The organism is Luteibacter jiangsuensis (assembly GCF_011742555.1).
GTDB classification, from domain to species: Bacteria; Pseudomonadota; Gammaproteobacteria; order Xanthomonadales; family Rhodanobacteraceae; genus Luteibacter; species Luteibacter jiangsuensis.
In genome coordinates, this window is record NZ_JAAQQR010000001.1 from 797,925 (window position 1) to 838,494 (window position 40,570).

Here is a 40,570-nt window from a genome sequence, read left to right on the forward strand (position 1 = left end):
AACGCACGCCTGTACACCGATTACAGCCTGCTGACATCGGACGAGGCGCTTTGCGACGACGTGCATCGGCTGTTCCGTCTCCTTACCGGCATGGGCAAGGCGCTGAAAATGAAGCGCATGCTCTATGCCCCCTTCACGCTGAAGAAGGGCCTGCTCGACCTCATTGCCCGCGAGGCAGCGCACGCCGCGGCCGGAAAGAAGGCGGAGATCGTCTGCAAGATCAACGCGATCACCGATCCCAAGGTCATTCGTGCGCTCTACCGGGCGAGCCAGGCCGGCGTGAAGATCGACCTGATCGTGCGCGGCATGTGCTGCCTGCGGGCCGGCGTACCCGGTGTGTCGCAGAACATCCGGGTGCGTTCCGTGGTGGGCCGGTTCCTGGAGCACAGTCGCGTGTACTGGTTCCTCAACGACGGGGAGCCGGACGTCTATCTCGCCAGCGCCGACCTCATGGAGCGCAATCTGGAACGCCGGGTGGAAACCTGTTTCCCCGTGGAGGGCAAGAAGCTGCGCCAGCGCATCCGGCGCGAGCTCGACCTCTACCTTACGGACAACCATTCGGCGTGGGTCCAGCAGCCGGACGGCGCCTACACCCTGCTCCAGCCTCTTTCCGGGCAGCCGGTGAGGGACGTGCAGACCCAGCTCCTGGAGCGGTTCGGCGGCCTCGCGGCGCCCTGACCGGACCGCCGGCCGCAAGACCTTCACCTAGCCCGAACGGCCAAGGCGACATCCTGCTGGCGGCAAGGCACAATCGCCTTGCAGTCGAAGGGGGAGACGGGCTTTCGATCGAACGCTTCCGGATCCACGCCGTGCGCCGTACAGGCGCGCCTTGAGCTTTGCGCGGGGTTCGGAATGCGTTTCGGCAACCGGCGATACGGATGGGCGATCCGTCTCCTGCAGGCGGCGATCCTCTGCGGCTTGCTCTTCGCGGGTGCCGCGGGCGCCACGGCCCTCCTCGCCAATGCGCGGGAAGTGCGGCCGGGCGAGCAGCCCATCGACGTCCTCGCGGAAGCGGCACAGCGCCCGTTCCCGTCTTTCGACCCCACCTTGCTCCAGGTCCTTCCCAACTCGCCCAACGGGACCTGGGTAGTGGTGCGCACGCCGCCTCCCTGGACGAGTGGGGAGCGCGTGCTGAGCGTCCGCCACCCGGGGTTGGGCACGATCTCGTTGTATGACGGAAACACGCTCGTCGCCAGCACGTCCCTGCAGGACTTCGGAACGGCGCTGCACGGGCACGGGCGGGTGATCTTCAGCGTGCCCGAGTCCATCCCGGCCTCGCGCCCGCTCCTGCTCAAGTTTCACGGCAGCGCGTCTCCCGCCGGGGCGGTGACTCTCTCCCTGGATTCCTGGCCCGACTACCTGCGCGACGACGGCGCCTGGATGGTGTTTGCCACGGGCTCCTTCGCGGTCATGCTGACCATGGCCCTGATGGCATTGTGTTTCGCCCTCATCCTGCGCGACATGACCTTCGGCTGGTACGCCGCTTATCTCCTCTGCTACGCCCTGATCCAGGGGTTGCGATCGGGCTTCGTGTTCCATCCGCTGGAGCTGCAATCGCTCGCCGGCGCCGCCAGCGTGCTCGGCGACGCGGCCACCGCGCTTTCCGTGTCGTTCGCCGCGCTGTTCATGCTGCGCTTCGCCCGCGTCGACGAATACGTGCCCCTGCTGCGCACGCCGGTCCTCTCGTTCGCGGTGGTGATGCCCCTGCTCGTCATCCTGCGCGCCACCGGCGTCGGCGTTCTGGTCAACATGGCGCAACTGCTGCTGCAGCCGCTCGTCCTCCTGGGAGCCCTCTTGCTGCTGATGGCGGGTGCCTTCGCCGCGGCGCGGGGTTCCCGGCACGCCTGGTTCTTCCTCGTGGGCTGGACGCCGCTCCTGATCCTCACCGCGTTGTGCGGCGCGCAGTTGCAGGGGATGCTCGCGGCGGCACCGTGGTTGCCCGACGCGGCGATCGGCATGGGTGCCTTCGAGGCCATCGTGCTTTCCATCGGCCTCTCCGACCGCGCCCTCACGATCCGGCACGACCGCGACCGGGCACGCCAGCTGGCCGACAGCGATCCGCTCACCGGCCTGCTCAATCGACGGGCGTGGACCGAAGCGGCACTGGACGTGCTCGAGCAGGGGCTGGCCCGGCCGGTTGCCGTTCTGTTTTTCGACCTCGACCACTTCAAGGCCCTAAACGACCGCCACGGCCATGCGGCGGGAGACAAGGCACTGGTCGCAGTGGCCGCCGCGCTGCGCCAGGAGCTGCGACCGTCCGACCTGCTCGGCCGCTATGGCGGCGAGGAATTCGTTGCCCTGCTGCAGGGCGTGGACAAGGAAAACGCGATGCAGATCGCCACGCGGCTATGCCGCCGCGTACATCGCCTGGATGTACATGTGAGCACGTCCGACATGCTCACCGTGTCGATCGGCATTGCCATGCGCACACCGGCGGACAATGTGCAGTCGCTGGTGGAACGCGCGGACGCGGCGATGTATTCGGCGAAGCTTTCGGGGCGCAACCGGGCCGTTTGCGCAGGACACATCGGCCCCGTGCTCGTCCGCCGCTCTGAAGCCCGGTAACGGTTCGCCAGCTGACGAGCCCCCCGGTAGGAGCGCGCCCTGCGCGCGACAGCTTTTCACCTCAGACCCGGAACTGGCGCGCCAGCTCCCGGGCTCGGCCTCAAAACATGTCGCGCGCAGGGCGCGCTCCTACGGCGTAGCCATGTCGTCCAGGCGCGCCGCAGCAGCCACGATGTCGTCGTCGCCGGGAAGCACGAGGAAGGCCGCGCCGGCCAGCGGCGTGAAGGTATCCGCGCCGACTACCCGGTGCAGCGGCAAGTGGCCGAGGCCGGCCTCGACGATGGCCGTGATCACGCCCTCGCCCACGCCGGCACTCTTGCGTCCCTCGTCCACCACCAGGATGCGCTTTGCACTGGCCGCCTGCTTCGCGATGAAGGCATCGTTGAGCGGAACCAGCCAGCGCAGGTCGACCACGCGCACTTTCCAGCCGCGTTCCGCACCGATGCGGCGCGCGGCGCGCAGGCTCATCGGCACGCCATTGCCGAAGGTGAAGATCACCAGGTCGTCCGCCGATGCGTCATACACGCGGCCTTCCCCGAGCGGCATCGCCTCCTCGGGCGCCGGATAGGCGAACTGCCACTGGCCATCGCCGGCCTCGTAGAGATCCTTCGTCATGTACAGGGCGATGGGCTCGAGGAAGGCGGTGACGCGGCCGTCCACCTTTGCCAGTGCCGCGAGCGTGCGCAGCATCGTGGCGGCGTCGTCGCCACGGCTCGGGCAGCCCACCACGAGCCCCGGAATGTCGCGCAGCGCGGCAATGGAATTGTCGTTGTGGAAGTGGCCGCCGAAGCCGCGCTGATAGCCGAGCGACGCCACGCGCATCAGCATCGGATTGCGGTACTGACCGTTCGAGAAGAACTGCAGCGACGCGGCCTCGCCACGGATCTGGTCGCAGGCGTTGTGGAAATACGCCAGGTACTGGATCTCGGGTAGCGGCAACATGCCCATGTTCGCGTAACCCTGGGCAAGGCCCAGGATCATCGTCTCATCCAGCAGCGTGTTGAACACACGGGCGTTGCGGAAGGCCTTGTGCAGGCCTTTCGTCACCGTATACACGCCACCCTTCTGGGCCACGTCTTCGCCGAAGAGCAGGCTCTCCGGATATTTGGCCATCAGGTCGTGCAGCGCCTGGCCGATCTGCACGGCGAGATGCCGCGGCGGTTGCCGTTCCGGTAGCTTGTCGGCACCACCGAACACACGTTCGCGCTCGGGGGCATCCGCCACGCGCGCGGCTTCGGTGCGCACGGCCTCCGGCGAATAGGGTGCCAGCGGTGCCATCACGTCTTCGAGGCGGGTGAGCCTCGGCCGGCGATCCGCTTCTTCTGCCGCATCGAAGCAGCGCTTGCGGATGGCATCGTACATGTCCAGCAGGCCGCTGCGGTCGTAAAGACCGGAAGCGAGCGCGATGTCGGCACTGCGCAGCAACGGATCGGTGGCTTCCAGCGCCACCAGTTCCTCCACCGAACGCCATTCGATCTCGAAGTCGGTACCGGCGTGGCCCATGATGCGCGTGGTGCGCAGGTGCAGGAAGGTGGGACGCCGGGTCGTGCGGCAATGCTCCACCGCGCGCTGGACGTCCGCATAACCGCCGGCCAGATCCAGGCCGTCGGCGTAGAAATAATCGAGACCGGGACGGTGGCGGAAGTTGCTCGCCACCCAGCCGGTGGGCGTCTTCACCGAGATGCCGATGCCGTTGTCCTCGCACACAAAGAGCACGGGTGCCGGCAGCTTCTGGTAGGCCGTCCACGCAGCCGCGTTGAAGGCGGTCTGCGCTGTGGCGTGGTTCGACGACGCGTCACCGAACGAGCAGATGGCGATGGCGTCGTCGGGCACCGGCAAGGCATGACCGATACGGCGGGCCTGTTCGATCGCGACGGCCGTTCCCAGCGCCTTGGGCAGGTGCGAAGCGATAGTGGAGGTCTGCGGCAGGACCCACAACGGCTTGCTTCCCCAAACCTTGTGTCGGCCGCCGGATGCGGGGTCCTCGCTGCTCGCCGCGAACGACAGCGCGGAATCCATCACCGGGTCCATCCCGGGCAGCTTGCGGAACCGTTCCGCCATGAAGCCGCCGCTGCGGTAATGCAGGAACGCCGGATCGGTATGCCGGGTGAGGCGCGCCAGCATGGCGTTGCCCTCATGCCCGGACGAGCCGATGGTGTAGAACACCTTGCTCTGCACGCGCAGCACGCGCGCCATCAGGTCGAGGTGGCGGCTGATCAGCTGCGATTCGAGGAGTTCGCGGAAGCCCCGTGCGTCGAGCGCGCTGCCGGGCAGCACGGGCTGGTCGTCGCGCGGCGCGCGTGCGACGTCTCCCTGCCACGATTGCACGAACTCGACGAAGTTCTGATCGACGATCTCGGCGCGATTAAAACCCTTGTGGCGGGCGGCGATGGGTTGCGGGACGGACATGGGGAGCTCGGTGGGAAAGAGGGAATCAGGCGACCATCGGGGTGAAGCCCGGCCGGGCGCGGACACGGTCCAGCCACGCGCCGACGCGCGGCCAGCGGTCGAGGTCGAAACCGGCTTCGGAGGCGCAGTGGGTGTAGGCGAACAGGGCGATGTCGGCGATGCCGAACACGCCGCCGCTGAACCAGGGTTCCTCGGCAAGATGGCGCTCCATCACGTCCAGTGCCGTACCGCCCCGCTCGCGAAGCCGCGGCAACTCCGCCCGCCGCTCATGGTCCGCGGGCAGCCACCGACAGATGAAGCGCGCCACCGCGATATAGGGTTCGTGGCTGTACTGTTCGAAGAACAACCATTGCAGCGTACGCGCCCGCTCCCACGCGTCGTCCGGCAGGTACGCCGTGCCTTCCGCGAGGTAGCAGAGAATCGCGTTGGACTCGGCGAGGCGGCGCCCGTCTTCCAGCACGAGTAACGGCACCTTACCGTTCGGATTCAGCGCAAGGAATTCCGGCGTGCGCGTGGCGCCCTCGGTGGTGATCGTCTCGATCCACCGGTAAGGGCGGCCGAGCATGTCCAGGAGAAGCTGCAATTTGTAGCAGTTGCCGGAGGCGCGCCAGCCGTAGATGGTGGGCCCGGTGGATGTGTTGGCGTTCAAGGCGGTCGCTCGGGTGGAAGGATTCAGCGGCGACGGCGGGCGAACCACTGCTCGCGCGTCTGCCCCCATAGGTCGACCACGTCGTCTTCGAAGGGCGCCGGCAGCTTGCCCGGCCCCAGCAGGGTCGAGCCGAGCTTTCTGGCGACGCCGATCGACGCATGGTTTTCAGGATTGATGGAGTGGATCACCTGCGTCCAGCCGAGCGTATCGAAAGCCCAGTCCATGGTCGCTGCGGCGCCCTCGCTGGCATAGCCCTTGCCCCAGGTGTCGCGCATCAGGCCCCAGCCGATCTCGTCCCCCGGCCATCCCTCCGGATGCCACGGGCCGAGACGGCCCACCCAGCGGCCGGTGGAGCGCTCGATCACGGAGAACATGCCGAAGCCCTGGAGACTCCAGCAACCCGCCATCGTCATGAAATTGCGCCATGCGACTGCGCGGGGCTGCGGGCCGCCGAGGAAGCGGTTCACTTCGGGGTCGGCCATGCATTCGGCCCAGGCGTCGAAATCGTCCGCCGCCGTGGGCCGCAGGATCAGGCGATCCGTCTCGATGCGCACGCCGTGCATGCAGGCCTCAGAACGCGTTGATGCCGGTGAGTTCGCGGCCGACCACCAGCTGGTGCACGGTCTCGGTGCCCTCGTAGGTGATGACCGATTCCAGGTTCAGCGCATGGCGGATCGCCGAATGTTCCGTAGTGATGCCCGCGCCACCGAGAATGTCGCGGCACTCGCGGGCGATGTCCAGCGCCATGCGCACGTTGTTCCACTTGGCGAGCGACACCTGGGTGGGCTGCAGACGGCCGGCGTCCTTCAGCCTGCCGAGCTGCAGCGAAAGCAGCTGGGCCGTGGTGATGCGCCGGGCCATGTCGGCCATCTTCAACTGCACGGCCTGGTTGGCCGCGAGCGGACGGCCGAAGAGCACGCGCTGGGCGGTGTAGTCGAGCACTTCCTTCAGGCAGGCCTGGGCGGCGCCGATGGGGCCCCAGGTGATGCCGTAGCGTGCCTGATTGAGGCAGCCGAGCGGCCCCTTCAGGCCCTTCACATTCGGCAGCCGGGCGCTGTCGGGTACACGCACGTCGTCGAAGAACAACGCGGAGGTGACCGACGCGCGCAGGCTCATCTTCTTGTGCACTTCCTGGGCCGCGAACCCCTTCGTGGAAGTGGGGACGATGAAACCCTGGATGCCGTCGTCGGTCTGCGCCCAGACGATGGCGATGTGGGCGAGGTTGCCGTTGGTGATCCACATCTTGGCGCCGTTGATCACCCAGTCGCCGCCGTCCTTGCGGGCGACGGTCTTCATGTTCGCCGGATCGGAACCGCCGTGCGGCTCGGTGAGGCCGAAGCAACCGATGACCTCGCCCGCCGCCATGCGAGGCAGGTATTCCCGCTTCTGCTCTTCCGAGCCGTAGGCGAAGATCGGATACATGCACAGCGAACTCTGCACGGAGGCGAAACTGCGCAGACCGGAATCGCCGCGCTCCAGTTCCTGGCAGATGAGACCGTAGCTCACGCCGTTCATGCCCGCGCAACCGTATTCCTCGGGCAGCGTGGCGCCGAGCAGACCGAGGCCGGCGATCTCGGGCACCAGTTCGGCGGGGAACCGGCCCTGGTCGAAGGCATCGCCGATGATCGGCAAGACCTTTTCGTCGACGAAGCGGCCGACGGCGTCCTGTACGGCGCGCTCCTCGTCGGTGAGAAGCGAGCGGACGTCGTAGAGATCGAGCGGGTCGAGACGGTGGGCCATGCGGGGACTCGTGGATTGGGCAGCCGGAAACGTCCGATTGTAGCCACGGGTCCGGCCGCGGTCATGGCGGTGCGCAACAATCTGGCCCCGCCATGGCGCCATAATGGGCCTGCCCCCGCCGCCGGTTACCTGCCCCATGTTCAGAGGCGTAGTTTTGGGCTTCGCATGCTACGCGGCCTATGCGTGGAGCGATGCCTTCGTCAAATCGCTGGAAGGCACGCTGCCCGCCTACGAGGCAGTGTTCTTCGGGGCCATCCTCGCCATGGCCGCCCTGCCGTTCCTGAAGAAGCCCGGCGACCGCTGGAGCGAGGTGGTGGTGTCGCGCATGCCGGGCCTCTGGCTGCTGCGCGCGCTGGCCGGCGCCATCGGCAATGTGACCGCGGTGATGGCCTTCACCGCCCTTCCGATGGCGGAGGCCTTCTCGCTGATCTTCCTGCTGCCGATCTTCGTCACCATCCTTTCCGTGGTTTTTCTGCGCGAACACGTGGGGTGGCGGCGCTGGTCGGCCGTGATCGTGGGCTTCCTCGGGGTGCTGGTGGTGCTGCGGCCGGGTTTCCGGCACCTGGGCACGGGGCACGTCGCGGCCATCGTCTGCGGCCTGGCTGGCGCGCTGTCCATCGTGGCGCTGCGCATGGCCGGCGCTACAGAGAAACGCATCACCCTCTACGGTGCGGGCGTCGTCGGCCCGATGGTCGCGGGCTTCATCATGATGCTGCCGCACTTCGTGTGGCCCGACGGGCACCAGTGGTTTCTCCTGCTGGGTTACGGGCTGTTCGCCGCGGCCGGCGCGGTGCTGCTGATGCTTGCCACCCAGCACGCCCCGGCGAACCGCGTGGCGCCCACCCAGTACAGCCAGATGCTATGGGCGATCCTGTTCGGCTACCTGCTGTTCCACGACCACCTCGACTGGCCGATGTTCATCGGCATCGCGATGATCCTCGGCGCGGGCCTGTTCACCTTCGTGCGCGAGGAAAAGAAAACGCAGTGGTGGCGCTGGACGAATATTGTTTGAGCACCTGACTGTGGGAGCCGCTTCAGCGGCGATGGGGGCTTGCCGCGAGCTTGCCCGCTGCCGCGGGATCGCCGGCACAGCCGGCTCCCACACAAGGCAGCTCGCTTCATGTGGGAGCCGCTTCAGCGGCGATGGGGGCTCGGCGGGTTCCTACAGGTTCGACACGCCGTGGGGCACGTGCCCGGTGGCCACGTGTCGCCGCGCCGATTCCACGTTGGCCGGCGAATCGTCGAAGAAGATGTCGGCACCGAACGCGTCCAGGAACGGCCCCTTGTCGCGGCCGCCGAGGAACAGCGCCTCGTCGATGCGCACACCCCAGCGACGAAGCGTGAGGATCACCCGCTTGTGTGCCGGCGCGGAACGGGCAGTGACCAGCGCCGTGCGGATCGGCGAGGTCTCGGCCGGGAACGCGGCCTGCAGACGATGCAGGGCGGCCAGGAAGCCCCGGAAAGGACCACCGGAAAGCGGCTCGGCCCAGCGCTCGGTTTCGTTGCGATGGAAGGCGTCCAGCCCCTGCTCCTTCGACACCCGCTCGCCCTCGTCGCCGAAGATGACGGCATCGCCGTCGAAGGCGATGCGCAACTGCTCGCTGGACCGCTGGGGCGCCGTGGACGGCAGGATCGTCGCCGCCGCGACGCCCGCCCGCAGCGCGCGGCCCACATCTTCCGCGTTGGCCGACAGGAAAAGATCGGCGCGGAACGGGGCGATGTAATCCGACGTGGGCGCGCCGCTGGTGAACGCGGCGCGGGAAATGCCCAGCTTGTAATGCTGAATGGCGTTGAAGATGCGCAGGCCGGTGTCGCCGGAATTGCGCGACAGGAGGATCACTTCCACCGCGGGCACGTCGCCCGAGAGCGCATTCAGGCCCAGCAGTTTCTGCACCAGCGGAAAGGCCACGCCGGGTTTCAGCAGATCGTCCTCGTGTTCGATCTGGTAAGCCCGGTAGGCATCCAGGCCTTCACGCTCGAACAGATCGTGGCTGTCGCCCATGTCGAAGAGGGCGCGCGATGAGATGGCCACCACGAGGCGGTTGTCGCTTACCGACGATTCGGCATGGGCCGTGGGCTGGGCGCTGGCCAGGCCTGGAGAGCCCTGCTCGGTCTGTTCGCGCGCAAGCGCGCTTCCCGAATCGTCGTGCGTTCCCTGGATGTCGTCGTGACCGTTCATGGGGCGAACTGTTCGTCGAGGATGCGTTGCTGGAGATTGTGCTCGGGATCGAACAGGAGGCGTACCGCGTTACGACGGGACTGCCTCACCTCGACCGAACGCACGTCGCGCACTTCGTGGAAGTCGGCCGTGGCGCTGATCGGGCGCTTGTTCGGATCCTTTGTGTCGAAACCCACCCGGGTGGCATGCGGGAGGATGGCGCCGCGCCAGCGACGAGGCCGGAACGGACTGATGGGCGTGAGCGCCAGCACGTTCGCGTCCAGCGGCAGGATGGGGCCATGCGCCGAGAGGTTGTAGGCCGTGGAGCCGGCGGGCGTGCAGACGAGGATGCCGTCGCAGACCAGTTCGTCGAGTTTTACCTCGCCGTTCAGGCTCACTTTCAGGTGGGCCGCCTGGTTCGTCTGCCGCAACAGCGCCACCTCGTTGAATGCCAGCGCGCGGTGTTCGACGCCGTCGCAACAGATGCTGTGCATTTCCAGCGGGTGCAGCACTGCCGGATGTGCCTTCTCGATGCGGTCGGGAAGGTGGTCGACATCGTGCTGGTTCATGAGGAAGCCGAGGCGACCGAGCTTCATGCCATAGAACGGAACCCCGAGGGTGCGATGCGCATGCAGGGTGCGCAGCATGAAGCCGTCGCCCCCGAGCGACACGATGATGTCGGCGTCGGCGGGCTCGACGCCCCGGTAACGCTTGACGAGCGCCGCACGGGCGCGTTGGGCGACTTCGGTTTCGCTGGCGACGAAGGCTAGGCGCATGGGGAGTGGGCATCCGGGTCCAAGCCCGGAGCTTAGTCGCTAATGACCGCAGCCGGTAGAGCGAACTGTGGGAGCCGGCTTCGCCGGCGATCCCGCGGCAGCGGGCACGCTTGCCGCAAGCACCCATCGCCGCTGAAGCGGCTCCCACACAAAGCGGGATTCCCGCAAAAGGCCGCCCGCGCCGAAAGACGCAGGCGGCCCTGTCGCATCACACCGGAATCTGCGCCAGCTGGGCCAGGCGGCGGACGGCGACCGAGGCAATCGGGTAGTCCGCGTTCTGGGTAAGGATTTCCGCAAGCATGGCGCGCGTGTATTTCAGCGTGGCGTCGTCGCGATCCAGCCAGGCCTTGACCGGGCTGACGTCGGTGCGGTCGCCCGCGATCGACAGTACCTGGAGCGCCAGGGCGCGGTGCTGGGCGTTGAGCTCGTCCAGCAGCGAACCACGCGCCTGCGCATGCCACGCGCCTTCCACCGGCAGCGCTTCGATCTGGCCGCGCAGCCAGTCGAGATCCAGCGCCTCGGCCAGTTCGTAGAACACCGTGGCCACGGTGGCGATGTCCTTGCCGCTCTGCTTGGACACCTCGACCATGTCGAGCGCCGAACGCAGCACCGGGATGCGGGCGAGCCGCACGGCCAGCGCATGGGGCACACCCAGGCCTTCCCACTTCTCCTGGCTGGCGGCGAAGTCGCCCCGCCCGGTGTCGGTAAGCGCATCCGGCAACGCCTTGCGCAGCACCATCACTTCGCTCGCATAACGTTCGACGTTCGCGGCGATGTCGAGCGTGCCACCGGGGCGGTTGAGCAGCCAGCGGGTGAGATGGCGCAGCAGCGACCAGATCTGCAGCACCGCGTCGATCTGCGTGTCTTCCGCCACCTTGCCGTCCAGCGCCTCGATGTCGGCCCACAGATCGCGGGCGTCGAGGATCTCGCGCGCGGCCGTATACGCCTTCGCGATGGCCGCCGGGCCCTGCCCCGTATCCTCCTGCATGCGCATCATGAAGGTGGCGCCCATGCGGTTGATCGTGGAGTTGGTGACGGCCGTGGCGATGATCTCGCGCTTCAGGCGGTGGCGCTGCATGTGTTCTGCGTACTTCTCGTGCAGGGGCACGGGGAAGTAGCGCACGAGTTCGCGCGACAGGTAGGGATCTTCGGGCACGTCCGATTCCAGCAGCTGCTGGAACAGGCGGATCTTGTCGTACGAGAGCAGCACCGACAGTTCCGGACGGGTCATGCCCTGGCCGCGCTGCTTGCGCTCGGCCAGTTCGGCGGCCGTGGGCAGCGACTCCACCTGGCGGTCGAGCAGGCCTTCGGCTTCCAGCGTGCCGATGAAGTGGGCCATCGAACCCAGGCGGCGCACCGACTGGTGCTCCATGACGGTGATGGCCTGGTTCTGCCGGTAGTTGTCCCACAGCACGAGGCGCGCGACCTCGTCGGTCATCTCGGCAAGCTGGCGGTTGCGGTCGTCAAAGCTCAGCTCGCCACGCTGCACGGCGTCGTTCAGCAGGATCTTGATGTTCACCTCGTGGTCGGAGGTGTCCACGCCGGCGGAGTTGTCGATGAAGTCGGTGTTGAGCAGCACGCCGGCCTGGGCGGCTTCGATGCGTCCCTTCTGGGTCATGCCCAGGTTGCCGCCCTCGCCCACCACCTTGCAGCGCAGCTCGTTGCCGTTCACGCGCAGGGCGTTGTTGGCGCGGTCGCCCACGTCGGCGTGCGTTTCGCTGGTGGCCTTCACGTAGGTGCCAATGCCGCCATTCCAGAGGAGGTCGACCGGCGCCTTCAAGATGGCCGACAGCAGGTCGCTGGGGGCCATGTGCGTGACCTCCGCGCGAATACCCAGCACCGCGCGCACTTCCGGCGATACCGGAATCGACTTGGCGCTGCGGGGATACACGCCACCGCCGGCCGAGATGAGGGACTTGTCATAGTCGTCCCACGACGAGCGCGGCAGCGCGAACATGCGCTGGCGTTCCGCGAAGGACTTCGCGGCATCCGGATTCGGGTCGAGGAAAATGTGGCGATGGTCGAACGCGGCCAGCAGGCGGATGTGCTCGGACAGCAGCATGCCGTTGCCGAACACGTCGCCGGACATGTCGCCCACGCCCACCACCGTGAAGTCCTGGGTCTGGCAGTCGCGGCCGAGCGCACGGAAATGGCGCTTCACCGATTCCCAGGCACCCTTCGCCGTGATGCCCATGCCCTTGTGGTCGTAACCGTAGGAGCCGCCGGAAGCGAAGGCGTCGTCGAGCCAGAAACCGTGTTCCGTGGAAATGGCATTGGCGATGTCGGAGAACGTGGCCGTGCCCTTGTCCGCGGCGACGACCAGGTAGGGGTCGTCTTCGTCATGGCGCACCACGTCGTGCGGCGGCACCACCTTGCCCTCGACGAGGTTGTCGGTGATGTCGAGCAGCCCGTTGATGAACATGCGGTAGCAGGCGATACCCTCGGCAAGCTGGGCGTCGCGATCGCCACCGACGGGCGGGCGCTTCACGAAGAAGCCGCCTTTCGAGCCGACCGGCACGATGACGGTGTTCTTCACCATCTGCGCCTTCACCAGGCCGAGGACCTCGGTGCGGAAATCTTCGCGGCGGTCGGACCAGCGCAGGCCGCCACGGGCCACCGAACCGAAACGCAGGTGGATGCCCTCCACGCGCGGCGCGTACACGAAGATCTCGCGGAACGGCACGGGCTTCGCCAGATCCGGCACGCGGTGCGAGTCGAACTTGAAGCTGAGGTAAGGACGGAAGCTGCCTTCCCACGCCTGGAAGAAGTTCGTGCGCAGGGTGGCATGCACCAGCGCGATGAAGCTGCGCAGGATACGGTCTTCGTCGAGGCTGGAAACGTTGTCGAGCAACGCGTTGATGGCCTCTTCCACCGCGGCCACCTGCTCGGCGCGCGGGCGGCCCAGCGAGGCCACCAGGTTGCCGATGAGCGCCGGCTGCGCGGCGAGGCTTTCCGCGTCGATCAGCGCGTGCATCTCGTGCGAGAGCATGCTTTCCGCTCGCTCGCGTTCCGCACCGTCGAGGTTTTCGCGCCGAGGGTCGAAGCGCGCGTTGAACAACTCGACAATAAGGCCGGCGATGGCGGGATAGCGGTTCAGCGCATCCTCCATGTACGCCTGGGAGAACGCCACGCCCGTCTGCAGCAGGTACTTGCAGTAGCTGCGCAGCACCGCCACCTGGCGCCAGCCGAGCTTCGCGCCCAGCACCAGCCGGTTGAAGCCGTCGTTTTCCGCGCTGCCACGCCAGATGTGTTCGAAGGCGTCTTCGAAGATCTTGCCGACCTGCTCCACCTCGAACGCGAGACGACCGACGGGCTGCACCTCGAAGTCCTGCACGAAAAGGTGTCCGTCGCCGAGCTTCACTTCGTACATGTGCTCGGTAAGCACGCGCAGGCCCAGGTTCTCCAGCTGCGGCATCACTTCGGACAGGGCAATGTCGGAACCCGAGCGGTAAACCTTGAAGCGCAGTTCTTCCGGGCGATGCGGCGGATGGTAGAACGACATGCTGATGGCGTCTGGACCATCCAGGCCGGCCAGTGCCCGCACGTCGGCGGCCGCCACTTCCGGCGACACCTCGTCCACATAGCCGGCCGGCAGCGCCTTGCCGTAGCGGTTGGCGAGGATGATGCCCTGCTGCTCGCCGACCAGTTCGACAAGCCGGTCGCGCAGTTCGTCGTACCAGTTGCGCGCGATCGACACGATCTGCGCTTCGATGGCAGCCGCATCGTAGACAGGGTGGTCGCCGATGCGCGGGCGCACTACCACGTGCAGGCGAACCAGTGCGGCCTCGCCCATCAATACCGCCGAATCCACGTGTTCGCCGTGGAAGGCCTCGCGCAGCACGTTCTCTACGCGCTCGCGCACGCTTGTGTTGAAGCGGTCGCGCGGGATGTACACGATGCAGGAGAAAAACCGGCCGTAGCTGTCGCGGCGGATGAACAGGCGCGTGCGCGTGCGCTGGGCCAGCTCGAGCAGGCCCATGGCCAGTGCGTAAAGCTCGTCGGTGCTGCACTGGAACAGTTCGTCGCGCGGCAGCGTGTCGAGAATGTGGCGCAGCGCCTTGCCCGAGTGCGAATCGCGCTTCAGGCCCGAGCGGTTCATCACCGCCTCGCACTTGTCGCGCACCAGCGGCACGTGCTGGGGGTGCGCCATGTAGGCGTTCGACGAAAACAGGCCCAGGAAGCGTTGCTCCGCGACGGGACGGCCCTGATCGTCGAACTTGAGCACGCCCACGTAATCCATGTAGCCGGGGCGGTGGATCGGCGAGCGTGCATTGGTCTTGGTGAGGATGATGGCGTCGGTGGCACCGGAGCGCGGCAGTTCGCTCGCGACCAGGGTACGCAACGAACGCGGTGCCAGCGAGCGCTCGGCAGCACGCAGGATGCCAAGGCCCGAACCTTCGACGGTCTTCAGCACCTGGTCGCCCGCATCGGCCGCCACTTCGTACTCGCGGTAGCCCATGAAGGTGAAGTGGTTGTCCGCCACCCAGCGCAGGAACTCGGAGGCCTCGCTGACCTCCTCCGGGGTGTACGGCAGCGAACGCTTGCCCAGTTCGTCGGCGATTTCGACCATCTTGCCGCGCATGGCGCGCCAATCGTCCACGGCCTCGCGCACGTCGGCGAGCGAGGCTTCCACGTTCGCCTTCAGGGTGTCGAGTTCGGTTTCGTCGATGCGGTCGATCTCGAAACGCATGATCGATTCGGTGCGTTCGCCCGACCCCATGGATTCGAGCACGCCCGATGCCGACCGCACCACCGGCACCACCGGATGGATGATGGCGTGGATGTCGGCATGCGAGGCCGCCACCATCGACACCGTGTCGACGAGGAACGGCATGTCGTCGGTCACCACCTCCACCACCGCGCGGGTGCCCGACTGGCCCGGGTTGTACACGCGGACCTTCGCCTTTCCGGGCGTGCGCTCCCGCGCGAAGGCCAGCAGGTCGGCGATCAGCGCGGCCCAGCGCTCAGGCGCATGCAGCGCATGGTCGGCAGGGGCGATCCGCTCGAAGAAGGCTTCGATAAAAAAGCGCGCCTCGTTGAGGCGCTCCGCGGGGTAGTCGAGCTTTTTCAGTTCATCGAAGACAACGGCGTGGAACGGGCCGTTTTCGGCAGCGCGAATCGCATTCATGGGCGGATTATCGATGTGGGGAGGACGGAAATCTGTGAAAGCATAGCTCCCACGGGCGTCATGTAGCCACACCGAAAGATGATGCGCGTTGGCGTTTTTTCACTGCATCGCCGCAACGGAATGCACCCGACGGCCGAATGGATCGATACCGTCGAACGAGGGGAACGTGTGCGTTGCACCAATTCGCGTGCGAATGGGTAAACAACCCGTTGACGTTGCGTCACCGGAGATTCTAAACTGGACGGTATACTTACGTGCTGAATCATGCACACGGCCGCGTCGAGGGCTTGGCGCGCCACGGGCGTCCTTTAGGCACACGCAAGAGGCCGGAAGGCACGTGACGGGTGGGCGGGACACACAGTAACTGTAAGCATGCCTGCGAGCAGCACCTTTCGGGTGCGGCAGCGCGAACGAACAAGAAACCTGGAAAAGGAACGAAGTTCTCATGACTCCCCTGCCCCTGCGCTCGTCCCTGCTGGCCCTCGGCCTCGCCGCGGCGCTTGCCGCCTGCCACAAGCAGGAAGCCCCGCAGCAGCCGCCTCCGCCCGAGGTAGGCGTCATCACCGCACAACCCCAGGACGCGCCGCTGGTCCAGGACCAGGTGGGCCGCCTGTCCGCCTACCGCACGGCCGATGTGCGCGCCCGCGTGCCCGGCATCCTCCTGCATCGCCTTTATGAGGAAGGCTCGGACGTCAAGGCCGGCCAGAAGCTGTTCCAGATCGACCCTCAGCCGCTCAAGGCGGAACTCGACGCGCAGCTCGCCAACCTCGCCTCCACCCGCGCCTCGGCCGTCAACGCCAAGGCCCAGGCCGACCGTGCCCGTGGCCTGATCGGGAAGAACTACGTGTCCCGGCAAGACCTCGACACCGCCGAGGCGAACGAGCGCACGGCCAACGCCGCCGTGAAGCAAGCCCAGGCCAACGCCGAAGCGGCCCGCATCAACCTCGGGTTCACCGACGTGGTGTCGCCGATCGACGGCCGCGCCGGCCAGCAGCAGGTGACCGAGGGCGCCCTGGTGGGACAGGGCGACACCACCCTGCTCACCCGGGTGGACCAGATCGACAAGCTGTACGTGAACTTCAGCGTCTCGGTTTCCGACCTCGACGCCATGCGCCGCGCCGCGGCCGCCGGTGCCGCCACGCTGTCGCCGACGGACAAGGCCACCGTGAACATCCAACTCCCGGACGGCACGCCCTACGACAAGCAGGGCACCCTCGACTTCTCGTCGGCCACCGTGAACCCGCAGACGGGCACGGTGAACCTGCGTGCGCTGCTCGAGAATCCCGACGAACGCCTGCTGCCCGGCCAGTTCGTGACGGTGAAGGCCACGCTCGGCGACCTGCACAACGTGTTCCTCGTGCCGCAGGAGGCCGTGCTCCGCGACGCCAACGACGCCTATGTACTGGTCGTCGGCGAAGGCCACACCAAGGACCCGAAGACCGGCGCCGACGTCAAGGTGCCCTCCGCCGCCCTGCGTCGCCCCATCAAGGCCGATCGCCTCAGCGGTTCCAATTGGGTGGTCACCGGCGGCTTGAAGCCCGGCGACCAGATCATTGTCCAGGGCCTGCCGAAGGCGAGGGAAAACGCGCCCGTGAAGGCGTCCCCCGCCCAGGCCGCCCCGGCGGCAGCCGCCGGCCCCGGTGCCGACGCCTCCGCCGGCAAGCAGTAAAAGGAAACCGACATGCCGAGTTTCTTCATCGACCGCCCCATCTTCGCGTGGGTGGTGGCGATCCTGATCAGCCTGTGCGGCACGATCTCCCTGCTCAACATGGGTATCGAGTCGTATCCCAACATCGCCCCGCCGCAGGTCGTCGTCACGGCGACCTATCCGGGTGCGAGTGCGGACACGACCGAGAAGACCGTGACGCAGGTCATCGAGCAGCAGCTGACGGGTATCGACCACCTGCTCTACTTCTCGTCGGCCTCCAGCTCCAGCGGCACGGCGACCGTCACGCTTACCTTCGAAACCGGTACGGATCCGGACATCGCCCAGGTGCAGGTGCAGAACAAGGTGTCGCTCGCCACGCCGCGCCTGCCGTCGGAAGTGACGCAGCAGGGTGTCGTGGTGGCGAAGTCCAACCCGGACTTCCTGATGTTCATCGCGCTCACCTCGACCAACCCGGCGATCGACGGTAATCGTCTGACCGACATCGTGTCGTCGCAGGTGCTGGACCAGATCGCGCGTATCCCCGGTGTGGGCAATACGCGGCAGCTGGGCGCGGAATACGCCATGCGCATCTGGCTGAACCCGGACAAGCTGCGCGGCTACGGGCTGTCCGCAACGGACCTGCGCAATGCGCTCAGCACGCAGAACGTGCAGTTCGCCGCAGGCTCCATCGGTACCGACCCGGCCGTGAACGGCCAGGGCTTCAGCGCCACCGTCTCGGCGGAAGGTCGCTTCACCACGCCCGAGCAGTTCTCCGACATCATCCTGCGCGCCAACAACGACGGCACCGTGGTGCGCCTGAAGGACGTGGCCCGCGTTGAGCTGGGCCCGCAGAACTACGGCTTCAACGCCCAGTGGAACGGCACGGCCACGGGTTCGTTCGGCGTGCAGTTGCTGCCCGGCGCGAACGCGCTGGACGTGGCGAACGCCGTGCGCGCCAAGATGGATGAACTGTCCAGGAGCTTCCCCGACGGCGTGACCTGGTTCGCTCCGTACGACACCACGAAGTTCGTGACCATCTCGATCGAGGAAGTGGTGCACACGCTGGTGGAGGCGATCATCCTCGTCTTCCTCGTGATGCTGCTGTTCCTGCAGAACTTCCGCGCCACGATCATTCCGACCCTGGTCATCCCGGTGGCCCTGCTCGGCACCTTCCTGGGTCTGTCGCCGCTCGGCTTCACGATCAACCAGCTGACGCTGTTCGGCATGGTGCTCGCGATCGGTATCGTCGTGGACGATGCCATCGTGGTGATCGAGAACGTCGAGCGCATCATGTCCGAGGAAGGACTCTCGCCGAAGGAAGCCACGCGCAAGGCCATGGGCCAGATCACCGGCGCGGTGATCGCGATCACCGTGGTGCTGGCGGCCGTGTTCGTGCCTTCGGCGCTGCAGCCCGGCGCCTCCGGCATCATCTACAAGCAGTTCGCGCTGACGATCGCGGTGTCGATGGGCTTCTCCGCCTTCCTCGCGCTGTCGTTCACGCCGGCCCTGTGCGCCACGATCCTCCGGCACGAGCACGGCGAAAAGAAGAACATCGTCTATCGCAAGTTCAACCAGGTGTTCGACTGGGTGACGCACACCTACTCCGGCCACGTGGGCGGCGCCGTGCGCCACGCCCCCCGCTGGATGGTGGTGTTCGTGCTGATCGCGGTGGTGTGCGGCTTCCTGTTCGTGCGCCTTCCGACCAGCTTCGTGCCCGACGAGGACCAGGGCTACGCGCTGGCGATCGTGCAGCTGCCGCCGGGCTCCAGCATTGCCCGTACCGAGAAGGTGATGGCCCAGCAGCGCGCGATCCTGCTTAAGGATCCGGCGGTGGACGGCGTCTTCCAGATCTCCGGCTTCAGCTTCGTGGGCCAGGGCGAGAACGTGGGCATGACCTTCATTCGCCTGAAGGACTGGGGCGACCGCGACATGACGGCCACGGAATTCATCCAGCAGGCGAACGGCAAGATGCAGGCCGTGCGCGACGCCACGATCTTCGTGGTGAACCTGCCTACGATCCGCGGCCTGTCGCAGTTCGGCGGTATCGACATGTACCTGCAGGCGCGCGCCGGCCAGTCCCGCGACCAGCTGACCCAGGCCCGCAACATCCTGCTCGGCGCCGCCGCGCAGAACAGCGCGCTGGTGGGCGTGCGTCCGAACACGCTGGAAGACGCACCGCTGCTGCAGCTGCACGTGGACCGTACGCAAGCCCAGACGATGGGCCTGTCGGTCAGCGACATCTATACCGCCATCCAGCTCACCCTGGCGCCGGTGTACGTCAACGACTTCTCGTACGAAGGCCGCGTGAAGCGCGTGATGCTGCAGGCCGATGCGCCGTATCGCATGGGCACCGACGCGTTCTCGCACATCTTCACTCCGAGCACGCTCGCCGCGGCCTCGTCGGGCACGTCGGCAGACAGCACGAACGTGGCCAGTACCACCTCGTCGGTGGACAACGCCATGATTCCGCTGTCCACCGTGGTGGACTCGAAATGGACGATCGCGGCCCCCACGCTGAACCGCTACAACGGCTACTCGGCGGTGGAAATCGTGGGTAACCAGGCGCCGGGGTATTCCACCGGCCAGGCCATGCAGATCGTCGAAGGCATCGTCAACGACAAGCTGCCCAAGGGCTTCGGTTACGACTGGACGGGCCAGTCGTACCAGGAAATCCTTTCGGGCAACTCGTCGACCATGCTGCTCGCGCTGTCGGTGGTGATCGTGTTCCTCTGCCTGGCCGCCCTCTACGAGAGCTGGTCCATTCCCGTCTCCGTGCTGCTGGTGGTGCCGCTGGGCATCCTGGGTACGGTGGTGTTCTCGATGCTGCGCGGCCTGCCGAACGACATCTACTTCAAGATCGGCATGATCACCGTCATCGGTCTGGCGGCGAAGAACGCGATCCTGATCGTGGAATTCGCGGTGGAGCAGCAGCAGGCCGGCAAGACGCTGCGCGACGGCGTAGTCGAGGCCGCCCGCCTGCGACTCCGCCCCATCCTGATGACCTCGCTGGCCTTCATCCTCGGCGTGTTCCCGCTGGCGATCTCCACCGGCGCGGGTGCGAACTCCCGCCACGCGATCGGCACGGGCGTTATCGGCGGCATGCTGTTCGCCACGTTCCTCGGCCTGCTGCTGATTCCGGTGTTCTACGTGTCGGTACGCCGCATGCTCGGCGACAAGCTGGACGAGGTGTCGCACCTCGGCCACCACGGCGACGACCCGGACGGCGGCGGCCATGGCCCGCACGGCGGCAACGGTCCGCAGGGTGGCGGCAACCCGTCGACGAACGTCGGCCCGCACGCCCCGAACGTCGGCGACGTGCGCGCCTTCGACTCGGACCCAAGACGGGGCATCGACCGCCCGTAACGAAAAAGCCCGGCGCAAGCCGGGCTTTTTTTTGGTTCATCGCGCCGCTCTTTGTGGGAGCCGCTTCAGCGGCGATGGGTGCTCGCGGCAAGCTTGCCCGCTGCCGCGGGATCGCCGGCGAAGCCGGCTCCCACAAAGCGTTGACCGTTCGTACGTCGTATCGGCCGCGAATTGCTTGGGTTCTACGGCGTGGCTCTTTTACGCCTTGTCGTGATCCGGGTTGCTCAGGCCTCTATGGACCAGCGACTGCCCGTGGAACACCGCTTCGATGTTATGGCCATCGGGGTCGAGTACGAACGCGCCGTAATAGCCTTCGTGATAGTGCGAGCGCGGACCGGGCGGGCCGTTGTCGCGGCCGCCGGCGGCGAGGGCCGCTTCATGGAAGGCGCGGACGAGTTGCTGCGAGGCGACCCGGAACGCGACGTGCACCGGCGGGCGATTCGGTTCGCCCTTGGAAATCCAGAAGTCGGGCTTGCCCCCTTCGCCGAAGCCGGCGGTATCGGTACGGCCGGTGACATTCGCGGGGAGAACGGCGAGCAGTTCGTAGTGGATGGCGGCCAGCGCAGCCTCGTAGAACCGCTTGCTGCGCTCGAAGTCGCTGACGGTGACGCCGGTGTGATCGATCATGGAAGCTCCCCAGGGCAAGGCCGAGGGGTGAGCTTAGTAGGAGCGCGCCCTGCGCGCGACATGTTTTCGGACCTGTCCTCGAGCTGGCGCGCCAGCTCCTGGGCATGGCCTCAAAACATGTCGCGCGCAGGGCGTGCTCCTACAACGGCACGACGTCAAGACACGTCGCGCACCACGGGCTTCGCTCAGCGCAACCCGGTTTCGGCGCGGGCGATGACCAGGCGCTGGATCTCGCTGGTGCCCTCGTAGATCTCGGTGATCTTCGCGTCGCGGAAATAGCGCTCCAGCGGCATTTCCTTGGAATAGCCCATGCCGCCGTGGATCTGCACGGCCTGGTGGGTGATCCACATCGCGGCTTCCGAGGCCACGAGCTTGGCCATCGAGGCCTCGGTGCCGAAGCGGCCGCCGGTCTTCTCCACCTGGCCCTTCGTCCACGCGGCGCGCAGCGTCAGCAGCAGGGCCGCGTCCAGCTTGCACTTCATGTCGGCGATCTTGGCCTGGGTCATCTGGAACGTGCCGATGGGCTGGCCGAAGGCCTTGCGGTCGCGCGACCACTGCAGCGTGGCCTCGTAGGCCGCGCGGGCGATGCCCACGGCCTGCGATGCGATACCGATGCGGCCGGCATCGAGCACACCCATGGCGATGGCGAAGCCCTTGCCTTCCTCGCCCAGCATGTCCTCCTTCGGACACACGTAGTCGTGGAACTCGATTTCGCAGGTGGCCGAGGCGCGGATGCCGAGCTTGGGTTCGGTCTTGCCGGCGAGGAAGCCTTCGCGCTTCGTGTCGATGAGGAAGGCAGACACCCCACGCGCGCCGATGCCCGGCGTGGTCACTGCGAACAGCACGATGTAGCGGGCGACGGGGCCGGAGGTGATCCAGCTCTTCTTGCCGTTGATGACCCAGTCGCCGTCGGCATTACGCACCGCGCGGGTGTGCATGTTCGAGGCGTCGGAACCGGACTGCGGCTCGGTAAGCGCGTAGGCGCCGATGGCCTCGCCCGAGGCGATGGCGCGCACGTACTTCTGCTTTTGCTCTTCCGTGCCGTTCTTCAGGATGCCGTTGCAGAACAGCGAGTTGTTCACCGACATGATGGTGGACGTGGCCGCGTCGGCCGCCGCGATCTCGACCATCGCCAGCACGTAGGCCACCGGGTCCATGCCCGCGCCGCCGTACTCTTCCGGCACTTCGATGCCCATCAGGCCCAGCTGGCCCATCTCCTGGATGTTCTCCAGGGGAAACTCGCCCTTCGCGTCGAGTTCGGCAGCCACGGGGACGATGCGCTTCTGCGCGAAGTCGCGCGCGATGGACTGGATCGACAACTGGTCGTCGGTAAAACGGAAATCCATGGGTGGTCCTCTGGCCACCCGGACGGGCGGCTGTCTTGGGGTGGAGACAAGCCCGCCATTCTAACGGTCGTTTGCCGGCTTGCCGCCGTGCACTGCAACATGCGGCCTTGACGGCCGTGCATGCTGCCCGCATCCTACGTATCTCTATATCGCGATATAAGGATGTTGGATGGATCTGTCCACGGCCTCCACGGCGCTACGGCTCCTGGCCGATCCCACCCGTGTCCGCCTTCTCGCCCTGCTGGACCGCGAGGAGCTGACCGTGGCGGAACTGGCTGCCGTCCTGCACCTGGCCCAGCCGCGCGTGTCCACCCATCTGGCCAAGCTCAAGGAAGCGGAGCTGGTGCGCGACCGGCGTGCCGGCGTGTCGGCCTATTACCGTGCCAATGCGGAAGCCGATCCGACGCTCGCGGCGTTGGTGGCCTCCCTCCGCGACACGCTGAGCGACGCCCTCCTGCGCGAGGACGCCGAGCGCCTGCCCACCGTGCTGGCGCAGCGCGCACGCGCCGAAGGCTGGGCCGACACCGTGGCCGGCGACATGGAACGCCACTACTCCCCGGGCCGCACATGGGAAACGCTGGCGCGCTCCCTCCTCCAGCTGCTCACCACGGGCGACGTCCTCGACATCGCCTCCGGCGACGGCGTCACGGCAGAACTGCTGGCACCGCATGCGCATTCCATCGTCTGCATCGACAGCTCCGAACGCGTGGTCGAGGCGGCGCGGCAGCGGCTTTCCGGCTTCGCGAATGTCGATGTGCGCACGGGCGACATGCATGCGCTCGACCTGGGCGACCGTCGGTTCGACCTTGTGCTGCTGCTGCACGCCCTTACCTACTCGACCGACCCGCAGAAGGTGTTCGCCGAGGTAGCCCGGGTGCTGAAGCCGGGCGGCCGGGTGCTCGCGTCCACGCTGGGCGAACACGACCACCGCGCGGTCGTCGAGCCGTTCGATCACCGCAACCTCGGATTCACCTGCGACGCCCTCGCCGCCATGGCAACGAACGCGGGCCTGCAGGTGGTCAGTTGCGAACGCCTGAGCCGCGAGCGCCGCGCGCCCCATTTCGAAGTCATCAGCCTGCTTGCCCGCAAGCCTTCCACGGAGGATGCACCATGAGCCAACTCCCCTGGCTTCACCCGGATCGTGTCGCCCTCATCCAGAAGGGCCTGGCCGAACGCATCATGATCCTCGACGGCGGCATGGGCACCATGCTCCAGAAGCACAAGCTCGACGAATCCGGCTACCGCGGCGAACGCTTCGCGGGCGGCCACGACAGCGCGCACGACCACGGGCACGACCATCCGGGTGAGTGCGACCTGAAAGGCAACAACGACCTGCTCCTGCTTACCCAGCCGGACATCATTCGCGGCGTGCACGAGGCGTACCTGGAAGCCGGCGCGGACTTCATCGAAACGAACACCTTCAACGCCACGCGTGTCAGCCAGGCGGATTATCACCTCGAACACCTGGTGCCCGAACTCAACCGCGAAGGCGCGCGCATCGCGCGCGAAGCCTGTGACGCGATGACCGCACGCACACCGGACCGCCCGCGCTTCGTCATCGGCGTGCTCGGGCCGACCAGCCGCACGGCGTCCATCTCGCCCGACGTGAACGATCCCGGGTTCCGCAACGTGTCCTTCGAGGAACTGAAGACGAACTACATCGAGTCCGCGCGCGCGCTGATCGAGGGCGGCGCGGACACGATCATGGTCGAGACCATTTTCGACACATTGAACGCGAAGGCCGCGCTGTTCGCCTTGAGCGAACTGTTCCATGACTTGGGTGGACGAGTGCCCGTGATGATCTCCGGCACGATCACCGACCGCTCCGGCCGCACGCTCTCCGGCCAGACCGCCGAAGCGTTCTTCTATTCGGTGGAGCACATTCAGCCGCTTTCCGTGGGATTGAACTGCGCCCTCGGCGCCGAAGACCTTCGCCCCCATGTGCAGATGCTCGCCCGCATCGCCGGCAGCGCCGTCAGCACCCACCCGAATGCCGGCCTGCCCAACGCCTTCGGCGAGTACGACGAGACGCCCGAGAGCATGGCGGAAACCATTCGTGGCTTCGCGGCGGACGGTCTCATCAATATCGTCGGCGGGTGTTGCGGCACCACGCCCGCCCATATCGCGGCCATTGCCGCTGCCGTGACGCCCTACCCGCCCCGTGCACTCAAGGACATCGCGCAAGCCGCATGAGCATTCGATATACGCGCCTTTCCGGCCTCGAACCGCTGGTCCTCACGCCGGACCTCAATTTCATCAACGTGGGCGAGCGGACCAACGTCACCGGTTCCGCGCAATTCCGCAAGCTGATCAAGGAAGGCCGCTACGAGGAAGCCGTGGAGGTAGCGCGCCAGCAGGTGGAGAACGGCGCGCAGATCATCGATATCAACATGGACGAAGGGTTGATCGATTCCGAAACGGCGATGACGCGCTTCATCAACCTGATCTCGTCCGAGCCCGACATCGCCCGCGTGCCGATCATGGTCGACTCCTCGAAATGGAGCGTGATCGAAGCCGGCCTGCGCTGCATGCAGGGCAAGGGCATCGTGAATTCCATCTCCATGAAGGAAGGCGAGGCCGCCTTTCTCGACCATGCGCACAAGGTACGCCAGTACGGCGCGGCCGTGGTGGTCATGGCCTTCGACGAAGCCGGCCAGGCCGACACGAAGGCGCGGAAGGTCGACATCTGCTCGCGCGCCTACGAGCTGTTGGTGGACCAGCTCGACTTCCCACCCGAAGACATCATCTTCGATCCGAACATCTTCGCCATTGCGACCGGCATCGAGGAACACAACAACTACGCGGTGGACTTCATCGAGGCCACGCGCGAACTGAAGAAACGCTTTCCGTCCTCGCACGTATCCGGGGGCGTGTCGAACGTGTCCTTCTCGTTCCGCGGCAACAACCCGGTGCGCGAAGCCATCCACTCGGTGTTCCTCTACCACGCGATCGCCGCCGGCATGGACATGGGCATCGTCAACGCCGGTGCCCTCGCCATCTACGACGACCTGCCCGAGGAACTGCGCGAGCGCGTCGAGGACGTGGTGCTCAACCGCCGTGCCGACGCCACCGAACGCCTGCTGGAAGTCGCCGACCGCTACAAGGGCGGCAAGGGCGAGGTGGCGGTGGAAACGGCGGCATGGCGCGAGAAGCCGGTGGTGGATCGCCTTAGCCACGCCCTCGTGCACGGCATCGACCAGTTCGTGGTGGAAGACACCGAGGAAGCCCGGCTCGCCGCGCGCCGACCGCTGGACGTGATCGAAGGCCCCCTCATGGCCGGCATGAACGTGGTGGGCGACCTCTTCGGCGCGGGCAAGATGTTCCTGCCGCAGGTGGTGAAGTCCGCGCGCGTCATGAAGAAGGCGGTGGCCCACCTCATTCCCTTTATCGAGGAAGAGAAGCGCAACTCCGGCGACGCGGGCAAGAACAACGGCAAGATCGTGCTCGCCACGGTGAAGGGCGACGTGCACGACATCGGCAAGAACATCGTGGGCGTGGTGCTCCAGTGCAACAACTTCGAGGTGATCGACCTCGGCGTGATGGTGCCTACGCAGAAGATCCTGGACACCGCGCGCGCGGAGAACGCGGACATCATCGGCCTGTCCGGCCTCATCACGCCGTCCCTGGAAGAAATGAGCCAGGTGGCTCGCGAGATGCAGCGCCAGGACTTCCACGTGCCCCTCATGATCGGCGGCGCGACCACGTCGCGCGCCCATACGGCGCTGCGCATCGAGCCCCATTACAAGTCGCCCACCGTATGGGTGAAGGACGCCTCGCGCGCGGTCGGCGTGGCGCAGTCGCTGGTCAGCAAGGACCTGGTGGACGAGTTCATGGCCAAGGTTCGCGCCGAGTACGCCGAAGTGCGCGAACGGCATCGCAACCGCGGCACGGGCAAGCAACTGGTGCCGTTGGCCAAGGCGCGCGAGCAGCGCTTCCGCGGCGACTGGGAGGCCTATCGCCCGCCGGTGCCGCGCAAACCCGGCCTCACGGTGTTTGACGATTACGACCTGGCGGAACTGCGCGGCTACATCGACTGGTCGCCGTTCTTCAATGCGTGGGAGCTGGCGGGCAAGTTCCCGGCCATCCTCACCGACGAGGTGGTGGGCGCCCAGGCCAGTGAACTCTATGCCGATGCGCAGGCCATGCTCGACACCCTGGTGGCGGAGAAGTGGCTGACCGCCCGCGGCGTGATCGGCTTCTGGCCAGCGGCGCAGCATGGCGACGACATCGAGGTGTATGCCGACGCCGTGCCCGGGAAGCGCAAGCCCATCGCCACCCTGCATCACCTCCGTCAGCAGGCCGACAAACCGGTGGAGCGCCCGGACTTCTGCCTCGCCGATTTCGTGGCGCCGCGCGACAGCGGCGTGGAAGACTGGATCGGCGGGTTCGCCGTCACCGCGGGCATCGGTATCGACGAGCACGTGGCCCGCTTCGAAGCGGCGCACGACGACTATTCGGCCATCCTTCTGAAGGCGCTGGCCGATCGTCTCGCGGAAGCCTTCGCCGAGCGCATGCATGAGCGCGTGCGCAACGAGTTCTGGGGTTACGAGCCGGACGAGACGCTGGACAAAGAGGCGCTGATCGCCGAGGCCTATCGCGGCATCCGCCCTGCCCCCGGCTACCCGGCCTGCCCCGAGCACACCGAGAAGCGCACGCTCTTCGACTTGCTCGACGCCCGCACGCATACCGGCATCGAACTGACCGACAGCTTCGCCATGTACCCTACCGCCGCGGTTTCGGGCTGGTACTTCTCCCACCCCGATAGCCAGTACTTCGTCGTGGGACGCCTGACCCGCGAACAGGTGGACGACTATGCGAAGCGCAAGGGCTGGGACCGCACCGAAGCCGAACGCTGGCTGGCCCCGTACCTCGATTACGACCCGGATTGACCGGCCTTGTGTGGGACCGGACCGGCTTTATGTGGGAGCCGCTTCAGCGGCGATGGGGGCTCATGGCAAGCTTGCCCGCTGCCGCGGGATCGCCGGCGTAGCCGGCTCCCACAAGGGAACGGGTCAGTCTTCGGGACCGCCCGGCTTCACCGTTTCCTGCCGATCCCTGTGCCGCAGGTGCGCGAACACGTTGTAGAACGACACCAGCATCGGGAAGGCCGTCTGGATGATGCCCACCGAATCGTTCTTGCCCCAGATGAAATAGGCCAGGGTCAGCACACTGCCGCTGACGGACAGGTACCAGAAGGACATCGGCACGGTGACCTTCCTGTTCTTCTTCGTGGCATAGAACTGCACGAACCAGCGCGCCGTGAAGAGCAGCGTGCCGAGAAGACCGATGATCTTCCAGGGGGTGAGGGTCAGGAGGTGGAGATCGGCGAGGGCTTCATGCATGGCGGTGTCCGGGGCGTGCGAGATCGCCCATTCTAGGGGGCCGCGCTTGATGGCGGCTTAGCGGCGGCTGGGCCACGCATCGGGTAACAAAGAAAAACCCGGCACGTGGCCGGGTTTTTCAAAAGACGATGGTGGGCGGTACAAGGATCGAACTTGTGACACCTGCCGTGTGAAGGCAGTGCTCTACCGCTGAGCTAACCGCCCATCGCGAGCCGCGTATCTTACAAGCGTTTACGGACCCGGTCAATGGTCGTCAGGAGGCCGGCGTGCAATAGCCGGCAGCGGCGTCGGAGCTGGCGCTCTTGGGGAGCTCCACAAGGCCCGCCCTGCCCGATGCCTGGATGTCGAAGCGCCGCCCGGAGACACGCAAGGTGCTCTCGCCGATATCCTCGCTGCCGCGGCGCGCGCAGAGCAACAGGCTCACCGTGCCGGCGGTCGAGGCGCCGCGGGGGCTGAAGGTGAGTATCTTGTTGGCGCTCGGCGCGCGCAGGGATACCGCGGGCGTCGCCTGGGACACCTTGATCAACTCGTCCCCCGCCGTGAACGCCTTGTCGGGTGCTGTCGAGGTATATACGAGGTAGCCGGTGGCGTAGTCCGACGACACCGCGCACTCGGGCTCGTCGGCGGCCGCGTCGAGCGTCGGACAGATCGATACGAAGACACTGCGGGTGATCGCCGTGGTTCTGGCAAGGCGCAGGGTACCGAGGAATTCGTTGCTCTGCGAAGCCACCTGGTTGCGGTGCATGAAGTCGATGAACGACGGCGCGGCAAGGCCCGCCAGCACGGCCAGCACCGTCACCGTGACCACCATCTCGATGAGCGTGAATCCGTTCGCGGTCCGGCGGCCCATCATTTCTTTCCCCCACCGCAGTAAGTATCCACATCGGCCTGCGCGGTCCGGCGAGCGGCCTCGATCTCGTCCGGCCGCAGGCGGCGGGATGCCGTGGGATCGGTGCTGTCGACAAGCATGGAGCCGCTCGACAACGTGGCGAGGTTCGCCCGTGCCGATTCGCAGTTCCGCGTGGTTGCCGCCGTCTCGGCCGCATCGAGCTTGGCCTCGCTAGCGGCCTGCGGAACGACAGGTGCGGTTGCCGCCTCCGTACCGCCCTTGACGGTCATCCTCGTGGCACCGCGTCCCTGTGGCGGCTGGTCGGTGTAATGCACGGTTCCTGACGCATCGGTCCACTTGTAGACGCTCACGGATTGCCCCCGTGCCGCGCCCATCGTCGCAAGGAGGAACACGGCAAGACAGGGCACGAGCGACGTCTTCATCATTTGCTCCAGCAGACCGGATCGTTCGTCTTGGTACCGGTCGACCCCTGGGCACCGAGGTTGTTCAGTGTGAGTGTCTGGCACTCGGGATCGTGCGCGGCCTGGTCGTTCAACGCTTTCGCCTCCACGCGGAACGCCGTGCTGGTGGCGACGGCCACGCCTATTTCGTATCTGTCACCCGCCATGGTCTTCGATGCGTTGAGATCGTCCAGGCTGTCCGTGTATGCGTTCTTCGTATAGAAGTACCGCTCCTCGCGCGCGGCCACGTCGATCAACGCCGCCTGCGCATCCACGCGATGCGAACGAATGACGTACTTACGATAGGAAGGAATGGCGACGGCGGCGAGTATGGCCACTATCAGTACCACGATCACCAACTCGATGAGCGTGAAGCCCCGCGAGTCCCTTTGCTGCGTACGTCCGGTCATCACTTGCTCCCCAATGGCTCGCGCCAGGACGTTTCGCCGCTGGTCACGGGTTTTAGCGTAGCCACATCCTTGCACACGATGGCACCCGTCGATGTCTGCGTGCAGGCGGTGATCTTCTTGCTACCGTTCCGGTCTTCGCCGGCGCTGCCCGAATGCAGGCTGGGCGGCGCCGGGAGCCCCTGTCCCAGCCCCTGGGATTCGTTGATGCGGCCGCCGGTACCGGTGCCGAAGATAGCAGCGCCGGGATCGGCCGTGCCGGTCTTGTAATTGTTCGCTACCAGATAGGCGTTGCCGAGGCCCGTGCAGATGGACGTGCCGGGCACGTAGGTGGTGGTCAGCAACAGGCCGCCCAGCAGCGCCTGGGCGCTTACCACCCGCTCCGACGGGTTCTGCCCGTCGATCTGAAGGTTGCGGTACCAGCCGGCCACCTTCGGGCTGTCGAACACTGCCGACAGGGCATCGAAGGTGCTCGTGTCCTTCGGTACCAGCGAGCTGTCGTCGGGAATCCCGGTAACCGACTCGTCGCCGAAGATATTGAAGTTCGTCACATTGACCAGGTTGCCCATCGTCACCGCCGTCTTGGCCTGCGGGTCGTCGCCCGTGAGCAGCGACGTGTCGATGATGCCGTAGATGCGCTGCTGCGCAGCCGTGGTCTTGTCGGCCGTGGTGAACACGCGCCCCGTGCCGAAGAAGGCCATCGGCGCGCCGCGGTCGTTTCGTCCCAGGGTCGGGCGGATCGTCACCGGCTGGCCGTCGGGCGCATCGGAGGCCGTCAGGTCCAGCAGCATTCCGGTACCCGTTGCTGCGCCCCACTTCGTGGCGTCGGCCTGTCCGTTAATCGCGATCTTCCAGAAGTGTCCACCGAATTCGTTGGTTCCGCGGTCGTAGACACTGCCGAAATAGATCCCTTCCGCTTTCCCGTCGAGATTGAAATCCGAAGCGATGAGGTCGCCCGCGAAGCTCTTCGTGCCCTTGGCATTGCCGGCACCCAGGTCGATGGTCGTCGGCGAGACCACCGGCACCGAGGCCGTCAGATCCTTCATGTTGTAGATGTTGACGCGCAGGTTGGCGCTCGACGCCACACGCTTCGCGTCGGTCGGACCCGAACCTATGGCCAGGTAGAACTGGTTCGGGTCGCCTGTCGGCACATCGCGAATGACCGCCATGGCCGGCTGGGACGTCGTACGCGTTCCCGGGAAGCTCAATTCCGCGAGAACCCGAGGCGGCTTCTCCGGGTTGGTCACGTCCATCACCACGTAGGCGGATTCGCCAGTGAACGTGTTGGGCGTCTTCGGATCGGTCGAGGTGTTCACGCTGATCGTGCCGCCGCCGAGGCGGAACGGCACGACGAGCACCGTACCCCACCCTTCGATGTGGTCCGCGTCGCTGGCGAACGTCTTCACATCGAACGCGAGCGGGCTACCGTCCACGTAGTACACGTGCTTGTAGTTCGGATCGACCAGCCAGCGCAGATGGGGCAGAAGGTTGCCAGGCACGTAAGCCCAGACCTCGGCGCCGAGCGGATGCGCCGTGCGGGTCGCGGTGACCGTGCCCGTCGCGTTCGGAGTGTCCTTCGTGCAGATGGCGTTGGTCGGTTGCGTCGTGAACCGCTGGCAGCTGGTGTTGTAGAAACCGCCATTGAAGGCATGAATCATTCCGTCGTTGGCACCGACGTACACCATCTGACGGCGGTTGCGATACGTGTTGCGGAAGTCTGCGTACGACGTGTCGTTGTACAGCAGATCGTAGGCTTCTGCCGGTGCGCTGACGACCAGCGGCGTCGAGTTCACGATGTCGCCCAGGCGCGACACCCGTCCGACAAGACTGCTGTCGGTACCGTAGTCGACGGTGCGATTGCGCAAACCGGTGATTTCGGTACCGCGAATCCAGTTGACGATGTTCTGGGCCTCCGCGGCATTGTCGCTGTTGAGGAAGCGATAGTTCGTCGAGTTGAAGGATGTGGTGCCCGTGCTGTCCCAGGCGAACGGCTGGATCTCGCCATCGTCGACAACCCCGTTCCGGTTCGCGTCGATCCACGTGAAGATGTAGCGGCCCGCGGCATCACTGAATGCGGTGCCGTAAGCGCGCAGCAGATTGGTCTTGAGTTCCGGATCCCACAGAAGATTGCGCGCGTTCCAGAGCGAGCGGATGTCGGACAGCTCGATGGTCGTGCTCGTGCCGGCCTTGAATGTGTCGGGGTCGGTACTGGTGATGCGCGTGGCGACGGTCTTCTGACCGCCTGCCTGGTAGCTGTATTCGATGACCGGGTCGGTCACGTAATCGTCTAGCTGCCCGTTGTGGTTCCCATCCTCGCGCAATAGCCCGTACTGGTCGGTCCACAAGCCGGACAAGGAACCCGCCCAGGTCGCCCGCTTGCCCGAATTGTCGGTGCGCTCGGCCTCGTACAGCGCCTGGTAGGTCACACCGGTGCCGTTGGCGCTCGTCGCCACCGTGGCGGCGGCCGTTCCGGACGCGATCTTTGCCAGGATCTTACGGAACAGGGCATCGAGGGACGCTTCGAGCTTGCCCGGATCCGTGACGAGGAAGTAGTTGTCGGGGATGCCGTCCTTGTCCGTGTCCCATTTGCTGGTGTCCAGAGGATCGATATCGTTAGCGGGCGTGTCCGTGCCGTCCGCCTTGGACGTATCGAGGCGGAACCCGCCCCACTTCGCAGCATAGAGCAACGGATCCTTCAGCGAACCCGCCGTGCTGTTGCCAATGGCGTACACGCCGGTGGTCGCCGGATCGCTGACGGTACAGTTCCGGCAACCACCGCTCGCGTTGATCTTCTTGCTGGTGTCGGTGCTGTTGAGCGTATTCCCGTTGACATCGACGATGGTCGGCGACGTCGGATCGGTGTAATTGAAATTGTAGATGCCCGAATGGAAGTGCGGGCCATCCTTCGTGGTCCCCGACACGATATACCCGAAGCCCTGACCGTTGTTCGTCGAAGCGGACACCGGTTTGGTCGTAATCTTCACCGTGTCGCTGGTGATGGCGTAGCTGATGATGCCCCACATGTCCTGGTCGTAGTCACCGCCACCGAAGCTGTCTTCCCAGTCGGCGTAGAAGCTGCCTGTGGCCGTCGCCACCCCGTTGACGGTGGTGACCTGCTGGTTGAGCACCTTGAAATCCACCAGCGCGCCGCCGCCGACGCCATTGGCCAGGGTCAAACGGTAGGCCGGAATGATCGTGACGAACTTGCCGCTGCCGCCCGGCACCGCGACGCGGATCTGCGGCGTGTTGGTGGCGAGCTGTACGCCGAACGTCGTGACCTTCAAGGAGGTGCGATCTTCCGGCGGCACGATCGGGCTGCCCGTCTTCGGGTCGTTGCCGAGATCGCGGATGCGATTGATGTGGGCGCCATACGCCGCGCCTGCCATGAGGTAACCACCCTTCAGCGCGGGGCTTTCCGGGCAGATGCCCTGCACGCCCGACAGATCGTTGATCACCTTGGCCGAGCAGAGGTCGGCACCGGTCGTGGCGCCCGGTGCGTTACCGACGAACCAGCTCTTGCCGGTGATGCCCTCGCCCGTCGCCACCAGATTGGTCCAGTCGCCGACCGACTTCTTGGTGTTGAGGTCGTCAAATCCCGACACCTGGTCGGTATCGTAGGAAAGCGAGCTGGCGTTGAAGTTGATGACGTTCAGCGCCGCGCAGAAGTTGGCTTCGGTGATCGGGCTGACCCAGCTGGTGACCGCCGTGAGGCCAAGCGTCGCGTCTTCCGTAGTGCCTGTCGAGGTCGGCACGAACGAAGGATTGGGCGACTTGCCGCCGGAAAGGTAGCGCAGCGTCTCGATATAGCTCTCCGCCATGGGGTTACCCCAGGACGAACAGTTGCCTTCGGCCACCAGACCGTTCTTGCCGGCCTGTGACGGATCGGACGTGATGCCTACCTGCTGGTACGTACACCCGTTGCCATTGCCGTAGTTGTTGCCGGAACCGTACTGATAACCGTAGATGCGCAAGGCATTGATGTTGGAAATGATGCCCTTGCCGCTCGTCGTTGTCTGGAAGACGCCGGTCGTCGCATCGATCTCGTTGTCGATGAAGTCGCCGGAGTTCTTGTCGGGGCCGGGTAGGGCCGCACGCACGACGCCACCGGAGGCGTTCTTGTCGAAACTGGGCGTGACGAGACCGAACTTGATATTGCCCGACTCGCCGTACTTCTGCAGGAGCCCGATCGGCTTGTAGATCGGATTCGTGGCCTGGTCGTTCGGATACTTCTTGCAGTTCTCGCCGCCGATCAGGCCCGCCACGCAGACCTGCACCCGCACATTGAACTCGGCCCAGTCCGTACCGCTGGTTCCATTGGCCTTGCGAGGATTCTCGGCCGACGCGCCGAGGCCGGAGAATGCCGCGCGGTTGCCGTTGCTCAGGAACCCGTCGTCGAAGCTACCCTGCGAATTGGACTTATCTTCAGCCCACTGGCACTGAAGGCTCTCGTTCGACCCCCACAGGGACATGTCACCCGTCTGCATACGCAGTTGCGGCGCCGCGTCGTCGCCTTGCGACAGGTTGTTCGAACTGCCCTTCGGCGTGGTGTTGCAGAAGCTGATGCCGGTACGGGTAAGGTTCGTCACGTTCCACGAAGCGATACCTACGAGTGTCGCCATGCAGGTCGCAGTGCTATTACACGCCGTGGTGCCCAGGCGACTACCGCTGAACATGCCGTCCTGCACGCGCAGCTCGATGCGATTCGCCGTTGCCTTCGCGTAGGTCTTGTCCGTTCCGTCATTGATGAAACGGACGGGAGCGTCGAGTACCAGCGTCCCGTCCTTAGTCGAGGTGGAGATCCTTATCTGATCGCCCACCTGCATCTTCAGCGTGCTGTCCATCGCCTTCAGGCGCAGCACGACGTACGTCCTGTTGTTTTCGCCCAGCGTGCTGGTGCTGCTGTAGACGTAATTCGAGCTTGGATTCAGCGTCTGGGTCGGGCGTGTGGCCGAGGGGCTGTACGGCGTGAGACTTGCGATGTCGCTGCCGTTGTAGAACTTGGAGAACGAGTGCGCGTCCATCGGCAGGTGCGCACGTTCTAGCACCGTACTGGTGGTGGTATCGGTGGAACGAAGGCCTCCGTAGAGGATCTTGCGCACCTCATCCATGCGGGTCATGGTCACCCAGTTCAGGAAGTTTCCCGACCACTGGCTCGTGCAATAGTGATTCGTCGTGACGGCCTTCGGCACGAACATGTTGTTCGAGTACGCGTAGCACTTCGTGGAATCGAAATAGCCGGCGTACGTCAAGTTATTGTTGTACGTCGTGTCGAGCGCGCCGTCGCCATTGAGATCGGAGAAGTCGTTGTACGCCTTGTAGAACAACTGGTGGTCGCGGGACAGGTTCAGCATGACCAGCGGCGCGGCACCGGCGACACCAAGCGGCGGATCGACGGCATAAGCCGAAGCCTGTTGCAGCGAACTCGAAATGGCCGTTGCGCTCGCCATCGGGGCGGTGCCAAAGCTCGCACCCAAAAATGCGACGAGCGTGCCGAGCAGGAGTCCGTGGCGGTTCAAGCGGAAGATGGTCATCGGGCTGTCCTGGACGCGGTCAGTTGCGGATCGTCTGCTGGTATTGCGTATGCGTCGTCGCCGCGCCATTGCCCGGCGCGGTAGCGACGCTCTTCACTTCGAAATACATCTCGGCACCGCCGGCGGCGGCACCGACCCCTAGCCCGCGGTAACCCGCGGCCTGGGCGCCGCCCGCACCGTCTTTCATCACGGTACCGTCCGGGACCACCGCCACCTTGGCATCCACGTCCGCGCTGCACGACTCACTGGACGTGTCGCAGATGGCGATCACCATGTCGGGATGCCAGGTGTTGGCGTTGTAGAGGGTTTCCTTCGGCAGGTCGCCGCAGGCTGGCTGTAGGGTGCCGTAGAACAGCGAAGCCTTGCCCGAGCAATCGGTCTGCAGGGCGGTCTTCACCTTGGCGAGCATGCCCGCGGGAATGTCCGACGAATAAGTGAACTCGGAGTCGGGTACGTCGCCGTTGAACGAGGAAGGCCAGCCACGTGCGAACACGTGTTCGTCGAACAGTGCGATCGGCACAGCACGCAAGGCTTCGGATGCTTCGAAGGCCGCTTCGTGCCGCGCGGAGTTCGTGACCATGCGCATTTCCACGAGCGTGCCCTTCATCGCCATGACGGCCACGATGGAAAGCACCAGGAGGAAGATGAGCCCGATGAAGAGTGCGATGCCGCGCTGTGCGCGCCGTGCGGAATAGATACGCATGTTCATCCCCTCACCCGGTTGCGCAAAAGCACTACCTGCGAGCTCATGGTCCGCGTGTACTGCTGAGGATTGTCGCCGTACGTGCCGGCCGGCTGGTCCTTGCAGAGGTTCGTGTCTGTGGTTTCCGGATAAGTCACTGCTCCGTCTTTCGCGATGGTGTATGCGCAATGCGGGGAGACGGTAAAGGTATCGGCATGGGGTACACGGGTGTCCCGCGTACTTGACCTGGCAATGAAGCTGGCCCGCACCTGTGTCACTGCCGCCCACTGGGTGTCGGACGCCTTGGCGAAAGGCACCTGATGAAGGTGTTCCTTGTCCGGCCCCGCCAACCACGAGTACTCGAAAGACAGTTCCTCGATGCCGTCCACGACCACTTCGGAGACAGGCTTCCCATCTTCGTCCAGGCGCAGGCGCACCAGCGAAGGCGACGGTGTGCCGCCATCGTCGGTCGCATCGCACACGCCATTGGCTCCGGGATCGGCGCAGGGACGGAGGTAATACATCTCAAGCTGGAACGGGTACACATATCGGCCCGTGGTCGTCGCCAACGTGGGCTTCGGCACCGGGTCGTCGCGGCGAAAGAGCGCCGCCTGCTGCCCCAACCCTGACACCACGAAGATGCTGGTCTGGTTGGGCACCACATTGGGATCGGTGGAATCGAAGGCAGGAGTGTCGGGACCCTTGTCGGGATCGTAGCCGGTGGTATCGGCATACCTGACGACCACAACATCCGACCCTTTCACGTAATTGGCGTTGTCGACGCAGTCGGGGATGGGGAACGTGTCGCCGCCGTCGTAGCCGAAGATACCGTTCTGCTTTCCCGGACCCACGCTCAGTACCCAGGCGGCGTCGCAGCCGTCACCGCCGATGCCGGCGGTGTTGGCGGTGGGAACGATCGCGTCGGGTTTCACGCCGCCCCAGAAGTCGGCCATGCGCAGCGACCAGGCCAGGCGCGACGCGGCGAACCGCACGTTTTCCTGGTTGAAGTTGTTGCTCTGCTGCAGGGTGAAGGCCTGGCGGTTCGCCATGAGCACGCTGATGAGTCCGGCGACGACGATCAGGCCGATCACCAGGGACACCATGAGTTCAACCAGCGAGAAACCGCGGCTGGAGCGACCGGAAAGCGGCATTCGATCGTTCCTCATTGCAGGTAGCTGAAGCTGTAGGTCTGGGTCGAGTCGGTGTTCTCGTCGTCGGCGACGCCGGCCCAGGACACCTTGATGACGAGCGTGCCAAGGTTGTCGTCGCGGGTGACGGTGGCCACGCTATGTCCGGCCGCCGGGGCCGGCAGATTCTTCTTCAGCGCAAGTTGCCAACAGGCCAGATCCCGCTTGGCCACGTCGGCGGGCGTGTCGAGTGTCGTGGAGGCGCAGTCGGCCTCGGTGTAGGCGGTGGTTCCGTCATAGAGATAGTCGCTGTCGCCCGTTGCGGGAATGGCGCCCTTCGGGTTGGCGCGCATCGATTCCGCGAGGCTGCGCGCCAGGATGATGGCACTGGTGCGCGACCCGGATTCCTTCGTGAACTGCGCGCCACGCATCTGCAACATGGCGATGCCCAGCAGCCCGATGCTGAACACCAGGACCGCGACCATGACCTCGATGAGCGAGACGCCGTCGATGCGCCCGCGCGATATCCGCTGATCCACCCTTTACCCCCGCCCCTTGACCGGACCCTATCCGGCACACTGAAGGATCGGCAAAGGGTTCAACTCAGGCAAGCCGGACCCGACCAGCGGTCAGAAAAAGCCGACAGACGGCATCCACCTGCCCGCTACCCGGTTTTCACGTCCGCCGTTGCTCCATGGCTGTGTCCCCACCTAAAGGAGCGCCGCCATGAACCACGACCGCCAGGACGTGAAACACCCCGACCACGGCCAGCCCAAGCACAAGGAAAGCGAGGCGGAAAAGAAGGAGCGCAAGAACCACGCGGACGAGAACCAGGATCAGGCGCTGGAAGAGACCTTCCCCGCCAGCGATCCGGTTTCGCCTTTCGTCCCGGCGAAGGCGCCAGACTGAACGGCATGCAACCACGCGACGCCGTGCGTTCCACCGACACACCGGCGTCGCCTCCGCATAACGGAGCGGTCACGAAATCGCGCGGAGAATGAGCGGGCTAAATAGGGAGTCAGTCCGTGCTCGCGCAGTATGTTTTCAGTGCCACCGAAGCCCCGTTCCGTATCGTCCGCCACGGCCACCGCTGGCGTGCTCTGTACGGCGATGCCGAAGTCGGCCGCTACGATCTTCCGGAAGATGCCATCCGCGACCTTCGTGATCGTTACCCGTCGGCCCGTGTGCCGCGCCGCCTTGGCGACTGGCGCTTCATCCCCGACGCCCCGCTCCGCCACCTGCCGCCGCCCACGGCCGCAGCCATGGCGCGCCTGAGCGCGGCTTAAGCGGCCGGATTCCGCAGAGCGTCGGGCCTTTCCCGGCCGCCCGCATTCCACTCGCGGGCCAGCAAGGCGAACACCATGTCGTCTGTCCACTCCCCGCGCATCAGGTAGCTCTCCACGTGGTGTGCTTCCTGACGGAAGCCCAGCGATCTCAGCAACGCGATGCTGGCCACGTTACGGGGATCCACCGACCCTACGACGCGCCGATATCCCCACGTGCCGAAGGCGAGCCCAATCACTGCGGCCATTGCCTCCCGCGCATAGCCCCTTCCCTGCCGGTCCGGCCTCAGCGTGACGCCGAATTCGATGGCATCGAGCTGGCTTGCGGGGAAGTGGATGCCGAGATCGCCGACCAGCTCCTGCGTCTCCGCTTCACGGATGGCAAGCTGGAACCAGCTGTCCGGTGCCGCGAAAACTTGCGCGGATTGTCGTTCGATGAAGGATGCGGCCTCGGCGAGATCGGCTGGCTTCCAGCCCTGGAAGCGCGCCACGGTGTCGTCGCCGCGATAGGCGAAAAGCGTAGGCGCATCGGCGGGCAGGAGGGTGTCGAGCTGCAGCCGCGGTGTGGTGATGGTGGCAAATACGGGAGTGTCCATTCCGATATCCTCCGCGGAATCGGATTTCCTCACAACCCTGGAGTCGCCCTTGAGCCCCATCACCGGCGGTTGCCGCTGCGGACAGATCAGGTACGAGCTTTCCATCGACGCGCTGCCCCCGAGCTATGCCTGTCATTGCCTGGATTGCCAGACGTGGACAGGTGTCGCCTTCAGCCAGAGCTGCATCCTGCCCGCCGACACCCTGACGGTGACAGGCGAGACCGTGGTCTACGAACTGGAAGGCACGTCCGGCCGTGTGTCGCGGCAACGCATCTGCCCAACCTGCCACACCCGCGTGTACAACACGAACAGCGGCCACGGCTTCGCGGTGCTCCGCGCAGGCACGCTCGATCGCAGCAATGAACTCGACTGCGTGGCCCATCTATGGACACGCCGCAAGCAGGCCTGGCTCGTCATTCCTCCCGGGGTGCCTACCTGGCACGAGGCGCCGGCGATGAACGAACTCGCGGCGGCGTTGGGCCTCGCGTGACAGGCACAAAAAGAACCCGCATGAGCGGTTTTTCGAGGCGCTGCCGCCCAGCTATGAACGCGCGGGCAACCGCGCTGGGCCTCCGCGATTTTTACGCCTTCGTTACCGCGAAAGTGCTCTTCCCGCGCAGCTTTTTTACAGCCTTCGGCCCGACACTGAGCGCCCGTCCGTCGGAGCGAAGCAGCGATGTCGATCGTCGTAATCACAGGCCCGCGCCCGTGCGCGGAACAGGTCACTCTCGCGGATGACGCCATGTTCCGCCTCTGGGAGCGTGCCCAGGCGGCAGGCGTCGACCTGCTCTGGCGCCCGTGCAGCGACTTCAACGAGTTGACCCGCCACCTCGGCCGCTCGCCCTCCGATCACGCCGATCTGGTCCTGCTGGACATCGACGCCAACGACGTGCCCGTGCAGGACGTGGCCCCGCTTCGCGATGCGTTGGCGGTGCTCGACGTACCGTATATCGAAGTGCACGACCACAGCGACGCATCCGATGCGTCGGCACTGGCCCCGGGCCATCCCTCGCTGGTCAGCGTGGTCGTCCCGGGCAACACGATGGCCGGCTACGACATGGCCCTGTCGATCGGCCTGCGCTACCTCGCCGACGAAACGCGCCTGGCCGCATAAGCCCTTTACCGACATCGCCGGCAGGGCCAGTTGGGCCGGTCGATGGCCAGGCACAAAAAAACCCGCGTGAGCGGGTTTTTCTGCTTCCTCCGGGACCGCTCGGCGGCAGTTCGGGAGGGAAATCTGTGAGGGAATAGGGTATCGAGCCGACCCTATACGCCTTAGCGGCCAGACCAGGAAGTGTATCCCACAGAGGACTGGACTCACAATCCACCCGCGCGCCTGTCTCAACGAGAAAAGGGCACCCGAAGGTGCCCTTGTCCCGGTTAACCCCAGGGCAGGAAGCGGAGGACCGCCAACCAGCCGAAGCCAAGCTCGAGTCGAAAACGACGCGGGTTTGCCCTGCGGTCCGACCAACTGGCTTCTAGGCACAAAAGGCTCATAAGAGTTCCTTTTCTGTCTGCCTCCGTGACCCATGAAGGATGTGCCGGAAGCGCGAGGCCAGGCGACGGCAGTTCACCGTTTAGAGGTCAGTTGCGCGCCGTCACCGCACACCTTGGAATCGATCGTAGAATCTCGCGCGGCGGTGCGCAACTGCCTTTCGGTTGGACCGATGGATTTAGTCCCTTGCACCATGCAAGGACTTCATGCACTTGGACTTCATTTTGTACGGGCAGCTTGCGACACGGGTTCGCGGTGCGTCTCAGTTGGCGAGCACCTGACGACGTCCCCCCAGTTTTGAGTAGCACGGCGATTTGGAGTCCAATCCCCCAACTGACGGAGATTGGACGTGAAGAAGCGCTTTTCCGAAGAGCAGATCATCGGCTTCCTGCGTGAGGCCGAAGCCGG

General features: G+C 65.7%; 30 protein-coding genes and 1 tRNA gene (1 of these 31 running past the window's edge). 12 read left to right on the forward strand and 19 right to left on the reverse strand.

The window, feature by feature from the left end:
* Both ppk1 and HBF26_RS03430 read left to right on the forward strand, forming a co-directional pair.
* Window positions 1-678: the 3' end of a polyphosphate kinase 1 gene (ppk1, locus tag HBF26_RS03425; RefSeq protein ID WP_167123031.1), read on the forward strand. It extends 1,473 nt beyond the left edge of the window; the window shows 678 of its 2,151 coding nt (coding positions 1,474-2,151); its start codon lies beyond the left edge, outside the window; it ends in the stop codon at window positions 676-678.
* A 174-nt stretch (window positions 679-852) separates the two neighbouring features.
* Window positions 853-2,565 (forward strand): GGDEF domain-containing protein, encoded by a 1,713-nt coding sequence (locus HBF26_RS03430; RefSeq protein WP_167123033.1) that lies wholly within the window; start codon window positions 853-855, stop codon window positions 2,563-2,565.
* Window positions 2,566-2,694: 129 nt separating this feature from the next.
* On the opposite strand, the gene HBF26_RS03435 is transcribed toward HBF26_RS03430, so the two are convergent.
* From HBF26_RS03435 to HBF26_RS03450, 4 genes are read right to left on the reverse strand one after another with little or no spacing between them, the layout of a single operon-like run.
* Window positions 2,695-4,974 (reverse strand): thiamine pyrophosphate-dependent enzyme, encoded by a 2,280-nt coding sequence (locus tag HBF26_RS03435; protein WP_167123036.1) that lies wholly within the window; start codon window positions 4,972-4,974, stop codon window positions 2,695-2,697.
* Between the two features lie 25 nt (window positions 4,975-4,999).
* The gene (locus tag HBF26_RS03440; protein ID WP_240151167.1) at window positions 5,000-5,623 is read right to left on the reverse strand and encodes a glutathione S-transferase family protein; all 624 of its coding nucleotides are present in this window, start codon (window positions 5,621-5,623) and stop codon (window positions 5,000-5,002) included.
* A 23-nt stretch (window positions 5,624-5,646) separates the two neighbouring features.
* Window positions 5,647-6,186, reverse strand: coding sequence for a GNAT family N-acetyltransferase (locus tag HBF26_RS03445; protein ID WP_167123040.1), 540 nt, complete (start codon window positions 6,184-6,186; stop codon window positions 5,647-5,649).
* Between the two features lie 7 nt (window positions 6,187-6,193).
* On the reverse strand, window positions 6,194-7,363 hold the full coding sequence (locus HBF26_RS03450) for an acyl-CoA dehydrogenase family protein (protein ID WP_167123043.1): 1,170 nt from the start codon (window positions 7,361-7,363) through the stop codon (window positions 6,194-6,196).
* Window positions 7,364-7,499: 136 nt separating this feature from the next.
* On the opposite strand from HBF26_RS03450, the gene HBF26_RS03455 reads away from it, so the two are divergent.
* On the forward strand, window positions 7,500-8,375 hold the full coding sequence (locus tag HBF26_RS03455; protein WP_167123045.1) for a DMT family transporter: 876 nt from the start codon (window positions 7,500-7,502) through the stop codon (window positions 8,373-8,375).
* A gap of 150 nt (window positions 8,376-8,525) precedes the next feature.
* Here HBF26_RS03455 and HBF26_RS03460 read toward each other — a convergent pair whose 3' ends face one another.
* The 3 genes from HBF26_RS03460 to HBF26_RS03470 all read right to left on the reverse strand — a co-directional run bounded on the left by HBF26_RS03460 (window position 8,526) and on the right by HBF26_RS03470 (window position 15,425).
* Window positions 8,526-9,542, reverse strand: a complete 1,017-nt coding sequence (locus HBF26_RS03460; RefSeq protein ID WP_240151168.1) for a 5'-nucleotidase — start codon at window positions 9,540-9,542, stop codon at window positions 8,526-8,528.
* Window positions 9,539-10,297: an NAD kinase gene (locus HBF26_RS03465; protein WP_167123046.1), complete on the reverse strand. Its 759-nt coding sequence runs from the start codon at window positions 10,295-10,297 to the stop codon at window positions 9,539-9,541. Before HBF26_RS03465 ends, HBF26_RS03460 begins: the two co-directional genes overlap by 4 nt.
* Before the next feature lie 208 nt (window positions 10,298-10,505).
* Window positions 10,506-15,425 carry an NAD-glutamate dehydrogenase gene (locus tag HBF26_RS03470; RefSeq protein ID WP_167123048.1) on the reverse strand — a complete coding sequence of 1,640 codons (4,920 nt, stop codon included), beginning with the start codon at window positions 15,423-15,425 and terminating at the stop codon, window positions 10,506-10,508.
* 445 nt (window positions 15,426-15,870) lie between these two features.
* On the opposite strand from HBF26_RS03470, the gene HBF26_RS03475 reads away from it, so the two are divergent.
* Window positions 15,871-17,094: an efflux RND transporter periplasmic adaptor subunit gene (locus tag HBF26_RS03475; RefSeq protein WP_167123050.1), complete on the forward strand. Its 1,224-nt coding sequence runs from the start codon at window positions 15,871-15,873 to the stop codon at window positions 17,092-17,094.
* 12 nt (window positions 17,095-17,106) lie between these two features.
* A complete protein-coding gene (locus tag HBF26_RS03480; protein WP_167123052.1) occupies window positions 17,107-20,436 on the forward strand; it encodes a multidrug efflux RND transporter permease subunit in 3,330 nt (1,109 codons plus the stop codon).
* A 198-nt stretch (window positions 20,437-20,634) separates the two neighbouring features.
* Here the strand turns inward: HBF26_RS03480 and HBF26_RS03485 are convergent, their stop codons facing one another.
* Together HBF26_RS03485 and HBF26_RS03490 are read right to left on the reverse strand one after the other, a co-directional pair.
* Entirely contained in the window at window positions 20,635-21,063 is a 429-nt protein-coding gene (locus HBF26_RS03485; protein ID WP_167123054.1) for a VOC family protein, read from the reverse strand.
* Window positions 21,064-21,248: 185 nt separating this feature from the next.
* The gene (locus HBF26_RS03490) at window positions 21,249-22,409 is read right to left on the reverse strand and encodes an acyl-CoA dehydrogenase family protein (protein WP_167123056.1); all 1,161 of its coding nucleotides are present in this window, start codon (window positions 22,407-22,409) and stop codon (window positions 21,249-21,251) included.
* Window positions 22,410-22,578: 169 nt separating this feature from the next.
* Between HBF26_RS03490 and HBF26_RS03495 the strand changes: the two genes are divergently transcribed.
* Genes HBF26_RS03495 through metH form a run of 3 tightly spaced genes read left to right on the forward strand, consistent with a single transcriptional unit; the run spans window position 22,579 to window position 27,298 of the window.
* Entirely contained in the window at window positions 22,579-23,523 is a 945-nt protein-coding gene (locus HBF26_RS03495; RefSeq protein ID WP_167123058.1) for an ArsR/SmtB family transcription factor, read from the forward strand.
* The gene (locus HBF26_RS03500) at window positions 23,520-24,602 is read left to right on the forward strand and encodes a homocysteine S-methyltransferase family protein (protein WP_167123060.1); all 1,083 of its coding nucleotides are present in this window, start codon (window positions 23,520-23,522) and stop codon (window positions 24,600-24,602) included. The genes HBF26_RS03495 and HBF26_RS03500 overlap by 4 nt, the downstream gene beginning before the upstream one ends.
* A complete protein-coding gene (gene metH / locus HBF26_RS03505) occupies window positions 24,599-27,298 on the forward strand; it encodes a methionine synthase (protein WP_167123062.1) in 2,700 nt (899 codons plus the stop codon). Before HBF26_RS03500 ends, metH begins: the two co-directional genes overlap by 4 nt.
* 123 nt (window positions 27,299-27,421) lie before the next feature.
* On the opposite strand, the gene HBF26_RS03510 is transcribed toward metH, so the two are convergent.
* The 9 genes from HBF26_RS03510 to pilV all read right to left on the reverse strand — a co-directional run bounded on the left by HBF26_RS03510 (window position 27,422) and on the right by pilV (window position 37,327).
* Window positions 27,422-27,751: a lipid-A-disaccharide synthase N-terminal domain-containing protein gene (locus tag HBF26_RS03510; RefSeq protein ID WP_167123064.1), complete on the reverse strand. Its 330-nt coding sequence runs from the start codon at window positions 27,749-27,751 to the stop codon at window positions 27,422-27,424.
* A gap of 129 nt (window positions 27,752-27,880) precedes the next feature.
* Window positions 27,881-27,955, reverse strand: a tRNA-Val gene (locus HBF26_RS03515).
* Between the two features lie 49 nt (window positions 27,956-28,004).
* On the reverse strand, window positions 28,005-28,601 hold the full coding sequence (locus HBF26_RS03520) for a GspH/FimT family pseudopilin (RefSeq protein WP_167123066.1): 597 nt from the start codon (window positions 28,599-28,601) through the stop codon (window positions 28,005-28,007).
* Window positions 28,601-29,023, reverse strand: a complete 423-nt coding sequence (locus tag HBF26_RS03525; RefSeq protein ID WP_167123068.1) for a DUF4124 domain-containing protein — start codon at window positions 29,021-29,023, stop codon at window positions 28,601-28,603. The genes HBF26_RS03520 and HBF26_RS03525 overlap by 1 nt, the downstream gene beginning before the upstream one ends.
* Window positions 29,023-29,451, reverse strand: coding sequence for a type IV pilin protein (locus HBF26_RS19725; protein ID WP_167123071.1), 429 nt, complete (start codon window positions 29,449-29,451; stop codon window positions 29,023-29,025). The genes HBF26_RS03525 and HBF26_RS19725 overlap by 1 nt, the downstream gene beginning before the upstream one ends.
* Window positions 29,451-34,979, reverse strand: a complete 5,529-nt coding sequence (locus HBF26_RS03535) for a pilus assembly protein (protein WP_167123073.1) — start codon at window positions 34,977-34,979, stop codon at window positions 29,451-29,453. Before HBF26_RS03535 ends, HBF26_RS19725 begins: the two co-directional genes overlap by 1 nt.
* 19 nt (window positions 34,980-34,998) lie before the next feature.
* Entirely contained in the window at window positions 34,999-35,682 is a 684-nt protein-coding gene (locus tag HBF26_RS03540) for a pilus assembly PilX family protein (RefSeq protein ID WP_167123075.1), read from the reverse strand.
* A gap of 2 nt (window positions 35,683-35,684) precedes the next feature.
* A complete protein-coding gene (locus HBF26_RS03545) occupies window positions 35,685-36,812 on the reverse strand; it encodes a PilW family protein (RefSeq protein ID WP_167123077.1) in 1,128 nt (375 codons plus the stop codon).
* Window positions 36,813-36,823: 11 nt separating this feature from the next.
* Entirely contained in the window at window positions 36,824-37,327 is a 504-nt protein-coding gene (gene pilV, locus HBF26_RS03550) for a type IV pilus modification protein PilV (protein WP_167123079.1), read from the reverse strand.
* A 187-nt stretch (window positions 37,328-37,514) separates the two neighbouring features.
* Between pilV and HBF26_RS03555 the strand changes: the two genes are divergently transcribed.
* Both HBF26_RS03555 and HBF26_RS03560 read left to right on the forward strand, forming a co-directional pair.
* Complete coding sequence (locus tag HBF26_RS03555) at window positions 37,515-37,697, forward strand: hypothetical protein (RefSeq protein ID WP_167123081.1); 183 nt, start codon at window positions 37,515-37,517, stop codon at window positions 37,695-37,697.
* A 116-nt stretch (window positions 37,698-37,813) separates the two neighbouring features.
* Window positions 37,814-38,074, forward strand: a complete 261-nt coding sequence (locus HBF26_RS03560; RefSeq protein WP_167123083.1) for a hypothetical protein — start codon at window positions 37,814-37,816, stop codon at window positions 38,072-38,074.
* Here the strand turns inward: HBF26_RS03560 and HBF26_RS03565 are convergent.
* On the reverse strand, window positions 38,071-38,727 hold the full coding sequence (locus tag HBF26_RS03565; protein ID WP_240151206.1) for a GNAT family N-acetyltransferase: 657 nt from the start codon (window positions 38,725-38,727) through the stop codon (window positions 38,071-38,073). The two genes, HBF26_RS03560 and HBF26_RS03565, sit on opposite strands and share 4 nt — an antisense overlap.
* Between HBF26_RS03565 and HBF26_RS03570 the strand changes: the two genes are divergently transcribed.
* Complete coding sequence (locus HBF26_RS03570; protein WP_205287583.1) at window positions 38,717-39,157, forward strand: GFA family protein; 441 nt, start codon at window positions 38,717-38,719, stop codon at window positions 39,155-39,157. The genes HBF26_RS03565 and HBF26_RS03570 overlap by 11 nt on opposite strands.
* 252 nt (window positions 39,158-39,409) lie before the next feature.
* Window positions 39,410-39,781 carry a hypothetical protein gene (locus HBF26_RS03575; protein ID WP_167123089.1) on the forward strand — a complete coding sequence of 124 codons (372 nt, stop codon included), beginning with the start codon at window positions 39,410-39,412 and terminating at the stop codon, window positions 39,779-39,781.
* Window positions 39,782-40,570: the final 789 nt, after the last annotated feature.

Excerpts from the sequence above, each read along its gene's own strand:
- HBF26_RS03545 (WP_167123077.1), bottom strand. The coding sequence starts at position 36,812 with ATGCCGCTTTCCGGTCGCTCCAGCCGCGGTTTCTCGCTGGTTGAACTC.
- HBF26_RS03565 (WP_240151206.1), bottom strand. The coding sequence starts at position 38,727 with ATGGGGCTCAAGGGCGACTCCAGGGTTGTGAGGAAATCCGATTCCGCG.
- HBF26_RS03475 (WP_167123050.1), top strand. The coding sequence starts at position 15,871 with ATGACTCCCCTGCCCCTGCGCTCGTCCCTGCTGGCCCTCGGCCTCGCC.
- HBF26_RS03575 (WP_167123089.1), top strand. The coding sequence starts at position 39,410 with ATGTTCCGCCTCTGGGAGCGTGCCCAGGCGGCAGGCGTCGACCTGCTC.
- HBF26_RS03500 (WP_167123060.1), top strand. The coding sequence starts at position 23,520 with ATGAGCCAACTCCCCTGGCTTCACCCGGATCGTGTCGCCCTCATCCAG.
- metH (WP_167123062.1), top strand. The coding sequence starts at position 24,599 with ATGAGCATTCGATATACGCGCCTTTCCGGCCTCGAACCGCTGGTCCTC.
- HBF26_RS03450 (WP_167123043.1), bottom strand. The coding sequence starts at position 7,363 with ATGGCCCACCGTCTCGACCCGCTCGATCTCTACGACGTCCGCTCGCTT.
- HBF26_RS03485 (WP_167123054.1), bottom strand. The coding sequence starts at position 21,063 with ATGATCGATCACACCGGCGTCACCGTCAGCGACTTCGAGCGCAGCAAG.
- HBF26_RS03495 (WP_167123058.1), top strand. The coding sequence starts at position 22,579 with ATGGATCTGTCCACGGCCTCCACGGCGCTACGGCTCCTGGCCGATCCC.
- HBF26_RS03435 (WP_167123036.1), bottom strand. The coding sequence starts at position 4,974 with ATGTCCGTCCCGCAACCCATCGCCGCCCGCCACAAGGGTTTTAATCGC.
- HBF26_RS03445 (WP_167123040.1), bottom strand. The coding sequence starts at position 6,186 with ATGCACGGCGTGCGCATCGAGACGGATCGCCTGATCCTGCGGCCCACG.
- HBF26_RS03520 (WP_167123066.1), bottom strand. The coding sequence starts at position 28,601 with ATGGGCCGCCGGACCGCGAACGGATTCACGCTCATCGAGATGGTGGTC.
- HBF26_RS19725 (WP_167123071.1), bottom strand. The coding sequence starts at position 29,451 with ATGACCGGACGTACGCAGCAAAGGGACTCGCGGGGCTTCACGCTCATC.
- HBF26_RS03510 (WP_167123064.1), bottom strand. The coding sequence starts at position 27,751 with ATGCATGAAGCCCTCGCCGATCTCCACCTCCTGACCCTCACCCCCTGG.
- HBF26_RS03430 (WP_167123033.1), top strand. The coding sequence starts at position 853 with ATGCGTTTCGGCAACCGGCGATACGGATGGGCGATCCGTCTCCTGCAG.
- HBF26_RS03555 (WP_167123081.1), top strand. The coding sequence starts at position 37,515 with ATGAACCACGACCGCCAGGACGTGAAACACCCCGACCACGGCCAGCCC.
- HBF26_RS03480 (WP_167123052.1), top strand. The coding sequence starts at position 17,107 with ATGCCGAGTTTCTTCATCGACCGCCCCATCTTCGCGTGGGTGGTGGCG.
- HBF26_RS03460 (WP_240151168.1), bottom strand. The coding sequence starts at position 9,542 with ATGAACGGTCACGACGACATCCAGGGAACGCACGACGATTCGGGAAGC.
- HBF26_RS03455 (WP_167123045.1), top strand. The coding sequence starts at position 7,500 with ATGTTCAGAGGCGTAGTTTTGGGCTTCGCATGCTACGCGGCCTATGCG.
- HBF26_RS03470 (WP_167123048.1), bottom strand. The coding sequence starts at position 15,425 with ATGAATGCGATTCGCGCTGCCGAAAACGGCCCGTTCCACGCCGTTGTC.
- HBF26_RS03535 (WP_167123073.1), bottom strand. The coding sequence starts at position 34,979 with ATGACCATCTTCCGCTTGAACCGCCACGGACTCCTGCTCGGCACGCTC.
- HBF26_RS03540 (WP_167123075.1), bottom strand. The coding sequence starts at position 35,682 with ATGCGTATCTATTCCGCACGGCGCGCACAGCGCGGCATCGCACTCTTC.
- HBF26_RS03490 (WP_167123056.1), bottom strand. The coding sequence starts at position 22,409 with ATGGATTTCCGTTTTACCGACGACCAGTTGTCGATCCAGTCCATCGCG.
- HBF26_RS03525 (WP_167123068.1), bottom strand. The coding sequence starts at position 29,023 with ATGAAGACGTCGCTCGTGCCCTGTCTTGCCGTGTTCCTCCTTGCGACG.
- HBF26_RS03465 (WP_167123046.1), bottom strand. The coding sequence starts at position 10,297 with ATGCGCCTAGCCTTCGTCGCCAGCGAAACCGAAGTCGCCCAACGCGCC.